General features: G+C 59.4%; 47 protein-coding genes, 1 tRNA gene and 1 pseudogene (2 of these 49 only partly in view). 31 read left to right on the forward strand and 18 right to left on the reverse strand.

Annotated elements, in window-relative coordinates; genetic code table 11:
- The 8 genes from NKI50_RS03475 to NKI50_RS03510 all read left to right on the forward strand — a co-directional run.
- Positions 1–172: the 3' end of a winged helix-turn-helix transcriptional regulator gene (locus NKI50_RS03475; protein WP_023720297.1), read on the forward strand. 182 nt of this gene lie to the left of the window's left edge; 172 of the gene's 354 nt are visible here — the last part of the coding sequence; its start codon lies off the left edge, out of view; its stop codon occupies positions 170–172.
- A 205-nt stretch (positions 173–377) separates the two neighbouring features.
- Entirely contained in the window at positions 378–728 is a 351-nt protein-coding gene (locus NKI50_RS03480; RefSeq protein ID WP_352715395.1) for an ROK family protein, read from the forward strand.
- Complete coding sequence (locus tag NKI50_RS03485; protein ID WP_352642732.1) at positions 631–864, forward strand: hypothetical protein; 234 nt, start codon at positions 631–633, stop codon at positions 862–864. The genes NKI50_RS03480 and NKI50_RS03485 overlap by 98 nt, the downstream gene beginning before the upstream one ends.
- A gap of 257 nt (positions 865–1,121) precedes the next feature.
- Positions 1,122–1,859 carry a 4'-phosphopantetheinyl transferase family protein gene (locus tag NKI50_RS03490; RefSeq protein WP_352642734.1) on the forward strand — a complete coding sequence of 246 codons (738 nt, stop codon included), beginning with the start codon at positions 1,122–1,124 and terminating at the stop codon, positions 1,857–1,859.
- Positions 1,860–2,131: 272 nt separating this feature from the next.
- Positions 2,132–11,299, forward strand: coding sequence for an SDR family NAD(P)-dependent oxidoreductase (locus NKI50_RS03495; RefSeq protein ID WP_352715398.1), 9,168 nt, complete (start codon positions 2,132–2,134; stop codon positions 11,297–11,299).
- 56 nt (positions 11,300–11,355) lie between these two features.
- On the forward strand, positions 11,356–12,492 hold the full coding sequence (locus NKI50_RS03500) for an efflux RND transporter periplasmic adaptor subunit (RefSeq protein WP_352642738.1): 1,137 nt from the start codon (positions 11,356–11,358) through the stop codon (positions 12,490–12,492).
- Entirely contained in the window at positions 12,489–13,637 is a 1,149-nt protein-coding gene (locus NKI50_RS03505; RefSeq protein WP_352642740.1) for an ABC transporter permease, read from the forward strand. The genes NKI50_RS03500 and NKI50_RS03505 overlap by 4 nt, the downstream gene beginning before the upstream one ends.
- Before the next feature lie 101 nt (positions 13,638–13,738).
- Positions 13,739–14,362 carry an ABC transporter ATP-binding protein gene (locus NKI50_RS03510; RefSeq protein WP_352715402.1) on the forward strand — a complete coding sequence of 208 codons (624 nt, stop codon included), beginning with the start codon at positions 13,739–13,741 and terminating at the stop codon, positions 14,360–14,362.
- A 116-nt stretch (positions 14,363–14,478) separates the two neighbouring features.
- Here the strand turns inward: NKI50_RS03510 and NKI50_RS03515 are convergent, their stop codons facing one another.
- Complete coding sequence (locus tag NKI50_RS03515; protein ID WP_352642768.1) at positions 14,479–15,438, reverse strand: DMT family transporter; 960 nt, start codon at positions 15,436–15,438, stop codon at positions 14,479–14,481.
- Positions 15,439–15,839: 401 nt separating this feature from the next.
- Here NKI50_RS03515 and NKI50_RS03520 point away from each other — a divergent pair, with 401 nt between their 5' ends.
- From NKI50_RS03520 to NKI50_RS03535, 4 genes are all read left to right on the forward strand, one after another.
- Positions 15,840–17,189: a PQQ-dependent sugar dehydrogenase gene (locus NKI50_RS03520; RefSeq protein WP_352642744.1), complete on the forward strand. Its 1,350-nt coding sequence runs from the start codon at positions 15,840–15,842 to the stop codon at positions 17,187–17,189.
- 869 nt (positions 17,190–18,058) lie between these two features.
- Positions 18,059–18,244 carry a hypothetical protein gene (locus NKI50_RS03525; protein WP_023720306.1) on the forward strand — a complete coding sequence of 62 codons (186 nt, stop codon included), beginning with the start codon at positions 18,059–18,061 and terminating at the stop codon, positions 18,242–18,244.
- 49 nt (positions 18,245–18,293) lie between these two features.
- Positions 18,294–18,545: a hypothetical protein gene (locus NKI50_RS03530; RefSeq protein ID WP_352482027.1), complete on the forward strand. Its 252-nt coding sequence runs from the start codon at positions 18,294–18,296 to the stop codon at positions 18,543–18,545.
- Positions 18,542–18,835 carry a hypothetical protein gene (locus NKI50_RS03535; protein ID WP_352482028.1) on the forward strand — a complete coding sequence of 98 codons (294 nt, stop codon included), beginning with the start codon at positions 18,542–18,544 and terminating at the stop codon, positions 18,833–18,835. Before NKI50_RS03530 ends, NKI50_RS03535 begins: the two co-directional genes overlap by 4 nt.
- Before the next feature lie 77 nt (positions 18,836–18,912).
- Here the strand turns inward: NKI50_RS03535 and NKI50_RS03540 are convergent, their stop codons facing one another.
- A complete protein-coding gene (locus NKI50_RS03540) occupies positions 18,913–19,380 on the reverse strand; it encodes a DUF995 domain-containing protein (protein ID WP_156948081.1) in 468 nt (155 codons plus the stop codon).
- A gap of 78 nt (positions 19,381–19,458) precedes the next feature.
- Between NKI50_RS03540 and NKI50_RS03545 the strand changes: the two are divergent.
- Both NKI50_RS03545 and NKI50_RS03550 read left to right on the forward strand, forming a co-directional pair.
- Positions 19,459–19,632 (forward strand): annotated as a pseudogene (locus NKI50_RS03545) (recombinase zinc ribbon domain-containing protein); the annotation flags it as partial.
- Positions 19,633–19,693: 61 nt separating this feature from the next.
- A complete protein-coding gene (locus tag NKI50_RS03550) occupies positions 19,694–20,155 on the forward strand; it encodes a hypothetical protein (RefSeq protein ID WP_023719289.1) in 462 nt (153 codons plus the stop codon).
- Positions 20,156–20,200: 45 nt separating this feature from the next.
- Here the strand turns inward: NKI50_RS03550 and NKI50_RS03555 are convergent, their stop codons facing one another.
- The 4 genes from NKI50_RS03555 to NKI50_RS03570 all read right to left on the reverse strand — a co-directional run bounded on the left by NKI50_RS03555 (position 20,201) and on the right by NKI50_RS03570 (position 25,649).
- Positions 20,201–20,359: a hypothetical protein gene (locus NKI50_RS03555; RefSeq protein ID WP_352482029.1), complete on the reverse strand. Its 159-nt coding sequence runs from the start codon at positions 20,357–20,359 to the stop codon at positions 20,201–20,203.
- 143 nt (positions 20,360–20,502) lie between these two features.
- Positions 20,503–23,706 (reverse strand): efflux RND transporter permease subunit, encoded by a 3,204-nt coding sequence (locus NKI50_RS03560; protein WP_352591652.1) that lies wholly within the window; start codon positions 23,704–23,706, stop codon positions 20,503–20,505.
- The gene (locus tag NKI50_RS03565) at positions 23,703–24,833 is read right to left on the reverse strand and encodes an efflux RND transporter periplasmic adaptor subunit (protein ID WP_352482102.1); all 1,131 of its coding nucleotides are present in this window, start codon (positions 24,831–24,833) and stop codon (positions 23,703–23,705) included. Before NKI50_RS03565 ends, NKI50_RS03560 begins: the two co-directional genes overlap by 4 nt.
- A 324-nt stretch (positions 24,834–25,157) precedes the next feature.
- Complete coding sequence (locus NKI50_RS03570; protein ID WP_352642748.1) at positions 25,158–25,649, reverse strand: DUF1194 domain-containing protein; 492 nt, start codon at positions 25,647–25,649, stop codon at positions 25,158–25,160.
- Between the two features lie 443 nt (positions 25,650–26,092).
- Here NKI50_RS03570 and NKI50_RS03575 point away from each other — a divergent pair, with 443 nt between their 5' ends.
- Together NKI50_RS03575 and NKI50_RS03580 are read left to right on the forward strand one after the other, a co-directional pair.
- Positions 26,093–26,257: a hypothetical protein gene (locus tag NKI50_RS03575; RefSeq protein ID WP_023719283.1), complete on the forward strand. Its 165-nt coding sequence runs from the start codon at positions 26,093–26,095 to the stop codon at positions 26,255–26,257.
- A gap of 79 nt (positions 26,258–26,336) precedes the next feature.
- Positions 26,337–26,525 carry a hypothetical protein gene (locus NKI50_RS03580; protein ID WP_352482032.1) on the forward strand — a complete coding sequence of 63 codons (189 nt, stop codon included), beginning with the start codon at positions 26,337–26,339 and terminating at the stop codon, positions 26,523–26,525.
- 399 nt (positions 26,526–26,924) lie between these two features.
- On the opposite strand, the gene NKI50_RS03585 is transcribed toward NKI50_RS03580, so the two are convergent.
- The gene (locus NKI50_RS03585) at positions 26,925–27,440 is read right to left on the reverse strand and encodes a hypothetical protein (RefSeq protein WP_023719281.1); all 516 of its coding nucleotides are present in this window, start codon (positions 27,438–27,440) and stop codon (positions 26,925–26,927) included.
- Between the two features lie 371 nt (positions 27,441–27,811).
- On the opposite strand from NKI50_RS03585, the gene NKI50_RS03590 reads away from it, so the two are divergent.
- The 3 genes from NKI50_RS03590 (at position 27,812) to NKI50_RS03600 (ending at position 32,246) form a co-directional block, all read left to right on the forward strand.
- Entirely contained in the window at positions 27,812–29,383 is a 1,572-nt protein-coding gene (locus NKI50_RS03590) for a recombinase family protein (protein WP_352642751.1), read from the forward strand.
- 443 nt (positions 29,384–29,826) lie between these two features.
- Complete coding sequence (locus tag NKI50_RS03595) at positions 29,827–31,200, forward strand: SIR2 family protein (RefSeq protein ID WP_352715407.1); 1,374 nt, start codon at positions 29,827–29,829, stop codon at positions 31,198–31,200.
- Positions 31,188–32,246: a phosphomethylpyrimidine synthase ThiC gene (locus tag NKI50_RS03600; RefSeq protein ID WP_352715410.1), complete on the forward strand. Its 1,059-nt coding sequence runs from the start codon at positions 31,188–31,190 to the stop codon at positions 32,244–32,246. Before NKI50_RS03595 ends, NKI50_RS03600 begins: the two co-directional genes overlap by 13 nt.
- Before the next feature lie 807 nt (positions 32,247–33,053).
- On the opposite strand, the gene NKI50_RS03605 is transcribed toward NKI50_RS03600, so the two are convergent.
- Positions 33,054–34,076 carry a hypothetical protein gene (locus tag NKI50_RS03605; RefSeq protein ID WP_352715412.1) on the reverse strand — a complete coding sequence of 341 codons (1,023 nt, stop codon included), beginning with the start codon at positions 34,074–34,076 and terminating at the stop codon, positions 33,054–33,056.
- Between the two features lie 160 nt (positions 34,077–34,236).
- Between NKI50_RS03605 and NKI50_RS03610 the strand changes: the two genes are divergently transcribed.
- From NKI50_RS03610 to NKI50_RS03630, 5 genes are all read left to right on the forward strand, one after another.
- Positions 34,237–35,982 (forward strand): ATP-dependent nuclease, encoded by a 1,746-nt coding sequence (locus tag NKI50_RS03610; RefSeq protein WP_352715415.1) that lies wholly within the window; start codon positions 34,237–34,239, stop codon positions 35,980–35,982.
- Complete coding sequence (locus NKI50_RS03615; RefSeq protein WP_352715418.1) at positions 35,933–37,393, forward strand: UvrD-helicase domain-containing protein; 1,461 nt, start codon at positions 35,933–35,935, stop codon at positions 37,391–37,393. Before NKI50_RS03610 ends, NKI50_RS03615 begins: the two co-directional genes overlap by 50 nt.
- 223 nt (positions 37,394–37,616) lie before the next feature.
- The gene (locus NKI50_RS03620; protein WP_352715421.1) at positions 37,617–41,219 is read left to right on the forward strand and encodes a class I SAM-dependent DNA methyltransferase; all 3,603 of its coding nucleotides are present in this window, start codon (positions 37,617–37,619) and stop codon (positions 41,217–41,219) included.
- 30 nt (positions 41,220–41,249) lie between these two features.
- Positions 41,250–42,173, forward strand: a complete 924-nt coding sequence (locus NKI50_RS03625) for an HNH endonuclease (protein ID WP_352715424.1) — start codon at positions 41,250–41,252, stop codon at positions 42,171–42,173.
- Between the two features lie 15 nt (positions 42,174–42,188).
- The gene (locus NKI50_RS03630; protein ID WP_352715427.1) at positions 42,189–43,640 is read left to right on the forward strand and encodes a DUF8370 family protein; all 1,452 of its coding nucleotides are present in this window, start codon (positions 42,189–42,191) and stop codon (positions 43,638–43,640) included.
- Between the two features lie 66 nt (positions 43,641–43,706).
- Here NKI50_RS03630 and NKI50_RS03635 read toward each other — a convergent pair whose 3' ends face one another.
- Positions 43,707–44,270 (reverse strand): recombinase family protein, encoded by a 564-nt coding sequence (locus NKI50_RS03635; RefSeq protein WP_352715430.1) that lies wholly within the window; start codon positions 44,268–44,270, stop codon positions 43,707–43,709.
- A 239-nt stretch (positions 44,271–44,509) separates the two neighbouring features.
- Here NKI50_RS03635 and NKI50_RS03640 point away from each other — a divergent pair, with 239 nt between their 5' ends.
- Positions 44,510–44,803 (forward strand): hypothetical protein, encoded by a 294-nt coding sequence (locus tag NKI50_RS03640; protein ID WP_352715432.1) that lies wholly within the window; start codon positions 44,510–44,512, stop codon positions 44,801–44,803.
- 28 nt (positions 44,804–44,831) lie between these two features.
- On the opposite strand, the gene NKI50_RS03645 is transcribed toward NKI50_RS03640, so the two are convergent.
- Positions 44,832–45,563 carry a hypothetical protein gene (locus NKI50_RS03645; RefSeq protein ID WP_352715435.1) on the reverse strand — a complete coding sequence of 244 codons (732 nt, stop codon included), beginning with the start codon at positions 45,561–45,563 and terminating at the stop codon, positions 44,832–44,834.
- A 132-nt stretch (positions 45,564–45,695) separates the two neighbouring features.
- Here NKI50_RS03645 and NKI50_RS03650 point away from each other — a divergent pair, with 132 nt between their 5' ends.
- The gene (locus NKI50_RS03650; protein WP_352715438.1) at positions 45,696–46,031 is read left to right on the forward strand and encodes a helix-turn-helix domain-containing protein; all 336 of its coding nucleotides are present in this window, start codon (positions 45,696–45,698) and stop codon (positions 46,029–46,031) included.
- A 45-nt stretch (positions 46,032–46,076) separates the two neighbouring features.
- On the opposite strand, the gene NKI50_RS03655 is transcribed toward NKI50_RS03650, so the two are convergent.
- The 3 genes from NKI50_RS03655 to NKI50_RS03665 form a co-directional block, all read right to left on the reverse strand.
- The gene (locus NKI50_RS03655; RefSeq protein ID WP_352715440.1) at positions 46,077–46,988 is read right to left on the reverse strand and encodes a hypothetical protein; all 912 of its coding nucleotides are present in this window, start codon (positions 46,986–46,988) and stop codon (positions 46,077–46,079) included.
- Between the two features lie 531 nt (positions 46,989–47,519).
- Complete coding sequence (locus tag NKI50_RS03660; protein ID WP_352715443.1) at positions 47,520–49,346, reverse strand: site-specific integrase; 1,827 nt, start codon at positions 49,344–49,346, stop codon at positions 47,520–47,522.
- A 101-nt stretch (positions 49,347–49,447) separates the two neighbouring features.
- A tRNA-Met gene (locus NKI50_RS03665) sits at positions 49,448–49,524 on the reverse strand.
- Positions 49,525–49,760: 236 nt separating this feature from the next.
- Between NKI50_RS03665 and NKI50_RS03670 the strand changes: the two genes are divergently transcribed.
- Complete coding sequence (locus NKI50_RS03670; RefSeq protein WP_352482033.1) at positions 49,761–50,720, forward strand: Gfo/Idh/MocA family protein; 960 nt, start codon at positions 49,761–49,763, stop codon at positions 50,718–50,720.
- 14 nt (positions 50,721–50,734) lie between these two features.
- Here NKI50_RS03670 and mnmA read toward each other — a convergent pair whose 3' ends face one another.
- Positions 50,735–51,925 (reverse strand): tRNA 2-thiouridine(34) synthase MnmA, encoded by a 1,191-nt coding sequence (gene mnmA, locus NKI50_RS03675; protein ID WP_023719279.1) that lies wholly within the window; start codon positions 51,923–51,925, stop codon positions 50,735–50,737.
- Positions 51,926–52,185: 260 nt separating this feature from the next.
- Here mnmA and sciP point away from each other — a divergent pair, with 260 nt between their 5' ends.
- On the forward strand, positions 52,186–52,461 hold the full coding sequence (gene sciP, locus NKI50_RS03680) for a CtrA inhibitor SciP (protein ID WP_023679563.1): 276 nt from the start codon (positions 52,186–52,188) through the stop codon (positions 52,459–52,461).
- A 57-nt stretch (positions 52,462–52,518) separates the two neighbouring features.
- On the opposite strand, the gene NKI50_RS03685 is transcribed toward sciP, so the two are convergent.
- Positions 52,519–53,445, reverse strand: coding sequence for an NADP-dependent oxidoreductase (locus NKI50_RS03685; RefSeq protein ID WP_023719277.1), 927 nt, complete (start codon positions 53,443–53,445; stop codon positions 52,519–52,521).
- A gap of 94 nt (positions 53,446–53,539) precedes the next feature.
- Between NKI50_RS03685 and NKI50_RS03690 the strand changes: the two genes are divergently transcribed.
- Positions 53,540–53,935 (forward strand): winged helix-turn-helix transcriptional regulator, encoded by a 396-nt coding sequence (locus NKI50_RS03690; RefSeq protein WP_023719276.1) that lies wholly within the window; start codon positions 53,540–53,542, stop codon positions 53,933–53,935.
- Positions 53,936–53,997: 62 nt separating this feature from the next.
- On the opposite strand, the gene NKI50_RS03695 is transcribed toward NKI50_RS03690, so the two are convergent.
- Complete coding sequence (locus tag NKI50_RS03695; RefSeq protein WP_023719275.1) at positions 53,998–54,375, reverse strand: flagellar export protein FliJ; 378 nt, start codon at positions 54,373–54,375, stop codon at positions 53,998–54,000.
- A gap of 450 nt (positions 54,376–54,825) precedes the next feature.
- Between NKI50_RS03695 and ctrA the strand changes: the two genes are divergently transcribed.
- The gene (gene ctrA, locus NKI50_RS03700; RefSeq protein WP_006203583.1) at positions 54,826–55,521 is read left to right on the forward strand and encodes a response regulator transcription factor CtrA; all 696 of its coding nucleotides are present in this window, start codon (positions 54,826–54,828) and stop codon (positions 55,519–55,521) included.
- An 89-nt stretch (positions 55,522–55,610) separates the two neighbouring features.
- Here ctrA and NKI50_RS03705 read toward each other — a convergent pair whose 3' ends face one another.
- Both NKI50_RS03705 and chpT read right to left on the reverse strand, forming a co-directional pair.
- Positions 55,611–55,979, reverse strand: coding sequence for a response regulator (locus tag NKI50_RS03705; protein WP_023719274.1), 369 nt, complete (start codon positions 55,977–55,979; stop codon positions 55,611–55,613).
- Between the two features lie 236 nt (positions 55,980–56,215).
- Positions 56,216–56,845, reverse strand: coding sequence for a histidine phosphotransferase ChpT (chpT, locus tag NKI50_RS03710; RefSeq protein ID WP_023719273.1), 630 nt, complete (start codon positions 56,843–56,845; stop codon positions 56,216–56,218).
- Positions 56,846–57,230: 385 nt separating this feature from the next.
- Here chpT and NKI50_RS03715 point away from each other — a divergent pair, with 385 nt between their 5' ends.
- On the forward strand, positions 57,231–57,671 hold the 5' portion of the coding sequence (locus tag NKI50_RS03715; protein ID WP_245278600.1) for a DUF1134 domain-containing protein. The gene runs 96 nt beyond the window's last position; only the first 441 of its 537 coding nucleotides appear in the window; the start codon lies at positions 57,231–57,233; its stop codon lies off the right edge, out of view.

Here is a 57,671-nt window from a genome sequence, read left to right on the forward strand (position 1 = left end):
GGACGGACTCCTTGACCGACACGATTTTGGGGAGGTTCCGCCTCGCGTCGCATACTCGTTGACTGACCTAGGTCTGGAGCTGGACGACGCTCTTGCTCCGCTTGCGCACTGGGGTCTCAAGCATTCGGATCGACTGACACGGGATCGACCAATGTCGCTGGTCAAGGCGTAGCGCCTTAGGTGCGGCGGTGTGCTGTGCGCGAGTATCGTTCCGACCTTGTTTGGGCCGACCCTCGAACAGCCGATCTTCGCCGAAAATGAGAGCAACTGCTCGGCCATTGCGGAGTTGATGTGGGGGCGGCCGTCGGCCAAGACGACTTCGTGCTGTTCAAGGTCGATCTGGGCGTCGGCGGGCCATTGTCCAGCACGGCCGGCTGGTGAGCGGCATCGCCGGCGGCGCCGGCGAATTCGGGCACATCAGCATCGATCCCGGCGGTGACCTTTGCCGGTGCGGCAATCGCGGATGCCTGGAGCTCTATGCCAGCTTTGCCCGGCCGCTCGAGCAGATTTCGCGCATCGTGCGGCGGCCGGTCACGATGGACGACGTGATCATGATGGCCGAGCAGGGCGACGTAAGGGCGCTGCGGATGATCGAGGGACACCGCCGAGTTCGCCGGCCGTGGGCTCGGCTTGATCGGTTCGGTGCTCAATCCGCCGCTCATTATCATCGGCGGCCGCATGGCCTTGGCGGGCGACATTCTCCTCACGCCACTGATCGCGTCATATGAACGCCACACGCTCATCAAGTCCCGCGATGTGGCGCCCGCGCTGCGCACGCGGATAATCGTTGGCAAGCACACGGAGAACGATGCATTGCTCGGCGCGGTCGGCCTCGTGCTGCGCCACAACAGCCGACTGCGATGATCCGGCTTCGCATCGATCGGTGCTTTGAGACTCGTTGTTTCACATCGGTGCGCACCCGCAACACGGCCAAGTCCCTCCGGCCGTTGGACTGGTTCACTCTGGCGCGTTAGAGCGTGGCTGATGATGAGCGTGCCGAGAGGTGTTATAAGGGTCGCGTGCGTTTATGGTGTTAACGGGCAAGCTTGGGAGCGGTTGTCAATGCCATATTGCTGCAGCAGGCCAAGCCCCACCCCTCGCCCGGCCGAGAAAACTGCAAGATGAAGCAGAGCGGAGTTGTCTTGCCGCACGGTGGTGGGCGGGTGGTGCCGGCTCTCGGGATCGACGTCCATGTGTGGCGGGTCGCCCTCGATGCTCCCCTTTCGCAGTCGGACCTGGCCGTGCTCAATCCAGCTGAATTGACCAGGGGCGGCCGGTTTGTTTTCGAGCAGGATCAGCGGCGCCATCTGGCAGCTCATGCCGGCTTACGCGGGGTGCTGTCCATTTACACCGGTCGGGCGCCGGGAGAGCTCGATCTGCGGCAGACCCCGCAGGGAAAGCCGTTCCTTGCTGACGGGCGCCTCTCCTTCAATCTTTCGCATTCGGGGGAGCTTGCCCTTGTGGCCGTGGCTGCCGCCGGGCAAGTCGGCGTGGATGTCGAACGCGTCGCCTCGAGGAGCGGGGAGATGTCCATTGCCCGTTCTCTGTTCGCGCCTGGCGAGATCGCACAACTTGAGTCGCTGGCGCCAGAGGCCCGCCGCCTCATGTTCTGCCGGCTTTGGACTTGTCGCGAAGCCGCGCTCAAGGCTGTCGGCGTCGGCCTCTCCGGAGAGGGACTCGAGATAGGGATGGACGGGAGCGGCGAAGCCTATATCCTCTCGCCGCCGCTGGAATTGGTTGAACCCCTCAGGCTCATTGAGTTCCGCCCAAGCGGGCACCACGTGGCCGCTGTCGCCTGGAGTGCACGCGGTCCTCAGGCCGTCGCACGCCGCTTCGATTTCGACTTGGGATTGCCTTGACGCTCCGGAACCGGATCTCGGTGACCCCTGTTGTTGGCGACGAGGATCGAGCGGACGGGTCCTCTTCAAAAGCAATCAGATCGGCTTAATAACTAGTCAAATTAGCCTAAAAAGTAGTCAGATCGGCTTAAATGACACATTTTGCGACAAAAATGCCAGGCTGGTGAATTTTGCTCTTGGACCTTCCGTTGGGACATGCACTTAAATACGCCGTGACTTAAATGCGCCGGGGGTTGGGCAATCCACGGTGTATACTAGGCGGGGGTCTGGGCATGAACATTCATCGTGGGGGCGATGCCCCTCAGCAGGTCATTGAGTCAACACAGCCAATCGCAGTTATCGGGATTGGCTGTCGGTTCCCCGGAGGGATCCAGGACGCGGACTCGTATTGGAACTTTCTCCTGGAGAAGAACTGCGGCATCGTCGATATCCCGGCAGATCGCTGGAATGTCGATGCTTTCTATGATCCGGAGCCCGATGCCCGGGGAAAGATGCGGACGCGCTGGGGTGGTTTTCTTGCCAGCGACGTTTTCGGCTTCGACCCGAGTTTCTTCGACATGTCGCCCCGCGAGGTGACAACGATGGACCCGCAGCAGCGCCTGGCGTTGCAAGTGGCCTTCGAGGCCGTGCAGGATTCCGATCTCACATTGGCCGATCTGCGCCGTGGACGCACCGGCGTGTTCATCGGCATCTCGACCAACGATTTCGCGCAGAACCTGCGCCGCGGACGTGTTGGCGGCGGCGACATCTTTGCCGGCACCGGTTCGGCGTTCTCGATCGCGGCCAACCGAATATCCCACCGTTTCGATCTGAAGGGGCCGAGTATCGCCGTCGACACGGCGTGCTCGTCGGCGCTCGTTGCCATCGACCAGGCAGTGCGCCACCTGAGCACCGGCACCTGTGAAACGGCGCTCGCCGGCGGCGTCAACTGCATGCTCGATCCAGGGCCGTTCATCGCATTCTCCAGCGCCAACATGCTCTCGCCGACCGGCGGTATCTACACCTTCGACGAAAGGGCGGACGGGTTCGTGCGCGGCGAAGGCTGCGGGTTCGTGTTGCTGAAGCTTCTCGACCGGGCAATTGCCGACGGCGACCGGATCTATGGCGTGATCCGTCATTCGATGGTCAATCAGGACGGGTATACGCCGACCCTGACGTCTCCGAGCGGGGAAGCACAGCAAGCAATGCTGGAGGCGCTGGTGGAAGGCGCCTCCATCGATCCGGCCGATGTCGACTATGTCGAGGCCCATGGAACCGGCACGCCGGTCGGCGATCCAATCGAGGCGGCTGCTATCGGCCGCGTATTCGGGGTGAATTCACGCCCAAAACCGGCCTATGTCGGATCGTTCAAGCCCAATCTCGGCCACCTCGAATCGGCGTCCGGCATTGCGGGTTTCATCAAGACGGTGCTGACGGCGGGAAAGGGCATCGTGCTGCCGAACCGGAATTTCGAGCGCCCGAATCCGAGCATTCCGTTCGACGCGCTCAACATCGCTGTGGCAACGAAGCCGACGCCGATCGACCACCACGGCCGGCCGATCCTGGCCGTCGTCAACTCCTTCGGCTTTGGCGGTACCAATGCCTCCATCGCCGTGGAAGGATGGCGGGGGTTGTCCGCCAACGCCAACCGTGCGCCAAGGCCGGTGATAGCCGGCCATCCGATAGCCGTCCCGATCTCGGCCGGCAGCACGGCGGGACTGGAACTGTGGGCCGGCCGTCTAGCCGATGCGCTGGAGCAGGGAGGCTCCCTTGCGGAGACGCCGGTCGAAGACATCACCGCCCATTTGAGCAGCGCGCGCGATAACTTCGCCCAACGGGCTGCGCTCATCGTCGAGCCGGAGCGCGCCGCGCTCCAGACCCAACTGCGCGCATTGGCTAAGGGAGCCATCGAGCAAAGCGCGGAAGGGCCAACCATCATCACCGGCAGGGCATCCAACCGTCGGCTCGCCATCGCCTTCTCGGGCCAGGGCGGCCAGTGGTGGGCCATGGCGCGCCGCCTGTTGAAGGAAGACCGTGCGTTTCGCCGAACCGCCGAGATGTTCGACGAAGTGCTGCGTCCGATGGTCGGCTGGTCGACCGTCGAGGAGATGCTGCGGGACGAGAAAAAGACCCGCATCAACGATGCCGACGTCACCCAGGCATCCATCTTCACTACGCAGATATCCCTCTACGAACGCTGGATAAAGGCCGGCGTACGGCCTGAGCTTCTGATCGGCCACAGCTTCGGCGAGGTCGCGGCCACTTACGTTTCAGGTATCATCGATATCGAGACGGCGGCTCGCATCATCGCCAAACGCGGCCTCATACCGCTGAAGAGCGAGCGGCGCGGTGCAATGGCCACGATAGGGCTGACGGTTCAGCAACTCGAACCTTTGCTCCCCGGTGACGAAAGCGTCGTCATTGCCGCCTACAACGGCCCGATCGCGCAAACGATTTCCGGCATGGAGGACGCGGTGCTTGGCGTACTGGCCAAGGTCGCGGAAGCCTATCCCGATGCGACGGCCCGCCGGATGACCATGGATTTCGGATGGCACAGCGCGCATCTGGAAGACTGCAAGGAATGGTTCCTCGGCGAACTGGGTCCGGTCGGCTGGAAAGAAGGCCGTCTGCCGATCATCTCGACCGTCACCGGCATATTCGAGACGAAATTCGACGCCGACTACTGGTGGGCCAATTTGCGCCAACCCGTCAGCTTTACCAAGGCATTGGATTTCACCCTCGATTTCGGCATCAATACTTTCCTGGAAATCGGTCCGCACCGCACGCTAACGCCGCTCATCCGAGGCATCTCGCAGGAGCGCGGCGCAGACGCCGCCGCGGTGAACTCGCTCGATCGCAAAACTGACGATTTCTGGACGCTGGCGCGGGCCGAGGGCAGCCTGCATGTTGCCGGCGTCGAATTCGACCGGCCGAAATCGTCGAGTGGCCACGTGGCCGTTCCCAAGTTACCCTGGAACAACCAGCGCCTGCTGAATACATCCGAGGAAACCAAGAGCTTCCTGTTCGAGGCACCCCGGCACGCACTGCTTGGATGGCGCGACTTCACCGCGGGGCCGTCCTGGACGAACGAAATCACGCTTAGAGGCTTCAAATTCCTGGCTGACCATCGCGTCAGCGGCGATTGCCTGTTCCCGGCCGTCGGTTACATCGAAATCATGGGGGCCGCGCTGCGCGACCATTTCGGATCTGACTCCGTGGAGCTGCGTGATTTCAAACTGTACGAAGCGCTTTCCATCGCAGAGGACGACGTCATATTGTTTACGACGACGTTCGATCCGGTCGGTAGCAGGCTGCGCATCTCCACGCTCCATCGGGGTTCGGACGACGGCTGGAGGACTCGTGCCGAAGCTTATGGCTTCAGCCACAAATATGAACTTGCACCAGCTCCCGCCGACCTCCTGCTGGATCGCCCGAACCTTGTCGAAAAGACGGAATTCTACCGTCTCGCCGAACGGCACGGGCTTGAATACGGTCCCTATTTCCAGTCGGTGAACGCACTCGACATTGTCGGCGACCGCCTAGTTGCCAGGCTGTCGAGCAAGGACCCCAACTTGTCGAAGCAGTATTTCGCCTTCCCCGGATTGCTCGACGCGGTGCTCCAGGCCGGCATCGGCCTGGCTTCGCATCGAGACGGCGTGTGGGTTCCAGGTGAATCGCTGCCGCCGGCTAATGAAGACAAGGCCCAGTATCAGTTGCGCCTGCCAACCGGCGCGCGCAAGATCCTGCTGGGCGCTCCGATGACGCCCGAGGTGATCGTCGACATCCGGCCGGGTCTCGACCCGTACTCAATGCGGTTCAGCGTATTCTCGCCGGAAGGGCAGCCGCTCATCGTTCTCGACAACCTTCAGACAAAGGCGCTGGGCAAGGTCAGGGGCAGCAGGGCCAAGCAGGGTGCCGGCTCGGGCTCCAGTGTTTTTGAGGAGCATTTCGAGAAGCAGGAACCCAAACCCGCAGCGCCCTCATTGCGTTGCGCCCACTGGTTGGTGGTGGGTGATGGAACGCAGCGCCTCGAAACGACATTGGCTGAGTTGGTTAGCCGTGGAGCGACGGTCGAGGTCGCAAACCCGGCGCCGTTCCTGAACCTCGATGCGGATGAAGCGCTCGCCACGATCCGGGCATTCATGACCAAATCGGGTGGGAAAGGCGGCATCCTGTTCAGCGCCGCCGCCCCCGAAAAACTCGACGACAAAGCAGGCGGGGACGAGCTTCTCGCCAGGATCACGCCTATCGTCCACCAATTAATCACGCTTGGAAAAGTCATCGACCGGCTGCACAGTTCGTCCGAACCGCGGCCCGAACTGGTTGTCGTCACGTCCGGCAGCCGGCTTGTGCAAGGTGACCAGCCGATGAGCCTTTCAGGCCTGAGTGAGAGCGCCTTAATCGGCATTGCTCGCACAATGGCAAACGAGTTCAAAGGTTTGGGCATCCGTCTTATCGATGCGGATCCCACATCGCTGCACTCGGGGGTGAGCATTTCAGGTGCCGTGCTGGAGGAAACCGCAGAGACGGAATTCGTCCTGCGCGGCGCCGAACGCTACGTCCCGCGGTTGGAGCAACTGGCTTTGCACGAAGTGGCGCCGTTGCGGCGGACGCTGGAGACGGCGCGGGATTCTTCCAACTTCGCCGTCACCATGACGGGGCCCGGTACCATCGACAACATCGTACTGCGCGAAATCGCTGATCCCGAATTGGCTTCGGACGAGGTCATGGTCGAGGTCGCCGCGGTCGGACTGAACTTCCGCGACATTATGGCGGCCACCAGCATCTTGCCGGACGAGTTGGAGAGCGACGAGGCATATTGGCGCAATCTCGGGCTGGAGTTCGCCGGCACCGTCCGCAGGGTCGGCGAACGGGTGACCAACCTCAAGCCCGGCGATCGCATCATGGGTATGGGCAAGGGCTACCTCAGGCGCTTCGCCAAGCTCCGGGCGGATCTCGCCATGCGCGTACCCGACGGCATCGATCTGATCGAGGCCGCGACCCTCCCGACAGCGTTCCTTACCGCTCACTACGCACTCAAACATATCGGCCGATTGGCACAGGACGAAATCGCGCTGATCCATCTGGCTTCGGGTGGTGTCGGCCTCGCCGCCATCCAGGTCGCGCATGATGTGGGGGCTCGAGTCTTCGGCACTGCAGGTAGCGACACAAAACGCGCCTTCCTGAAGAAATGGGGCGTGGACGAGGTCATGAATTCGCGCGCTCTCGATTTCGCCGACGAGGTGCGGTCCCTGACGCGTGGCCGCGGCGTGGACGTGGTGCTGAACGCGCTGTCTGGCAACGGCATCGACAAGAGCCTGGAGTGCCTGGCGCCCTTCGGCCGGATGGTCGAAATCGGCAAGCGCGATCTCGCCGACGACAAGCCGATCGGGCTTCGCTCGCTTTATCGCAACAACGCCTATTCGGTCATCGACCTCTCGACGCTCCCCGTGGAGAGGGAGAGCCTCTTCAGGCAATTGCTGGCGGAGGTCGAGGCAAAGGTTGCCGCCGGCGTCTACAAGCCGCTGGAGGCGACTCGCTTCCCGGCATCGCGCACGGCGGAAGCCATGCGCATGCTTTCGCGAGCGCTGCACATCGGCAAGGTGATCGTCACTTTCGACGAACCTTCCGTGGACATCGAACTTGACCTCGGCGCACAGTTCGCCGTCTCCGCTCGGGCCTCCTACCTCGTCACGGGTGGGCTCAAAGGCTTTGGCGTTGCGATCGCCGATTGGCTCAGTCAGAAAGGCGCGGGGACTATCATCCTTGCCAATCGAAGCGGTGTTCCAGATGCCGAAGCGGCTGTGGCTATCGAGATCATGGAGCAACGCGGCACGCGCATCGTTCGCGCGGCGCTGGACGTGACCGATGCTACCGCCGTTGCCAGGCTGATCGGCGAATATGCTGGGGGTGACGCTCCTCTGCGCGGCATCGTGCATGGCGCCGCGGTGATCGAGGACGCTTTCGTCTCGCAGCTCGATGCAGGCAAGATCGACCGCGTGCTGAGGCCGAAGATAGCCGGCGGGTGGAACTTGCATGTCGCCGTCGTCGAACACGATATCCCACTGGATTTCTTCGTGAATTTCTCTTCGATCGCGCAGGTTATCGGTTCGTCTGGGCAGGCCAACTACACAGCGGCCAACTCTGTTTTGAACGCAATCGCTACGTACCGCAGGGGTCGCAACCTGGCCGGCTCGTCGACCGCTTGGGGCATGATCGCCGGCAGTGGATTCGTTGCCAGGTCGGAAGCAATGACCAACTATCTCGATAGTGTCGGCATCAAGCCGGTTCAGGATTCTGAAGCGGCGGCGGCCCTGTCCTATCTCGTGCGCGCCAGATCGGAGAATCTCGGCTTTGCCAATATCGACTGGGCTGCGATCGCGCGCACGAACCCCGGCGCAGCGACGAATCCGAGGATTTCGCCGCTGCTTGGAGACAGAACCGGAGGGCGCTCTCGCATTCAGGCCGAGCTTGCAGCCGCGCCACGCGAGGCGTGGGACGACCTGCTCGCCGACATGATCCGGCGCGAAGTGGCGAAAGTCCTCAAGGTCGAGGCAAGCGCCTTGGCGGATGACCGCAAGCTCAGTGAGCTAGGTCTCGACTCCCTCTCATCATTCGAGCTGAAAAACCGCGTCGAGGCTCAGGTCGAAGTCGACATCCCTGTCGCCAAGTTCCTGCAAGCGCCGACGATCGCGGGACTATCGCGCCTCGTCGCTTCCGCTTTCGAGGCGAAGCTGAAGGCGTCCGCCTTGCAGGTCCTGGCCGCACAATCGAGTTCCGATGGCGTTACAGCGCAGGAAGCCTTCCGGCCTCTGGGCCGCCAGGTCGATGCGATGATGCTGGATGGACGGCCGATGTCGTCGGCCGTCGCAAAGGCCGACAATCAGATCCTGGTCGAGACGAGTATTGAGCCCGGCGTGTCGCTGGCTGCGCTTGCGACAAGATTGGCGCGACTGGTCGAGAGACACGATGCGCTCCGGATGACGGGTGCGATATCGGCGTCCGGCGCCGTAGAGATCGGCTTCGAGGCTCAACCTATTGTTGAAGTGCTTTCGCCGGGCGGTCGTTTGGGCGATGTGGCACTGCCTGGTCCGCTATGGCGGATCGGCGCGTGGCAGCGGCAGGATGGCGGTCACGACCTGCAAATCCGGGCTCATCGCGCGGCTGCCGACATGTTGTCGGTTCACCTTTTGCTCGCGCAGCTTGTGCAAGACGAAGCGGAAGCGGTCGAAGCAGCGCCTAGTTTTGCCGACTATGCGCGCGCAGTTCATCCAGTGCCCGGATCGAGCGAGTATCGTCGCGATTTCGCCTACTGGAAGGAGATCCTTCACCACGCGCCTGCGATCACACCGATCCCCGGCCGCAGTCGTGCCTCGTCTCCCGCCGGTATGGGAACGAACAGGGGCCGTGTCGGGTTGCTGGAAATTACGCTTCCCGCAGCAGCATTCGCGTCGAGATCGGAGTTGCCGGCCGCGCGCTTTCTGACCGCCTATGCCAAGGCCTTGGCAAACCGCCTCTCGCTCCAATCAATCGTCGTCGACCGCTGGTATAGCGAGCGCGGGGAGGGAGCACCAAGCGGATTGATGGGCCCCTTGGATGGGTCCTATCCGATTGTCCTGCGAGCCATGAATGAACTCGGTTACGATCTGCTGAGGAAGGTCGAGCGTGCCGACGCAAACGGCCACGCGCATCGGTCAATGGATACGTCGTCCCTGGAACTGGCGCTCGAAGAGGATCTGCGCATCCGCCATGTTTCGCTGCGCCAATTCGGCTTCGCTTTTCTCGACGGCAGCCAAGTTACGGCGCTCGCCGCCTTGGACCATCCTCTCGATGCGATCCCCGCATCCGCGCACGAGATTCAATTGTCCGCAGCGGCAAGCGACGCCGGTGTTGTCTGCCGGCTGAGCGTGGATCTCGACGTCGTCGAAGAAGCAACAGCGCGGTTGCTACTCGATCAGTTTCTGGACGAGCTTTCCTCCGAGTTCGAAACGTCAGGCCGCCTGCTGCCCACCGCAACGGGCTGGAGGCTGCGCGAGTGGTCTGGTCAGCCGAGTGGAAGCCAGGACGTCGAGCGCTCGCCGCTCGACGGCGTGCCCAACGTCGAAAGAGAGATTGCTGTGACCAGCACACAACTGGGGTTACTGCGTTTCCAGGAACATCCAGACGCGACTTCGCATGCGCGTGCCGCATTCATTGTAAGCAAGGAGTTCAAGATCCGGCCGCAGATGGACGCCGATCGTCTCAGACGAGCGATCGAAACGGTCATGGCGCGCCACGAGGTGATGCGTACCCGGTTCTTCCGCAAGGGGGCTAGATACGGCGCGTATCTGGAAAGGACGCCGACCGATTTCTTCAGGGTCGAGCAAGTCGCCGACGAGGCCGAAGCGATGGAGCGCGCAACCGAACTCGCGCAGGAAGGCATAGATATCGAGGCGCCGATGTTCCGTGTCACGATCATCCGGTTCGGCTCCGAGAGCGACCTTATCGTCGCCAAGGCACATCATCTCGTCGTTGACGGCTATTCCCTCGGCCTCATCGTCGAGGAGACAGTCAAGGCTTATCTCGGGCTGCCTCTTGATCCAGTGGAAATGAGTATCGACCGGTTCATCCGGGATTTCGACCATGTCGGAAAACCCGGTTCGTTCGAGCGGCGCGACGCATTCCTGCGCAAGGTATTCGTCGAGCCCTTGCCGCAGGTTCCCAATCTCGGGCGCAAGGCGAAAGGCTGGCGGACGAATGTCAATCTGATCGATTGCAGCCTCAGCGAGGACGTGACGCTCTCGATAGCCAGCGACCAGCAGGATGCGCTGCGCAAGCGTGCCAGGGCAGCCGGCACGACGGAAACGGCCATGATCATCGCGGCCTTTGCGCAGACCATCGGGGCGCGCGGCGGCGTGGACGACATGGTGATGCAGGTTCCAGCAGCCTTGCGCCACGACCGGCGGCTGGAGAACTATGTCAATTTCGTCGCCTCGGACGTGCCCGTGCGCGTGCGGCTGTCGCGGTTCGAGACGATCGAAGCGTTAGCCGGTTCGCTCGGAGAAGGGATCGAAGAGGCTATCCATTTCGCGCCCTTCATGGATTCGAACTACTTCGGAGACGTGCATGACGATGTCGTAGCCATGGGGTCCTATACCTCCCTCTTCGTCGCCGGCACCCAAACAGTCGACAGATGGACACGCGCCACGCAGTCGGCCCCGCTTCAAAGGGCCCATGCCAGTGGCGAGCTTGATCTCGGCATGTTCAAAGTGACGCCCCTGCCTGACATGCGACGAGAAAAACCACGTACCAGCGAGATGGATCTGCGTACCTTTCCGACCGCGAACGGTCTCGGTCTGACCTTGATATTCGACCAATTAGGCTATGACCATGCGGAAGCAGAAGATATCCTAAGGGAAGTCATCGAACGGCTGTTGGCTGGGCAACCGGCGGTCGACGCCGCCGAGCAGGCGGCGATATAGCGATGCGTCGATCCAGGATCAGCGGGGCCGGTGGAAGCCGGTGCAGGTAAAGATACGTGATTCGCTTCATCTTAATTTTGTTTGCCGTTCTGGCGGCAGTCGGGCTCTTTTCTGGTTGGTATATCTGGCCTGCTCAGGTGGAGTCCTATGTCGCCCAGCGAAGGCTGATCGCGCGTGAAATCGCCGGACCCGGCCTCCTTGGTGCAACCAACCAGGTCATCGTGACGGCACGGATCCAGGCATTCCTGGCCGACGTTCGCGTCGACCGGAATGACGAGGTGAAGACCGGCGATATCCTCGCCACGCTAAACGCGACTGAAATCGAGTATCAGCTTGCCGCCGCGGTCGCCAACGACCGGGCTGCGGCGGAGAGCGTGCGCGAGGCCGAATTGGAGCGTGACCGGCTGGCTATCGCCGCCCGTACTGCAAAGGCAGATCTGGATCGCAGGAAGAGCCTGCTCGCCAGCAAATCGATTTCTCAGGCCGAGTTCGACCTCTTCGAAGGTACCCAGAAGCAAGCCGAGGCCGCATTGGCGCGAGCGACCGCTAGCATCGAGCGCGCAAAGGCCCAGGTCGCGGCCGCCTCCGCCGAGGTCGAGCAGATACGAAGCCGTTTCGGCGAAACCTCCATACGCTCGCCTGTCAACGGGGTGGTGGTTTCCCGCAGCCGCACGGTGGGGGACCTGCTTTCTCCGGGCGTCGAACTGATGCAGATTGTCGACCCGACGTCATTGCTGGTCATGGCACGCTTCGACGAATCCGCAATGGGGTCGCTTCGGCCGGGGCAAGTAGCCAAAGTCACCTTCTCATCGGATCCGCAACGACCCTACGCTGCTTCCATTGCGCGGATCGGCCGGCAGGTCGATCAAGAGACCCGCGAGTTTACGGTCGATCTTAAATTGCGTGAGGTGCCGGCGAACTGGGCTGTGGGTCAGCGTGCAAGCGTCACCATCCAAGCGGAATCGCCGTCACCAGGCATTGCGGTGCCACAGCGGTTCCTGGCGAGAAACCAGGGACGGGTGGGTCTATGGATTGCACATGACGGGCGGGCCTATTGGGCTCCTGTTTCACTGGGCTACTCCAGCGGCACCGATATCGAGATCACGCGCGGCCTAAAGGTAGGTGATGTCGTGCTCAGTCCGACAGGCCGCTTCCAGTACCAGGCGGTTAACCTCCAGGCATTGGGCAGGTGAATCTCGCGGTCAAAGATATCAGGCATAACCTGCTGAGGTTCATCCTGACCGTTTTCGGCGTCGGCCTGCTGATGGCGGCGACGATCGGCATGCTGGGCATGTATCGCGGCATCGTCTACGAAGCCTTGATCGTGATCGACGGCATTGGTGCCGACCTCTGGGTCGTCGAAGGGGGAAAGTCCGGACCGTTCGCCGAATCTTCCGCCGTTCCGGCCAATCTCGATCGCCGCGTGGCCGGTGTGGCCGGTGTGGCGGCAACGCGGCGGTTCATCCAATACAACCAGCAGTTCGAAATTGACGGGCTTCCGCTGCGCATGTCGGTCACTGGTGTGGACTATCCAAGCGACAGTGGCAGCTGGATACCGTTGATCGCCGGCCGGTACTTCCAATCAAATCGCTATGAGGCCATCGCCGACAAGACTCTCGGCCTGGTTGTGGGTGACGAGATCCGGCTTGGACGAGATAGCTATACGATTGTCGGCGTGTCGACCGGGCAGGTCGACATGGGTGGCGACGGATTGTTGTTCGTCACCATCCCGGACGCGCAGGTCATCAACCAACTGCTGCCCAGCGAGGCGATCCTCCTCAACCGTGCGGCCAAGGGCAAGACGCGCATGGGTCTCGGCGACGAGACCGGAAGTGTCGCTGCCGTCATCGTCGAAACTCTCCCGGGCGCGGACAAGGAGGTCGTGCGTGACTCGATCAAACGCTGGGGCGACGTCGAGGTCCTCACGCAGCAGGACCAGGAAACGCTTCTACTGGACGGCCGCCTCGGCAAGCTCCGCGTCCAGATCCTGGCTTTCACGACGATGACGCTGCTGATCTGCTGCGCCGTCATAGCACTGACCATCTATACGATGACGATCGAGAAGGTCGCGCAGATAGCACTTCTGAAGCTGATCGGCGCGCGTGACCGGGTGATCATCGGCATGATTGCGCAGCAGGCGGGGTTGATCGGCTTTTGCAGCCTCGTTCTGGCCATAGCCATCTCGTTTACGATCTATCCGAGGTTTCCAAGAACTGTGCTGATCACCGAATCCGATCTTAGCGTGTTGTCGTTCGTGCTGATGGCACTCAGCCTTGCGGCCAGCTGGTTTGCGATTCGTCGCGCGCTCGCGGTCCGTGCCCAGGAAGTGTTGGCCTGATGTCGAAGCGCCGCCTCGCCACGCTGGAGGTTCGGAACGCCAGCAAGGTCTACCAGAGCGGGGGCTCGCCGGTCACCGCGCTGGCGGCAGGTTCGCTGACCTTGAGCCCCGGCAGCGTTACCGGCATCGTCGGGCCCAGCGGCTCCGGCAAGACGACGCTGCTGATGATCGCCGGTCTGCTGGAGACACCGACCACGGGAGAGGTCCTGTTCGACGGCAAGGTGATTTCGCGTCCCGGTGCGAAGCTCAACGAGCTACGAGCCTTCAGGCGGAGCCATCTTGGGTTTGTGTTCCAGAAAGCGAACTTGATCCCCTTTCTCACGGCCGCCGAAAACATTGCCATCGCCATGCAGGTCAACGATGTCGGTCGCCAGCAGGCGCAGGCGCGAGCCAGCCGGCTTCTCGCCGCATTGGGCATTGAACATCGCGGCTCCAATTATCCTTCCCAACTTTCCGGCGGCGAGCAGCAGCGCGTTTCAATCGCCAGGGCCTTGGCAAACGATCCCACCGTTATTCTGGCCGACGAACCTACCGCCGCACTGGATGGTACACGGGCGGAGATGGTGATGAAGGTTTTCAGGCATCTGGCGGACAGCCGCAATGTCGCGATCTGCGTTGTGACTCACGATACGCGCTGGAAAACTTATTTCGATTCGATGCTCGAGCTCGAGGATGGGCGGGAACGAGCGCCGTCTCCCTTTGGCTTGATGGCTGAACGGCATTAATCAACGGGCGGCGTGGGCCAAGGCGCGGTACAGAGCCGGCTTCAATGATCCGGCTTCGCTTCGGGTGGTGCTTTGATTCTACGAATTGCTGGCCGAAGCGACGGTGCTGAGGTTCGCTATGCGACACGCACCGTGCGCTGCCTCGGCTTGATCGCGGTGGCGAGCAGCAGGCCGGCGACGATGAAGGCGGCGCCGGCGAGATCGTAGTCGTGCAGGCTTTCGCCAAGGAACAGATAAGCGAGCACGGCGACGAAGGCGGTCTGCAGATAGAGCAGCATGCTGGCGCGCCCGGCGCCAAGCGTCTCGACGCTGCGGTTGTAGAGATAGTACATCAGAGCGCCGCCCGGGCCAGCAACATAGGCGAGGGCCAGAAGGCCGTTCGCATGCAGCGCCGAACGATCCCCGGAAAACAGTTCCCAAAGATAGAGAGGCAGTGCGGCCAGCGCGCCGGCTCCCAGCAGCAGGACCACCATCGGCAGAAGCTCGATGCCGAATTTCGCGCGACGCAGCAGCACGGTGTAGAGGCCCCAGCAAAGCGCGCTGCCGACGATCCACAACTCGCCGGGATTGAACCGTAGCTGCATCAGCGCGGCAAGGTCGCCGCGCGCCACGATCACCACCATCCCGGCCAGAGCGACCAGCGCTCCAAGCGCTTTCCAGACACCGAGGGGCTCGCCGAGCACGAGGCGGGCAAGCACCATGGTCATGATCGGCGACAGCGCCATGATGATGCCGGCGGTGGTCGCGTTGGTGTAGTTGAGGCCCGTGTAGATCATGCCCTGACACAAGGTCAGCCCGATGGCGCCGATGACCAGCACCTCGATCACCCGGGATTGGATCAGCACGAGCATCGCCCCGTGATGACGATGGACGATAGGCAGCAGGATCGCGCAGGCGAGCGCCAGCCGCCAGAAGCAGAGCGCCCAAGGCGGCATCTCGGGGGCAACCCACTTGGCGGCGATATAGACGCCGGCCGACAGGAGCCAGCAGAGCGTCGCGAGGGAATAGGCGAGCGGAAGTGAAGCGTCGGGTGTCGCCTTCGCTACACTTGGCTGTGCTATCGGCAGCGATTGGATGTCCGTCTCCTCCCACCGCAGACTTTAGCAGATTTGCAGCGTCTTGCTAAGCAGCAACAACAGCTGTTTCACCAGCTAGTGCAATCGGTGGGTCATTGTGGGTCTCGCCGTTCACGGTCTCGTTCCATTCGAACGCATGTTGGCCCGTGAGCAACTCGATACCGAAAAGCGCAAGCCGTATCGATTTCGCGCGACACGAATCTGAGATTCATATCGCGCGACAGATATTCGCGCGGTTGCCACAATCTTCTCGCGCCATATTTCTGCCGAGAGCAGATCTGTCGCGAATTCCTGGCCCTCGGATCACGAGCGCCGCTGTTTTTTCGGAGCAATTGGAAGAATAAGCCACTGACTTGCGTTTGCACAAAGAGCGCGACACAAATCCATGCGGAGGACGTCCGATGCATGCCGGCTTCCAAGGAAGCGTACTCGTAGCGGTGTTGGGCGCCGTCATGGCAAGCTGCGCTGGCATTCCGGCGCAAAAAACCGGGGCAATAACCGGCTATGGCCCCAACCCCACTTTACCGAAACCAAGACCGACGCTGATCCCGACTGTTAACATCGCCGAGGCGACAGGCTGGCAGAAAGGAGGTATGCCGACCCCGGCGAAGGGGCTGACAGTGAACGCCTTCGCCACCGGCCTCGACCATCCGCGCTGGCTGCATGTGCTTCCGAACGGCGACGTTCTGGTTGCTGAAACCAATGCCCCTGCCAAGCATGACGAAGGCTTTAGTCTTAGAAAGGTCTTCATGGACCTGGCTATGAAGCGGGCTGGCGCCGCGACCAAAAGCGCCAACCGCATCACGCTGCTGCGCGACACCGATGGCGACGGCATTGCGGATGTGCGCACGACGTTCGCGGAAGGCCTCAATTCGCCCTTCGGCATGACGCTGTCCAAAGGCAAGCTCTTTGTCGCGAATACCGACGCGCTCGTCGCTTTCCCCTACTCCAATGGCCAGACGCGAGTCAGCACGTCGCCGGAAAAGATCATCGACTTGCCGGCCGGGGACCTCAACCATCATTGGACCAAGGACGTGATCGCAAGTCCGGATGGACGCAAGCTCTATGTCACCGTTGGTTCCAACAGCAACGTTGGAGAAAACGGCATAGCCGCGGAGAAGAACCGCGCCGCTGTCCTTGAAGTGGATCGGTCGACCCGCCGCACGCGGGTCTTCGCCTCGGGCCTGCGCAACCCGAACGGGCTCTCCTGGAATCCTGGAACTGGCGAGCTTTGGGTCGCCGTGAACGAGCGTGACGAGATCGGCGACGACCTCGTGCCGGATTACATGACCTCGGTTCGTGACGGCGCTTTCTACGGCTGGCCCTACAGCTACTACGGACAGAACGTCGACGAACGCGCCAAGCCGAAGCGCCCCGATCTCGTGGCGACAGCGATCAAGCCCGATTACGCCCTGGGTTCCCATACCGCCTCGCTGGGACTGACCTTCTCCAAAGGCGCCCGGCTCGGTCCGACCTACGGCAACGGCGCCTTCGTCGGCCAGCACGGCTCGTGGAATAGAAGCGTGCACAGCGGCTACAAGGTGATCTTCGTGCCGTTCCATGGTGGCAAACCGAGCGGTCCTCCGAAAGATGTGCTCACTGGCTTCATCGGGCGTAATGGCGAGGCGATGGGCCGTCCGGTCGGCGTTGCTATCGATCAGACTGGCGCACTGCTCGTCGCCGACGACGTCGGTAACGTCATCTGGCGGGTCCGCCGGGCGAATGGCCGTTGTGCGCAGGTGTCTTTCTGATTCCGACCTCGCCAGCCTTCGGCTACAGCGCCACGCCCGATATGGCTGCATTCGGCTACGATCTCGATGCATATGGCAGGCTGAATTTTGGTAGCGGGAGACCGCTACATCACGACACCCACCATCGAAGAGGCGTTCTTCTGCTATCGGAGGCACGCGGCGTAGCTGCAAACTACGAATCTGGGGTCAGGAGTTCGAATCTCTCCGGGCACGCCAACATTTCAATGACTTAGAAGGACATCGCAGACTAGAGAGAGAAATTAGTCTGCGATTTAGTCTGCGGAGTTCATCGTCTTTCTCTGGTCTCGACATGTGAACGACGGAGAGTTCCTAGCCAAGGGTCCAGTCGCTATCCTGATGCGCTCACCTCTCGACGTGAACGGTGCGCTGAGGCTTCTAACCAGGATTACACCTGCCGTAGCAGTAGGGAAGCTGAACGTCCGAAGTTGGCGCAATCGCGCAGTTCCCGAAACGAAAAGTCTGACCCGCAGACGACGAACGTCTGCCGCGACGTCAATGTCGGCTTTGCGGGGGCCTCGCCCTACGCCGGAATCCGTTTCGGCAACAAGGCACGAGCCCGGGATCCCAAACAACAACTGCAGAGGAGAGCGCTTTGATCCGGCGTTGCGTACAGGATCGAATGACGCAACGGATCGACAGCCGCACACTTGTGCCAGGAAGCGGATCGCCAGATTTGGCTCGAGAGCAGGCATTTCGGACTTTTGGGATAAGTCCGGTTCGGGGCATAGTTCATGCCGATGCTCGCGGGGCGCTTGAAGGTCTGGCTCTGACCTTCCGAGCCACGGAGCCGCAACTCCACTTTCGGCTACAGAACTGCTGGCCAACTCCAAGTTCAGATTCTGCCCAAAATGAGCGCCGCCAAGGAGAAGATGACCTTCGCCGATCTGGAGCCGCTGATCTGTGACGCGGACAACGTGGCCGACGTCTTGCTGACCATGCTGGAGGTCTTTTCCACAGTACCTGACGGGAATTTCGTTCTGACCCAAGCGAGGGGGAGCGCCTTTTCTTCATTGCCACCATTGCAGAGCAGATGACGCGGAAGGTTAAGAACGCCTACTACGAAACCCTCGGGGGCGCCGCCTCATGACCGCGCCTTCAGATGACCTCGACGACCTGCAATTCGATACTGGGAACCTGCACCACTTGCTCGAAGTGCTCTATGGCCAGACCATGGAACAGGAGTTCGAGCGCGACGGGAAGAGGGTCGCTTTGGCGGACCAAATAAGCGCGCTGGCCATGATCGCCCGCGACCTCGCCGAACGTCTGAACGAAGCGGCTGGAGCGTGTATCGACAACGCGATGGCCGACGCCAAGGCCAGAAAGGCGGCATCATGAGCGCCGTCCCGACCGTCGAACCGTTCTGCGTCTCTGACACGTTCGTCACTGGTGCCGGCCCACTCCAATTTATGGGCGACAATCTCAGGCTGACGCTGCATGTCCTGCAGCGCTCGACTTATGACGGCGGCACAGAAAATGCCGTGGTATCAAAGATTGTTGGAAGTCGCACCGATATGCTGAAAATCGCCGCCGCCATTCTCAGTGCTTGCAACTCCCGGTCAACGCCAGCGGACAGAGCGGTGGAAAACTTCATGGAGTTCCTTGAAGGGCCCGCTGGGCGCCACTGAACCGGCACCCAGACGGAACTGCTAAGCCGCCGCCTCACGGCGGCGGGCTTTTTCCTTGCGTGTTCCTGTCGCTTTTGTCACTCCCCGCCTGCAGCAGCGTATTTTTTCGCCACTAAATCTCCGTCCTTAAGCTTCTTAACGGTAGTGGTAACATACCCGCTCTTTAGATCCGGCTTTGATCCATCATAGTGGACAGACCAAAGGTCATATATCCTTTTTCCAGAACGCCAAAATTTGTTGCAGTCCCTGTAGATTTTTGGATCCCCCTTTGGCTTATTCTTGGCGCACATCTCATTACCACTTACGCTCCAAGTGCCCTTAAAAGTTGCCGTTACCTTAGGTTTGCCAAAGATTCCTTTGGTTGTGCCGTCAGATGCATAGTAAATGCTAGAGACGTCATAAATACCGGTCTTGCCTGAATATATCGCCTTGACCTCGGCTGCGGTTAATTCGACCGCGTCCTTCGGCAGCTTGCCGGCCCATGCGGACGCACACACAAAACTAGTCAAAGCGCCGCCTAACAGAAAAATTGCAAATGCACGCATAAAGACTCCCTCTCTTTGCCCAAGCAATGACTAATTTAGCATTTCCTCAGAGGAGAATCGAGGCAGGAAATCGCCGACGTGAGGCACTTGCGCTGGCACACCCCGCTGCGCTGCGGCGCCTGCGGGTCGGGCATGTCGGTCAAGGACAGGATGGGTCGCCTGACGCGCATCATGTGCACGCGCGCCAAGGAATCGCGCTCATGCACCAATGTCAGGCCCTATGCGCTCGATCATATCGAAGCGACGGTCATCGACGGGTTGCGCGCCAGGTTGAACGACAAGGCGCTGATCGACCACTATGTCGCTGCCTACAATGACGAGCATCAAAAGCTCTATTCGGGGCAGGGCGCCTCGCGAAAAGGCCGCCCAGCGGCTCGACGCCGCCAGGCGCGAATACGACCGCGTGCTGAACGCCTATGTCAAAGGCATGATTTCGGAAGCCGAAGCCGAGCAGCGCTTGCCAGTGCTACGCGAGGAGCGCCAGCACCTCGAGGCCGAGCTCGCCGTGCTGCCGCAGCCGCCGAAGGTCGTGACGCTGAAGCCGGCGCTTGTCGCCCGCTACATCCGCGATCTGGAAGCGCTCGCCGCCGCGATCGGAGAGAATGGCTTCGTCTCGGAAGAAGCCAAGAAGATCGTCCGCGACGTCGTGTCGACCGTGACAGTCTACCCGCCGAAGGCAGGCGAGCAGCCGTCGATCCTGATTGATGGATACCTGTCAAACATGGTCGACCAAGGCCTTGGCCACCTCGTCTCCGTTCGGGGGGAGCGATGGTAGCGGGAGAGCGCTACCGCCTTTCCCCAGACCCTATAATTTACCAGTTCAGGCTTCGTTGCTGCGGTTGAGTAGAGCCGTCTGCTGGGAATCAAATTCGGGGGTCAGCAGTCTAATCTCTTCGGTCGTGCCAGATATCTTAAACGAATCAAAATCCAGCGCTTTGGTCCGGTGTTGAAAGGCAGCTTCGCGCCTGATTTCGGTCATAGAGATCAGCTTCGCCGCGTCCTGAAAGCAGACATCGCAAGCGAGGACTCCGGAGGTCGCGGTTGTCGCGCAGATCGTGGCCGTTACCGCGCCGCCGATTTTCTGGAGTGATAAGCCGCGCCCGACGCGGCGAATTCGTAACCCTACTCGGCGGCCGTCTCCGATGGCGCCTCTGCCGGCCCCGAAGGCTCGGCCTCGGCACGGGGCTTGCGCCGTGAAAACAGCGACCTGAGCGTGACGTAGAACACCGGCGTCAGGAACAGGCCGACGAAGGTGACGCCGAGCATGCCGGAGAACACCGCGGTGCCCAGCGACTGGCGCATTTCTGCGCCCGGGCCCGTTGCGATCATCAGCGGCACGACGCCGAGGATGAACGAGAAAGCGGTCATCAGGATCGGCCGCAGCCTGAGCCGGCAGGCTTCGACGGCAGCCTCGGCGGCCGACAGGCCGCGTTCCTGCGCCTGGCGCGCGAATTCGACGATCAGGATCGCGTTCTTGGCGGCAAGCCCTATCAGCACGATGAGGCCGATCTGCACGAGGATGTTGTTGTCCAGCCCTCGGAAAGACACGCCGAGCAACGCCGCGAGCACGCCGAGCGGCACCACCAGCACAATGGCGAACGGCAGCACCCAGCTTTCATATTGCGCCGCCAGCGCCAGGAACACGAACAGCACCGACAGTCCGAAGATATAGACAGCGGCATTGCCGGTGTTGCGCTCCTGATAGGCGAGCTCGGTCCATTCATAGGAGGTACCGGCCGGCAGCGTCTTTGCCGTGATCCCTTCCATCAATGCCAGCGCGTCGCCCGTGGAAACGCCGGGCGCGGCGTTGCCCTGCAGCGGCACCGAGACGTACATGTTGTAGCGCTGGACCAGCGCCGGGCCGGTGACGTCGCGGATCTCGATCAACGTGCCGAGCGGAACCAGCGCGCCGGTCGCCGAGCGCACCTTCAGTTTCAAGATGTCGGCGCGATCGAGGCGGAACGCCTGGTCGGCCTGCGCCCGCACCTGGTAGACGCGCCCGAAAGCGTTGAAGTCGTTGACGTAGGCGGTGCCCAAATTGATCGACAGCGTCTCGAAGATGTTGGGGATCGGCACGTTCAGGATGCGCGCCTTGTCGCGATCGATCGCCAGGAAGAATTGCGGGCTCGACGCGGAGAACGTGGTGAACACGCCCGTCAGCCCCGGCGTCTTGTTGGCCATGCCGGCGATTTCGTTGGCAAGCGCCAGGATCTGCCGCATGTCGGCGCTGTTGCGCTCCTGGATCTGCAGCTTGAAGCCGCCGGCATTGCCGACGCCGCGGATCGGCGGCGGCGGCAGTGCGATAATGAAGGCTTCCTTGATGCTTTGCAGGCTGCCGAACAGATTGCCGATGACCTGGGTCGCCGACTGGCCGGCTTTCAGTCGCTCGTCAAACGGCTTGAACCTGGCGAAGATCACGCCCGCGTTGCTGGCGTTGGTGAAGGTCGCGCCGGAGAAGCCGGCGAAGGCGACTGCGTAGTCGACGCCTGGCGTTTTCTGGATGATCTGCGACGCCTGCTGGATGACCGCATCGGTCCTCGACAGCGAGGCGCCGTCCGGCAACTGGACGACGACGATCGCATAGCCCTGGTCGAGCGACGGAATGAAACCGCGCGGCACCGCCTGCACCATGTAGACCGTGGCGTAGATGAGGGCCGCGAAAACGGTCAGCATGGCGGCGATCGTTATCCACGACCCGACTAGCACGCGGATGATGCTCGAATACCAGTGGGCGACCCTGTCGAAGCCGCGATTGAAGCCGTCGGCGAGCGCCCGTCCGAACCGCGCCAGGAAAAAGCGCGGCGGCGCCGCCGCAGCGTGATGCGGCTTGAACAGCAGTGCCGCCAGCGCCGGCGAAAGCGTCAGCGAATTGAATGCCGAGATCGCCGTCGACACCGCGATGGTGATCGCAAACTGCAGGTAGAACTGCCCAGAAATGCCGGGGATGAAGGCTGTCGGTACGAACACGGCTATCAGCACCAGCGAGATCGCGATGACCGCCGTTCCGACTTCGTCCATGGTCAGGTGCGACGCCGGATTGGGCGCCAGCCCTCTGGCGATATTGCGCTCGACGTTCTCGACCACGACGATCGCATCGTCGACGACGATGCCGATCGCCAGAACGAGGCCGAACAGCGTCAGCATGTTGAGCGAGAAGCCGGCGGCGTAAAGCACCGCCAGCGTGCCGATCAGCGACACGGGGATCGCCACGATCGGCACGATCGCCATGCGCCACGATTGCAGGAAGACGATGATGACGATGATGACCAGCAGCATCGCCTCGAGGATTGTCTTGTATACCTCCTGGATCGACTCGGCGACGAACTCGGTCGGATTGTAGACGATGTCGTAGCTCAACCCCTTCGGGAAGTCGCGGGAAAGCTCCTTCATCTTGTCCTGGATCTCCGCGGCTGCGGCGAGCGCATTGGTGCTCGGCCGCTGGAAGATGGCGAGCGCCACGGCCGGTTTGCCGTTGAGATAGGAGTTGGTGACGTAATCCTTGGCGCCGAGCTCGATGCGCGCCACGTCCTGCAGCGAGATCAGACGGCCGTCGTCGGTCGATTTGACGATCACGTATCGGAAGTCGCGTGCGTCGTTGAAGCGGCCTTGCGTGGTGACCGTGTACTGGAACGCCGTGCCGGTGCTGGTCGGCGGCGCGCCGATCGAGCCACCCGACACCTGGACGTTCTGGTCGCGCAGCGCCTGCACCACATCGCCCGAGGTCATCCCCAGGGCGGACAGTTTTTCCGGATCGAGCCAGATGCGCAGCGAATATTCGCGTTCGCCGAAGATGATGAGGTCGCCGACGCCGTCGAGTCTGAGCAGTATGTCGCGCACCCGCGAGCGGGCGTAGTTCGAGACGTAGAGCTGGTCGTAGGTATTGTCGGGCGACAGCATGTGCACGACCATCATCAGGTCGGGCGAGGTCTTGGTGGTGGTGATGCCGAGGCGGCGGACTTCTTCGGGCAGGCGCGGCTCGGCGACCGACACGCGGTTCTGCACCAGCACCTGCGCCTGGTCGAGATCGGTGCCCAGCTTGAAGGTGATGGTCAGCGCCATCGCCCCGTCGCCCGATGAATAGGACGACATGTAGAGCATGCCCTCGACGCCGTTGATCTCCTGCTCGATCGGCGTTGCCACCGTCGCTGCGACCGTCTCGGCGTCGGCGCCCGGATACTGCGCGCGAACGACGATGGTCGGCGGCGCGATCTCGGGATATTGCGCGACCGGGAGCTGGGTATAAGCAATCCCGCCGAGGATCAGCAGGACGATCGAAACGACCGATGCGAAGATCGGACGGTCGACGAAGAAATGTGCGAACCTCATTGCTGCAACTCGGCGGTCTCGGCCTTGGGCGGCAACGTCACCATCTCGACCTTCACCTTGGTGCCGGGCCTGGCGTGCATCAGCCCGTTGACGATGATCGTCTCGTCGCCGGTCAGGCCCGCGCGGATCACCCGGTAGCCGTCGAGAAGCGGGCCGGTGCGCACAGGCTTGGCCGACACCATCCCGGCCTCATCCACCAGGAACACGATGCGGCGATCCTGATCGGCGCCGATCGCCTTGTCGGGCACCAGCACGCCGCTATGCGGCAGCGACCCCGGCACGTTGATGCGCCCAAACATGCCTGGCTGGAGAATGCCGTCGGCGTTGGGAAAACTTGCACGCACCCGCATGGTGCCGGTCGCGTTGTCGATCCGGTTCTCGGCAAAATCGAGCTTGCCTTTGAATACCGCCTCCGCGCGGTCGGCGACGCGAACCACCACCTCGAGCCCGCCGGCGCCTTCCTGCATGCTGCCGCCACGCTCCTTCGCGTCGCGGGCGTAGCTGAAATACAGGCGCTCATCGACGTCGAAATAGAAGTCGATCGGATCGCGCGTAACGATGGTCGTCAGCAAGGTGGAATCCGGCTGCACGAGGTTGCCGACCGACACCAGCCGGCGGTCGATGCGGCCGGACAAGGGCGCCTTGATCTCGGTGAATTCCATGTTCAGGCTGGCCGTCGTCAGCGCAGCCGTCGCGCCCTGCATCTGCGCCTGCGCCGAAAGGTATTCCCGCCGGCGGTCGTCGACCGTCGCGGTTGAGATATTGCCGGTCTTGGCGAGTTCGTCGGCGCGATCCAGCTGCATCTTGGAGAATTCGAGCAGACTCTTGGCGACGTCCACTTGCGATTTGGCGGCATCATAAGCCGCCTGGTACGGACGCTGGTCGATGGTGAAGAGCAGGTCGCCCTTGTTGACCAGTGCGCCGTCCTGGAAGCTGACCTTGTCCAGATAGCCGCTGACGCGCGAACGGATGGCGACCTGGTCGACGGCTTCGAAGCGCCCGACGAACTCGTCGTCCTCGACGATTTCACGGACCACCGGCTTGGCCGCCGTCACCGCGGGAAGCTGCTGGTCCTGCGCAAACGCAGTGCTGCTGAAAGCCATGCCGAGCAGGAATGCCGTCGACATGGCGGCGCGGGCAAGCCAGCCGGCCGATCGACGGGGTCGCCCGCCCGCGTCGCGATGCAATTGCCCATTCTCTGGGGTGTCCATTTGCGTCCTCGCTCGCTGGACCGGAGGTCGGTTGATCCGCTTCTACGCTCAGGCTTCTCGTCGAGATCAGAGCACTGCAGTGTTGTGCATGGCAACATGATCATTTTCGATGTGGGCTGAAATGTCCACCCTGTGGCTGCCCCGCCACCGGGCTAAAAGTCAGTCGCGAATTAAGGGATTCAGGATTCCTTTGATGGACGGCCTATGATTCATATTGGTCGAAGGAGACCGATATGGGCATTACCACGCCGGCCGGATTCTAATGGACTGCAACACTTCGGCATCGAGCAGTGCGTTGACATATCCCTCCCGCTGCAGCCGTTGTTCCGTCTCGCTCGTTGAAGACGATACATCGACACAAAGAACCAGTTCGAGATCCACCGAGGAAACCTGCTCCGCCGTGGCCGACAGCGACGTTGTCAGGCTCACCGCCACAGCGAATAGCACGCCTCGTGCCCGTTCGGGTTTTCTCCGACCAGCGAAGCGTGGAATGAAGGACATCATCTCGGCGCGTCCATCCGGTTGGTCAAACGGGAGGATGCTGCGGCGGCAATTGCACGCGGCGTCAGCCGCGAAACCGCGCGCACCCAACTCGGCGACGGAAATGAAAAACCCGCCAAGGGGCGGGTCTAAATTACGTTTATGGTAGCGAGAGCCCGTTTTGCTGCTTCCCCCCCGAATGTTCCAATACCATTCGGCTGGCAGGACTCGGTCAGGAAGTAAGACCTCCATGCGCCTTCAGAATCCTGGCTTCTTGCAGCAGCGATGCACGATCGGTGCCAACCATGTCGATCAGGTCTCGAGCAAATCAGTTATGTGCGCGGCCGTCTCAACATCGTGCCGATGCGGAGGCGGACATGAGCGTGGCCCTACTGATGCCGCGCGAGCCGGTCCATGGGTGCGTTTGCTTCGGCCAACCTAGCCAGCGCTTGCTCGACTTTTTGAGCCGAGGCGTCTGTGCGCTGGATATGCCTCACCATTTCCCGCCTCAGCTGCGCGAGCCTTGCTGCGCGAAATACGTCGCCGTATCTCGCAGTTTCAAGGTGGAGGGTCGCGAGCCTCATGGGCGACGATTCCAATTATCTCGCAGTAGAATTCGCGGAGCCGACTTTCGTTCCGATGTCCGACCTTACGCTCGCAAAGGGCTGGCCGGAAGGCCGGGACGAGATCGTCCGATGATGCTGCTCAGTCGACCTGCTCAATCTCCGGACCTGGTTCAGTCGGCAGACCTGCCCGCAAAAGGCAAAGACAAACCTTCCGACCAGTGGAAGACCGTGACGCGGGAACGTGTCGAGCGGCTCGTCAACGCCTATCGCTCGGCAGAAAAGTCAGGCAACTAGAAAGCGCGTTCTGGTCTGCGGTCCAAGTCGAGATGATCAGGCAGTCCTGTCGTGGCAGTCAGCCCGGAGGGACCGCTGCGTGACCCGTGCGAACTCTGTCAGCGCTGCAGGGATCGATCTTCGTCAGCCGCGATCTCGCCTCTACCACGCGCCGTTGCGCGGCCTGTATTCTTCTGCACATCGCGAGATTCTCGGCCAGCATTTCTTCAGTGCGTTGAAGCGCGAGCTCGGTCCGGTGAATGCGCTGCCTGGCGTTGGCAACTTCTGACGTCAAAATATCGGCCGCCATCCCGTGGCCGTGGGGTTCCATAGTGTCCATTGATTTCTAATACATGGGGGCCGATATCGTTCCCTGATTTCGGGCGAAACGGCGGGCCGCAGACGGGCGGCGACACATTTTGAATCATTACCGTTAGGAGCCCGGAAGAAGAAAGTAGACGACGAAGTGATTGTTCGCCTCATTGATAGGTTGTCCGTTTAGCCCGCACTAGGCTGTGTCAGAGCGGGGCGGTTAGAATGCCGGCGTGACAGGCCAGTGAAAAGGCCATTCTGATCAACGACAGTTTCGATTGTTCGTCAGGCCGAATTCGCACGAAAATGGACAAAAGTTGAAACCAGAACCCCCAGGCCATGGTCTATCAAAGACCGAGGCCAGTGTTAGCGGCAATCAATCTTCGACCATCTCAAAATTGGAGCCGGAGATGTTGCGAACTCGCCAGTTGTGGCCTGCATTAGCCAATTCTGTGTTTAGCCACTTGGCAGGAGGAAGCTCTAGTCCTGCCATCATACGAGAAGTTATGCCGTCGTGGCTTAGGACGTACAGTCCGGCAAATTGCCGGACGATTTCAACGCGATTGGCGATTAGGTCCTTTTGAGCAGCATCCTTATCAACGGCCTTCGTCGTCGCGCTCAATCTCTCTTCAACTTCGGCCTGCAGTTTCGCGGGCACAGTAAGAAGTTTCGACACAAAGAAAATCGCCGCCAGCACCGTTGTCATACCTACGGCCGCCACAAGCTTTACTAGCGCTCCGGACATATCGCCAAGGAAATACCAAGTGGCAAAAAACACAGCGAAAAGCGGAGCCAGAGTAACTAGAATGCGCTCCCAATTGTTCCATCTGACCGATGCGAGACTTTCCCGCCAGGCGCGCTTTGCAATGGTCTTCCAGTAGGTCTTGGTCATTGCCGGTTCATAGCAGAATCGAGTTTCCAATTCAAACTGAGGGCAGATAGGCGTTCAGCTTGGGAAGCTAGCCCTTTCGACCCGATTCCAAGGACTTGCCTGTAAAACAGGCGGAAAGTCGCTTGTATGATATCAACGGGTTACGGCGGGATTGTAAAACCGTCGCGGCATCAGCACCGGTACTTATCAGTCTCGGCGATGAAGCACGTGAACTCGCGCTCGACCTCGAAGGCCGCCTCGTCTCTTGTGGCGGCGGTTCCTCGTCTCTTGTGGCGGCGGTTCCTCGCTGCCCGCGGCGCTGGCGCGCCTCGTCGAGGCCCTTGCGCGTCAGGCGGCGCGCGACGCTTATGAGCGCCGCCAGGAGAACACCCATGAAACGAGCGGCACTCTATGCCCGCTATTCAAGCGACCTGCAGACCGACAGGTCGATTGAGGACCAGGTAGCGCTCTGCTCGGACTATGCCGCCAAGCAGCAGCTGACCGTCGCCACCGTCTTTCACGACCGCGCCCGCTCCGGCGCCTCGATCATGGGCCGCGACGGCGTGCTGTCGATGATGGACGCCGCGCGCGACGGCCTGTTCGACGTCCCCATCGTCGAGGCGCTTGACCGCCTGTCGCGCGACCAGGAAGACCTCGCCGGCATCTACAAGCGGCTCACCCATCTCGGCATCGAAATCCGCGCCGTGCATGACGGCCGGGCAGACATCGTGCAGATCGGCATCCGCGGCCTGGTCGGCGCGCTATATCTACAGGATCTTGCGCAGAAGGTGCGGCGCGGCATGGCCGGCGTGGTGCGCGACGGCCGCAGCGCCGGCGGCAAGGCCTATGGCTATGCGCCGGTGCCGGGAAAGCTTGGCGAACTGTCGATCTTGCCGGAAGAAGCGGCGATCGTGCTGCGCATCTTCGAGGAGTATGCGGCCGGCCGAACGCCGCGCGACATCGCCGGCGGGTTGAACGATGACAACATTGCCCCGCCGCGCGGTCGCTACTGGTCGGGTGGGACTATCAACGGCAACCCAAAGCGAGGCTACGGCATTCTGCAGAATGCCATCTATGACGGCCGCATCGTCTGGAACCGTGTCCACATGGTCAAGGATCCGGATAGCGGCCGGCGCCAGTCGCGCGTCAATCCGAAGTCCGAGTGGCAGGAGCATGCCGCCGAGCATCTGCGCATCGTGCCGGCCGAGCTGTTCGCCGCGGTCAACAACCGCAAGCCGCGCAATCGTTGCGAGACGCCGCAGCGCAAGAACACGCGGCTGCTTTCAGGTCTGCTTCGCTGTGGCGCCTGCGGCTCGGGCATGTCGGTGAAGGACAAGATGGGACGGCTGACCCGCATCGTCTGCACGCGCGCCAAGGAATCGCGCTCGTGCACCAACACGCGGCCCTATGCCGTCGATCATATCGAGGCGACGGTGCTGGACGGTTTGCGCGCCAGGCTGAACGACAAGGCGCTGATCGACCACTATGTCGCCGCCTACAATGATGAGCATCAAAAGCTCTATTCGGGGCAGGGCGCCTCGCGCGAAAAGGCAGCGCAACGGCTTGACGCTGCCAAGCGCGAATATGGCCGGGTGCTGAACGCCTACGTCAAAGGTATGATCTCCGAAGCCGAGGCCGAGCAGCGCCTGCCCGAGCTGCGCGCTGAGCGCCAGCGCCTCGAGGGCGAGCTCGCGGTGACGCCGCAGCCGCCCAAGGTCGTTACGCTGAAGCCGGCGCTGGTCACCCGCTATATCAGAGATCTCGAAGCGCTCGCCGCGGCGATCGGCGACAACGGTTTCGTCTCTGAAGAGGCCAAGAAGATCGTCCGCGACGTCGTGACCACAGTGACGGTCTACCCGCCAAAGGCGGGTGAGCAGCCGTCGATCCTGATCGATGGATATCTGTCCAACATGGTCGACCAGGGCCTGAGCCACCGCGTCTCCGTTCGGGGGGAGCGATGGTAGCGGGAGAGGGAAACGACGACCATCTCACTAGGCTACTGTTTTTGAACGACTATTAACGTTGCAAGGTACCATTGAGGTACCAGATATAAGTACCTGTAAGGTCGTTACGCAAGGAATTTTGTAAGTCGTTGAGACGGCGTTTAACTGGCCTGCAGGCGGGTCACTTGTACGATGCTATCACCAAGTCCGCCTGCTCCGTGGAGACCTTGCTTCGGAGTGCGCTAGGAAGTGCGGCACCTTTGGCTCTAAGTGCAACCGCCGATGACGCTGCTCATAGAGGGTCGCTTGCCCTGCAGTAGTGCCGTTACGGCTGCATTCTCTGCAATATACGTCGGGGGGCGGCGCGACCCCGCCCTACTTTGCTTCCTGTCGCCGCAGTCAGTTGTTCACCCCGGTCTTAATCGATACCGTACGTAAGTCTGGAGCAGAGGTAGCGCCGCTTAATGTCCGTTGAGCTAGAAAATGTCGTCGATAGTTTCTCACGTGCGGCATTTCATGGAAATGCGGCTTGGTTTGTAGGAGCAGGAACGTCTCGCGCCTCCAACCTATCGGGTTGGGTGGACCTGTTGAAACCACTTGGCAAAGAGCTTGGGGTCACAGTCACCGCTGATGATGACCTACCGGCGATTGCGCAATATTCCATCAACAAGACCAGCGGCAACAGAGGCCCGATTATACAGCACCTTCGGCAGTCGCTTGGCGGCGCTGCAAGACCGAACATCTATCATCACCAGATTGCACGCAGCAATGTAGGCACGATCTGGACAACTAACTATGACCAGCTCGTCGAGACAGCACTCGCGCAGGCAAGTCTTCGGTATCGAGTACGTGTTCGGGAAAGCGACATGGTTGAGCTCGCTGAGCCCGGCACGACTGATGTGATCAAACCTCACGGGTCTTTTGGCGTCTCGGACCCCGCAGAATTTGTCATCGCTTCAGAGGACTTTGAGGACTATGCCTATCGGCGTCCTGCGACAGTGGCACGCCTGCAATCCAATCTTCTGAGCAAGAGTTTCTTGTTTGTTGGGTATGGTTACGGCGATCCAAACATCCGAACGGTTCTTCTCGAAGCGCGCCGGCTTTCACAGCGTTCCAGTCACATGCATTTCATGCTAACAGCCGCACATGACGCAGCAGATCTAGAGAAGGCAGGTCGGCAAGAGCTTTGGAAAGCGGACTTGGCCCGCATTGGGATAAAGTGCGTGCTGCTGCCTGACTACGCTGCCATAGAGCAGGCTGTTGAGAGGATAGCGCGGCGTTCACGCGGACCGACGGTTTACGTGACAGGATCGCACACTAGCAGCAATCCACTCGCATCAGATGTCGGCAAGTTGCTAGCCGATCCGAGACAATCTCGCACAATCTTGCTTGATGGTCAGTCTGCAGGCATTAGCCGAGATTTGCTTTCTGCGTTTCAAACAGCTTGCGTGGATCAACAGGTCGATCTCAACGAGCGGCTGCGTTTCTTTCCAAACCCCTACTCGTCCAATCCAAAGTTTTCTAGTGATCCTCGCCTCCTACCACTCCTAAAGGAGTGGCGCAGCTCACTGCTTCGAAAGGCTCATTCGGTGTTAGCGTTTGACGGTGGCATGGGAACGAAGGCCGAAGTAGAGCTTGCTAAGGAGCTAGGCTGCTGCATTATCCCCATCCCTCTTTCTAACACTGGCTCAGCGCTTTCGCTTCTCGGTGATCCTCAGATCGCCGATGATCTCGAGAAACGCGCACCCGGCTATGTAGCCAAAGCGATGGCCTTGAACCTAAACGAGGCTGATGTGGTGAAATGCCTGCTCTCTGATATGCCACCATGGCCTCACTAGCCACAATTCCAGGGCCCAATGGCGCGGTCGTTGTTGGAGGTGCCGAGCCTGTCCGAGTTATGGCACTTGTGGGGACAACCAGCCGCCGGGATGAAGGGCTAGAGACCGAGAAGGTATCTCGCTTAGCTGCCCATTCGCATCGACCCGACGTGGTGGCCGATTTGAGCATCAGGTGGTCTCGTAAATCACTTTGGCGTCGAATTGTCGAGGCTGGCCTGCCTGCGGCCACGCTGCCGATTTATACAGCGCATTCTGAGAATGCGCGACTTGATCGACAGGCGTTGCTCGCCAGGGCTGTGGAGCAAGTGGAGGGTGGAGTTGGGATGATCACCATTCACCCAACAGCCACAAAGGCAATCGTTGCGGTCGCGCGGCAAGATCGCGGTTTGCCTTGGACATCACGAGGAGGGGGCCTCGTCATCCGGGACTTGCTCGCGGGAGCCTCGGAAGAAAACGCTTATCTTGCTATCCTTCCTGACTTGATATCGCTGGCAAAGCGAGTTGGCGTTGCGATAAGCATTGGCGCTACCTTTCGTTCAGCTACGGTTCTTGACGCAGATGATCGCGCTCAACGGATGGAGTTCCGCATGCAAGCTGAACTTGCGGCGGAATTGCTCGCGGAAGGTTGCTCGGTGATAATCGAGGGACCGGGGCATGCTGCCCCCCAGGCCATTAAGTCATTGGCCCGTCAAATGTTGCAGGCGGGATGTCCAGTGATGCCACTTGGCCCTATCCCGACTGATCTAGCCGTAGGCCATGATCATGTGTCCGCCGCAATCGGAGCTACTCTTCTGGGGCTGGAGGGGGCTGCTCACATTATTGCAGCTGTGACGCGAGAGGAGCACACGGGAGGAGTACCAACAATCGCGTCAACTCTCGAAGCCATAGATGCGGCGCGAGTAGCGGCTCACGTGATCAATTTGCAGCGGCTGGGAGCAAGACAGGACGAATTAGACGTCGCGCATTCTAGGTCGGAAAATCGGACATGTGTTGCCGGCCGAACCCGGCCCGGTTGCTCGCGATGCGGAAGTGCTTGTCCTTTGTAACGCTTAAAGGCGACGCCTGCTACATCAACGATATCCAGGAGGGCGCCTCGCCGTCGCGGATTTCCCTTGCAGCGATATGCCGAGCAGTATTTGACCCGTGGGCATATGCAAAGTGATTTGGGGTCGACGCACGGCGCTAAATGAGTGGGGGATGCCCGAACTGAAACAGTGTGCATGAACCCGCAACCTGAGCTCTTCAGGGCTTAGGTTTCATGTAAGAGCGACGAGTATTCACAATGGCGATGATGGTCTCTGACAGACGGTAGAACGTATAAAGACATTCAAGAAACATAAAAAACACAATCGTATAGATGGCTACAAAAAATATCTCAATAAGATTTTGACACCAATACGACATCGATGGGTGTGTTACATTAATTTGCCCCACTATGTCCCAAATCTTCTTGAGCCATGACGTAGACGAGAATTTTAGGCTAATTGATATTAGGATACACACATCAATGATGGACAGTGTAATGAAGTATGTGCACCGTGCTTGAAAATTATCGGCTAATTTTTCAAGCCGTTTCAGTTCCGCAATGTCTGTCTCGTCTCTCGGTTTGTCTAACCCAACGTCGGCTAAAGAATGGTCCGAAAAAAGCGCCGTAAATGTAAATCCGGTCAAAATTGTAAGCCCCGTAGTCATCATTCCATATATTTCATTCGAAGAGTTACTAGAAAATACCGCGATAAATATTGATGTGATAAAAAACGCCAAAAGCCTGATTGTATGACCTTCAATCTTGTCTGTCGCAGGATTAAGGTATGTATTGTAATTTGACCGTATGATATTTATCATTGGAAATTTTATGCTGTTAGTATAGGAGTTATTTTGTGCCTCATAATTCTAACCATCTCTGCCATAACCTGGCTTCTATTTGCGTTTCCGCTGGAATTTATCTCTGCCGTCAATGGGTATTTAGTGGCAAAACTATTGTCTCCGAGAAAGTATACCGTGCGCGTCCTGCCGTTCTCCCGAACAACCGCAGTGCATGCAATGATGTCATCATCATCCAGTTCCATCATGTCGCTATCGTTTACCAAGCTTGCGATAGATCGCTTACGATCGGCCAATGCCCCCTTGGCTTTGCGGGCCATTCTAACAACCTCTTCGCGAAATCCGTCGCCGTATTCGGCAGCTTTGATTGCGATCACGCCTGACCGACCGAACAGGCTTGGACGTTCTGGTCGATCGGAGGATTTCCTGAATGTGAGTTTGACCTCGACCGGCTCACCATTTCCAATTTCATCAGACACGTTTTTTATTGTTCGAGACGTCACGGTCTCGTTACACCTAAGCAGGTGAGTGAAGCAGGATCGTATGCCCTCATAGTCGCCGTATTGGCCATTGTAACTGACGCCGATAAGAATTTTCCCATCACGGAGACGCGTGACTAAATAGTGAAATTTCCGCAGGTTTAAACTATCAGCGGATATCACTCCAAGCTTATTGTTTCGATATTCTTGCCCGTAGTAGGCACCTTCGAATTCTCCAAAATGAATGTGACCATCAACGATCTCGTGATGCCTAAACGGCAGATCGTACCCAGATTTTATCTGGGCGACAACGGCATCATTGTTTTCGTCTAATGGAGCGGTGTTAGAGACCCTAGAAACAATACGCTGAAATTCTTGATCGCTGAACGGCCGCTCGATCGGATTGGCCAAATCGGCATCATTCCGTATAGTCTTGATAAGATAATGAAAAGAAGCGGTGATAAGGTGAGGTTTGTGATGCTTCGCCATGCTGCCCCAAAAAGCTGTACTTTTCTTTCTGTTGTGAAGCACGACGGGCCACCATACGTCAATGTGTTCTGCGTTTGAAAGCATTGGTACACTGTCCTGCAGGTGCTTTAGGGATTTTGAGGCCACGCAAAAGGGTGCGTCCTCTTCGGCCGATAACGCCTGAACGATCGGCGAGTTTTTCGAGTTCGTGTTTGAGCGAGATTAGGCGTGTCAGACACAAGCAAGAGGTGCGACAAACTTCGCCATGGCAAAAATTCGCGTCGTCGAGATTTCCCGTTTTCGGGCCATTAGGGAACTGAAGTGGTTACCTGCACAGGGGGTCAATTGCCTGATCGGGCCGGGTGACAGTGGCAAGTCTTCAATTTTGGAAGCAATAGATCTCTGCCTTGGCGCCAGACGCTCGGTGACGTTTTGCGATGCCGACTTTCATGCCCTAGATACATCCGAACCAATCACCGTTTCGCTGACTATCGGCGATCTGGACGACAGCACCAAGAGCCTCGACATTTACGGTCAGTTTTTAAGGGGGTTTAATAGTTCGACGGGTGAGGTGGAGGACGAGCCTGATAGCGGTCTGGAAACTGTGGTAACGCTTGTGATGACTGTTGGCGCGGACCTCGATCCGCAATGGGCGTTGCACTCAGATCGCTCCAGGGCCGCAGGTGCAACCCGAAATCTGACCTGGGGTGACCGGCAGAAGCTTGCACCGACGCGTATTGGCAACTATGGCGATTTGCATCTCGCATGGCGGCGAGGATCCGTTCTTCATCGCCTTGCGGACGAGACGATTGACGTCTCGGCGGCCTTGGCCACGGTCGCACGAGACACCCGTGCAGCGTTCGGTGATCAAGCGGATATCCAGCTTCGCAAAACACTCGATATCGTCCAGAGCGCCGCGACAGGGGTCGGCATAGACCTTGGTGCCGGGGCAAAAGCCTTGCTCGACCTTCAGGCAGTGTCATTTGTTGGCGGTTCAATTGCTCTCCATGACGGAGACGGAGTGCCTCTGTCAGGTCTTGGTATTGGTTCGACAAGACTGTTGGTCGTGGCGCTGCAGAGAGAAGTTGCATCGAAAACCGGGATCATTCTGCTCGACGAACTCGAGCATGGCCTTGAGCCACATCGTATCATTCGCTTGATCGGTCTGCTTGGTGCGAAAGACAGGCCCCCCAGACAGCAAGCTTTCGTAACAACCCACTCACCTGCGGCGCTAAAGGAGTTTGCCGGGGATCAACTTTTCGTAGTCAGGAAAACCGCGACTGGGCATTTTGTCACGAGCGTCGGCGTGTCTGATGACATGCAGGGAACCATTCGAAAGTATCCTGAGGCATTCCTCGCGCCATCCGTGCTGGTTTGCGAAGGAGCGAGCGAAGTCGGTTTCGTGAGAGGGCTTAGCCGATATCTTACGGACAAGGACTTGATGGGTGTCAGCGCCTATGGCGTGGCCTTGGTTGATGGAGGTGGTAGCTCTCCGGCTGAGTTGATCAAGCGTGCACTAGTTTTCCAAAGCCTAGGCTATCGGGCTGCAGTTTTCATGGACAGCGATGTTCTGGTCGAAGCGGCCTCGGAAGAGCCGTTCGTAAGCTCAGGCGGCTCCGTAATCCGTTGGGAGGGCGATCTCGCGCTTGAGGACGCGCTGTTTCGGCTCTTACCGGACGATACGGTGGAAGCACTGATTAATCGAGCGATTGAACTTCATGGAAAAGGGACGATCGACGCGAATATCACATCCAAATCTGGAGGGAAGGTAAGCCTTGCTCAAATCGAGGCCGAACGAGCGGCAGGCGCGTATTCGACAGCTACGCGAACACTTCTAGGTCAATCTGCAGGGACGGATGGAAAGAAAGCCAGAAAAGGCGGTTGGTTTAAATCCCTCGGATATATGGAAGAACTGACGTCCGACATTGTTCTGCCCTGTCATCACAATTGGAACGATCAATTTGGCAGAACGGTCAAAGCTCTATGGGAATGGGTCAAACGTGGCGGTTGAGATTGATCTACTGCCGCTTGCAAGTTCGACGATCACCGCACCAGCGGGCTGCGGCAAGACTGAGTTAATTGCGGATGCCTTAAGGCGCCATTCAGGCTTAAAGCCGATCCTTGTTCTGACACATACAAATGCGGGCGTGGCCGCTCTTCGGGGGCGCCTGGACCTAGCGCGCGTCCCCGCGTCAGCTTATCGGCTGTCGACGATTGACGGTTGGGCGATCCGTCTCGTTTCGTCCTTCCCTATGCGTAGCCAACTAGCCGCATCTGTTCTTGAGATTTCTTCACCTGGCGCCGATTATCCGGCGATCCGCGCCGCTGCGCACCGCCTTCTTGCTGGCAGTCACATTCGAGATGTTCTCACTGCGAGCTATGCCAAACTCATCGTTGACGAGTATCAGGATTGCACCCTTCAGCAACACGACCTGATCTGCCACGCGGCAGATTTGGTTCCCACCGTGCTGCTGGGCGATCCATTGCAGGCCATATTCGGTTGGAGAGGAAACGAGCCGCCTGATTGGCATGCCGTTTGCGCTCGCTTCCCGATCGCGGGGGAACTGAAGACGCCTTGGCGGTGGAAGAATGCCGGTACCGAAGATTTTGGACGGTGGCTACTTGAGGTTCGGACCGAACTTCAAACTGGCAACGCTTTTGATTTAGGGGCTGCTCCGAAGGAACTCCAATGGGTTCATCTTGATGGAGCCGACGACGAGGCAAAGCGACGCGAAGCAGCGCGAACACCCGCACCGGACGCACAGGCCAAAGTTATCATCTTGGGGGACAACCGCCCCGCAAATCATCAGCGCATCGCAAGCCAAACTCCTGGTGCAATCACCGTCGAAGCAGTCGACCTTCGAGATCTTGTTAGCTTCGCACGTCAGCTTGACTTTGAAACTCCAGACAATGCTCTCCAGCAAGTTCTCAAGTTCGCGAGCAGCTTGATGACGAACGTAGGCGAAACCGACATACTAAACCGTGTCGCCGTTTTGGCGCGCGGGACAGCGAGAACTGGACCCTCCGCTGTTGAGAGCGCGGCAATCGCATTTCAAGCTGCGCCTGACGCCAAAGGGGCTGCAAATCTGTTCTCCGCGATTAGCTCTGCGTCCGGCGTCAGGACATATCGTACGGGGGTTCTCCGTGCCGTCTTCCGGGCATTGAGCCAATGTGACGGCTCCCCTGGCAATACGTTCGCAGATGCTGCTGTGCGCGTCAGAGAACAAAACCGCCTCGTGGGACGCCCTTTGGCCAAGCGCTCTGTCGGCAGCACGCTGCTGTTGAAGGGCTTAGAAGCCGAGGTTGCGGTGGTTCTTTACGCCGACGATATGGACGCCCGAAATCTGTATGTCGCTATGACCAGAGGTTCTAAGAAGCTGGTCGTCTGCTCACGGTCGCCTTCTCTCCGGCCATCGAGTTAGAAAGTCTTTCAGAAGCTGGCCAGCAACCAAATGGGCAAGGTAAACGGGCCGATGAACCCGGGTTCACTGAATAAGCCGACTAACACGTGCCAGCCTGCAAGGTCGGACAGCCAAGCCCAGTCGCCCTGCTGATCCTTGATTGGCGAGGCTATCGATTTCCTGTTGTGATCTCGTCGAACCTGAGTAGTTTGCCGCCATGGGGGAAACGACTGCAAATGGAAAGATGGAAGCACTGATCACCGAAGCGAAGGCGTCGGGCGGATCGGAGCTGGCCAACTATCAGCTGTTCATCCTCGGCCTGTGCGAGGCGTTGGGCCTCGACCGCCCGGCTATGGCGCAGGAACAAAACGAGCGCAACGACTATGTGTTCGAGCGCCGCGTGGATTTCAAGCACCCCGATGGGACGCGCTCTGCTGGACGGATCGATTGCTATCGACGCGGATGTTTCATTTTAGAAGCCAAGCAGTCTGGCAAGCGTCAAGCTGCGAAGGTCGACCTCAGTCAACTCCTGCTGATCCCGGAAGACGCGACACAGCGCAAGCCGGGTCAGGCCAAGCGAGGCACCCGCGGCTGGGATCAGGTGATGTTGGCCGCTCGCAAGCAGGCTGAGGACTATGCCCGCGCCCTACCGGTCGAGCACGGCTATCCACCGTTCCTCCTCGTGGTCGATGTCGGGCATGTGATCGAGGTCTATGCCGACTTTTCCGGACAGGGAAAGAACTATGCTCACTTCCCAGACCGCCAGTCCTACCGCATCGTCATGGACGACCTTTGGGGCGCCAAGGTGCAGGCGCGGCTGCGTGCGATTTGGACTGACCCCTTATCGCTGGACCCAACCCGCATTTCGGCGGAAGTGACGCGGGACATAGCGGAGCGCCTCGCCAAGATCGCCAGGCGTCTGGAGGGCAAGCACGATCCTAAGGACGTGGCCGAGTTCCTGATGCGGTGCCTGTTCACTATGTTCGCTGAGGACGTGAAGCTCATCCCCGAGAAGGGCTTTCACAAGCTCCTAGGGCAGATGAAAGACACGCCCGAACATTTCGTAGCGGCACTGGAGAGCTTGTGGGCAGTGATGGACAGCGGCGGCTATGCCCCGCATCTGAACTCGACACTGAAAAAGTTCAACGGTTCGCTGTTCAAGAAGCGGTCTGCGCTGCCTCTCGACCGTGACGACATCAACGAGCTGTGGATCGCCGCAGGCAAAGACTGGTCGGATGTCGAGCCTGCCATCTTCGGCACGTTGCTGGAGCGGGCGCTTGACCCTCGCGAACGCGCCAAGCTGGGCGCCCACTACACGCCCCGCGCCTACGTCGAGCGTCTAGTCGTGCCGACGATCATCGAGCCGCTCCGCGCCGATTGGGAGCTGGTCCAAGGGCAGGTGAAGGACCTTCGCGACAAGGGCGACCATGCTGGGGCGCTGGCGGCCGTAAAGGCTTACCATCACATGCTGTGCACTACGCGAGTGCTAGACCCGGCATGTGGTACGGGCAACTTTCTCTATGTCAGTCTTGAGTTGATGAAGCGGTTGGAAGGCGAGGTCTTGGAAGCTCTAGACCATCTGGGCGAGGAGCAGGGTCGCTTCACGATGGAGGGCGAGACGGTAAACCCGCGTCAGTTTTACGGCCTGGAGTTGAACCCGCGTGCCGTGCCTATTGCCGACCTCGTGCTGTGGATCGGCTATCTGAAGTGGCAGCTCAAGACTTCGGGTCTCGGGTCGATCACGGAACCGATCCTGCACGCCTACGGCACGATCAAGAAGCAGGACGCGGTCATCACATATGATCGGCAGGAGTTGCTGCGCGATGGAAGTGGGCGTCCACTGTCGCGCTGGGATGGCGTGACGAAAAAGCTGCACCCGATTACAGGCGAGGAAATCCCCGATCCCGATGCTCAGGTGCCTCTCTACTCCTATGTGAACCCAAAGCGAGCGCTGTGGCCGGAGGTCGAATTCATCGTCGGCAACCCGCCCTTCATCGGTGGCAAGGACATGCGAGCCGAGCTGGGCGACGGATACGCGCAAGCCTGTTGGGCGGCGCGACCCCATGTGCCGGGTGGTGCGGATTTCGTCATGCACTTTTGGAATGAAGCTGCCGAGCGTCTGGTCGCCAAGCCGGTGAAAGGTCAGGCGAACTCCCTGAGACGCTTCGGCTTTATCACTACGAACTCTATCACCCAGACTTTCTCCCGACGTGTCGTCGAGCGCTACATGGCCGCCAAGGAGCCTCTGTCGTTGGTTTTCGCGGTGCCGAACCACCCGTGGATGAAGGCGTCAGACAAGGCAGCCGTTCGGATCGCCATGACGGTGGCCGTGAAGAGCGAGCGTGAGGGCGTGCTGGCCGAGGTAGTATCGGAGGCAGGCCTGAACACCGACACGCCTCAAGTGATCTTGGAGACACGCGAAGGGTCATTGCGCGCCAATCTGACAGTTGGGGCTGATTTGTCCGCGAGCAGGCCCTTGGTTGCAAACGCATATATGGGTCACAAAGGAATGATGCCTTACGGCAAGGGCTTCTGGATAAGTCCAAAGCTCGCAGCAGAACTTCGACAGGAAGGCAGTCACGCACATCCACATCGAATTCGACCTTACTTGAATGGTGCTGACTTGACGCGGCGACCGCGTGGAGTTTTCGCAATCGACTTCTTGGGCCTTTCGATGGACGAAGTCCGTAGTTGGTTCCCACGCGCATATTCGCATCTTTACGAGCACGTGCGACCCGAGCGGCTGACTAACAATCGCAAGGTCCGTCGAGATAGGTGGTGGTTGTTCGCTGAGCCAGCTCTGGACCTTCGGGATGCAGTTCGGGCACTCCCAAGGTTCATAGCGACGACAGAAACTGCCAAACATAGGACCTTCTCATTTGTCGCTTCTGACATGTTGGCCGATCAGAAAATAAGGGTCATCTCTTCGGGCCAAGCCGAACTACTGGCAGTTGCCTGCTCCCGCGTCCATGTTGGTTTTGCCATTGTCAAAGGCGGCAGGCAGGGAGTGGGAGACGATCCTGTCTACCAACACACACAGACGTTCGCTCCGTTTCCATTTCCGCTGGCGGTCGATCCAAGTCTCGCGCACGGCGATCCGATGTTTGCCCAGCAGGAGCGGCTCCGTGAACTAGGCGAACGCCTTGACGCCTTCCGAAAGGCGCGGCTGGCTCAGTACGGCTTACTCACCATGACCGGCCTCTACAACGCGCTGGAGCGCCTGCGCGAACTGGAGAACGGTTGCGATGTGCCGCCGCTAACGGACGCCGAACGAGACGCGCATCAGGCTGGGTTGATCTCTGTGCTCAAAGAAATCCATGACGACATTGACCGCGCCGTGCTCACGGCCTACGGCTGGGGAGACTTGATCCCGGCGCTGGTCGGAAAGCCCGGTGCGACCCTGCCATCACTGCACAAATCCGAAGCGCAGGAGCAGGCAGAGGAAGACCTGCTCACGCGGCTGGTCGCGCTCAATCAGGAGCGGGCTGCGGAGGAGAAGCGGGGTCTGATCCGTTGGCTCCGTCCCGACTACCAGAGACCGAAGCTGGGCGTGAAGGCTCCGAAGGCGAAGGGCGAGCACGTCGGCGTCCTCGATATCGAAATGCCCGACCTTGCCGAGCGCCCGAAGTGGCCGACGGACGGGCTAGAACAGATCAGACTGGTTCGCGATCTCCTAGCCAAGGCTCCGGCCCCAACGCCCCCCGACGCCCTCGCCACCGTGTTCGACGGCAAGAACACAGCCAAGCGTCGCGACCGGATCGAGGAGGTTCTGGAGACGCTAGTCGCGACGGGCCTTGCCCGAACCGGGGAACACGAGGGGCAACGGAGGTACTTCCTGCCAAGGTAGTAACGGGTAGGTAGCGAAGGGGGAGGCAGCGTGGCCGTTAGGATCGTGGTGGCAGTGACTGATGATGGCTGGTTCCACCAGCTACGTCGCCAGCCCGATCTTGCGGAGGTAAATTTCTGGTCGCCATCGCCGAAAGCGTTCCGTGCTTTGCAACCAGGCGAGTTGTTTCTTTTCAAGCTCCACGCGCCAAACAACATGATCGTCGGTGGTGGCGTCTTCGCTTCCTCGACCATCATGCCCTTGGCTCTCGCGTGGGAAGCATTCGGCACGGCAAATGGCGTCACTAGCCTCGCTGAGATGCGATCCCGCATCATGCGCTATCGCAAGGTGAACCCCGCCACCGTTGGGCCGCTGGAGATCGGGTGCCGCATTCTCACACAGCCCTTCTTCCTGCCTGAGAGCCGCTGGTTTTCACCTCCGGCATCATGGTCTCCAAACATCGTATCCCTTCGTGGGTATGGCACCGATGTGCCGGAGGGAATGGCGCTCTGGGAGGCCGCTCAGAACGCGATAGCCGGGGAGCGTGACAGCCCTGGTTTCTTGGAACAACAGGCCCGCTTTGGAGTGCCAACACTGATCCGACCACGGCTCGGTCAGGGCGCTTTCCGGCTGTTAGTGACGGACCTTTACGGCAGACGGTGCGCCATCACGAGAGAGCGCACGCTGCCGGCCTTGGATGCCGCTCACATTCGCCCCTACGCAGATGGTGGGGAGCATTCTCCGAGCAACGGCATCCTCATGCGGCGGGACGTTCATAGCCTCTTTGACGCAGGTTATGTGACCGTGACGCCCGACCATCGCTTCGAGGTAAGCAGCCGTATCCGGGAGGAGTTTGAGAACGGACGGCACTACTATGAACTGCATGGGTCGGAGATTGCCTTGCCCGTCGCTCAAAGCCAGCGGCCCGATGCTGACGCCCTGCGATGGCACAATGAGAGCAGATACCTAGGATGACGGGGAGAACGGCCTATGGGGAGACTTCGTAATCCGCTTTTGTTTTCGAGCCACTTTGGTATCGAGGCGGCAAAGCTGGCTGAGTTTGGTGCTTTTGATCCCGTTCTAAACGCCGATACCAAACTTTTCATTGACCCAATGCTGCTCAAAGACGCGGCAGATCAAACATTTGCGCACGATGCGAGGATCGCGTTCACGAGCTATTTCGAGACGGTCATAAAGCTGATCGGAGGCTCAAATCGGCAAGGTGATGCCCCATGGAAAGCTGCGGAACGTATGCTTCAGTTTCCTGAGGTCAGGTTCACATGTCTGGGATATGGCGGCTCGACAATTCGCGGAAGTGGTGGTGGACGCATGCAAACCGACAACCTGGTCCGAACCGCAAGGGAGATAATTGAACTCGGCGTTACCGACCCTGATCTCTTCGTCGCTATGGCGCTCATCGAGGAAGGAATTGGTCCGGACAGGATTAGCGATATGACATCAAAGATCATAATGGCGCAATTAATCGAATATACAAACAGGGCCTGTGATCGATTTTTAGTGCCCACCGCAAAGTTGACTTTCCGGCTTGGTAACGGCGAGCAATTCTCTGGCGATCTGCCGGCCAATCCCTCCGAGCGTGACAGCTCTCCAATTCTACTCGTCCCCCAGACCGTGCTTCGCGATCTGCCAGTCGCATCTGATTGGGACAGCGTCAGTGATGCGGCTTCCAAGAACTCTGCGCTGCGTGCAGATGTCAATCGCGAGATCGCAGGGGTTTGGGCTGCGAGGTCAAAGAAGGACAAGGAAGCAATTCGCAATTGGGCACTTTCAGACAAGTCCGCTTTCGACAACCTTCTTGAGCTTCTTCGAGAGGTTCCATTGAAGGGCTATGACTTTGGCGGCGATCCTGCTGGCGAGGTGTTCTGGAAGAAGCTAATCGACAACTTAAACGCAGCAGACATCGCCAAGGTCGCGGCCCCCGAAACATGGACTGCCAAGACCGTCTCGTCCGTGGTTGAGCAGATTATCGAGAATTTCCGGCACCTCATTGAAGACCGGCGGCTGTCCGAAGAGCTTTACCATACCGGAAAGCCCCGGCCTGAGAAGGCTGCGCAGCGCCTGTTTTTTGTTGTGGCTCACGCATTTTGTAAGGCTAACAACTTGGACCTTACGCCCGAAGCCGACACCGGCAATGGCCCGGTAGACTTCAAGGTCTCCTCGGGCTTCAATACCCGCGTGTTGGTGGAAATCAAGCTTTCAACCAACGGCAAGCTGGTAGTCGGATACACGAGACAGTTACATACTTACGCCACGGCCGAGGAGGCCGCCGCCGCCTACTATCTAGTGGTTGATGTAGGGCATATGGGTGAAAAGCTCGACAACCTTTTTGCCGAGCGGAATATCTTGGCAATGCAAGGCAAGCCTATCAGGCCGATCAAGCTTGTAGACGGAACTCGGAAGCCCTCAGCTAGCAAGCTCTGATCGGAACACCAGCCTCACGATGCTACACAGCGACACGGAACCGGCAATAGGCATGTATACCCGGGTTCATTGGCGACCTTCCTCTAATATCCGATAAACCGATGCTCGCCCCATACTAAGGCGCTTCGCAATTTCGGTTGGACCTACTCCATCCATATGAAGTTTGGAGACTTCCTCGCTCTTCGCCCGCGCTGTCGGCTTCCTTCCTTTGTATTTCCCATCTAACTTCGCCTTAGCTATCCCCTCGCGCTGGCGCTCCAGCATCATCTCTCGTTCAAATTGAGCCATTGCAGCGAACATAGTCAGCATCAACTTGCCGCTGGGTGACTTGGTGTCCACAGACGCGCCGCCGAAATCCAAAATTCTAAGGCCGACCTTCTTCTCCTCAAGCCGGTCCACGATGGCGAGGAGGTGAGAAGTCGAGCGGGCAAGGCGATCTATCTTCGTCACAACCAGCGTGTCGCCGTCACGTAAAAAGTCGAGCGATGCTTCCAGCTCTTTGCGATGGCTTACCGAGGAGACCTGCTCTGAAAAAAGCTTTTCCACTTTAGCGTCTCGCAAATCCCGCTGTTGCGCCAGGAGCCCGGCCTCCTGTTCAGCCGTAGATGTTCTCGCATAACCTACAAGCATCGCATTTGCTCCATTAAGATCTTGGACATTATGAGACAATTGTCTCAAAAGTCAATCCATATGTATGTGAGACGCTGAAATTCAACGTGGCGAGCGTCTCACATGCGCGAGCTCCAATGAGACTGGGAATGAGTACGTCACGGCAGGGAACATCATCTAGGTTCAGAAGGTCGCCCGGCTAAACAACGCTTGCTGCATCGTATATTGTTGCCGTCGCGACGAGTTGGCGAGGCAATGAGATGACGACAACGGGGAAGTTTGATTTCCAACTGACAGGCATCGTTCGCGACGGTTCCGTCGACTTAAACCCCGAAATGATTTCTCTAGAGATGCCGACTGTGCAGATATTTCTTAGGTGGCATTCGACAGCCGACAACGGTGCACCCGCAGTAATCAACGAGTGCCGGACCGAAGGCGAGGTAGACACCAACATTCAAATGCTCAAAGACGAGCTCGACGCCGTAGCGACTAGGGCAAAGGCTGCATTGAGGCGCGAAGAAGCCCGTATCGCGGTAGGCCGAAAAGACGTTTGAACTGCGCAGGTAGCGCGAGATTGATCCGCTAGTCGACCTGGTCTCGGATTTTCGTGTATTCGACAAGGGGCAAGTGTCCGATATAGGTCCCTATCGGCACTGTCTCTTCCCCAGAGGCAAGCGTCGAGGCGCCGCCAACTCGCGCCTTGGCCTCACCATCGTATGGTATGGCAATCGCAGTGCCGCCTTGCTGGCCGACCAGATATACATCTGGATCCGTCTCGGCGGTGAATGCCTTCATCTTACACCCAACGAAGCGGTAGCCGTCGACTTCCGCCTTTCGACAACTCACCACGCTGTATTTGTCCGGGTCGAAGAAAGCGTCGTGCCCTGAGCGCAGTCGTGCGAGGTATTCGAGCTCGATTGCATCCCGCACTCTGTCGACCTGGCCGTCGGTAACATTCGACACGCCTTCCGATTTGATTTCGACCAGCCCACTCGCCTTGCCTTCACATACGCTGCCCCATTGGTTCTCTGCAGCCGCGACGGTCCAATCGTCGCGTGATACGCCCAACGCTTTGGTCAGTTTGTCGTCGACCTTTTTGACGCGCTTTTCGATCCAAGCCCGGCGCTTATCCCACTTGCCGTCGGAACCGTCTTCGGCGAACTGCTTGTTCGCCTGGCTCCTGATTACGTCATACTGCTGGATCGTGTCGCAGTATCCTGGAGGGGGCGCAGCGCCTAGCGCAGTGGCCGCCTGTGAGACGCCGACCAAGTTCGCAGCAACAAGCGCCATCCCGAAGCTCAGTTTCAGCGTCATATGTCAGCCCCCGAATGAGCCGGACTGCCAGCCCGGATTTATCTCAATGTACCGATTTTCAGTACGGAAATCAAATGTTTGACGTATCTATGGTCGGTTCATCGCACGTAAAACCGCCTCCATGATACGTGCATGGGTTTGAAAGAAGCTTTTGGAAATCGGATCAAGTCGTTGCGCCGACAGCGTGGCTTGACGCAAGACGCCTTGGCCTTCCGGGCCGAGAGGGCCGTTGACACAATTTCGCTGATTGAGCGTGGCGTTAACTGGCCTAACGCAGAGACGGTTGAGAAGTTGGCCGAGGCACTGGGTGCAACCATCAACGAACTGTTTGACGATTTGCCTGTCGCATCAACCGATGACGGAGAAGATCAGTTGGCTGTCGGCAGAGACATGCTGAAGCAGCTAGACGACAAGGACTTGGCGCTGGCCCTGGTTATGTTAAATGCACTTCTGCAAAAAAAGCAGTAACGCCCGCCCTTAATGACTTGCATAATCTTCACTCTGTACCCGGGTTCATGGTCGTCCGGGTTGCGTTGAGCCCCCCATGGCAGGAGAGTGTCGCAGTTGATTGATCACCCCAGAAAATCTTGAATGAACGCTTCTAGCGCCCCATGAACTTGAGGTTAGCACGCCTCTTCTCACGAGATGCTCGATCAAGCCTGCATCCGGTCCACTGATACCCGCATAGCTGCCGAGCGAGATGATCAAGCTCATGACGCGCTCCTTCGTGCCAGCGTCACCTTCCCAGGTTGCAAAGGCCTCGAAGAAGTCTGCCGCATCACTCAAACGAAACGGGCGAGATCTCGCTGGGATTAGGTACTGTCTCTGCTTGTTGAGCTGCTCGGCCGCATGGGTGGTTGTCTGTTCAAGCCAAGAGATGATTTGGTTCAGGTCTTCAGATGTATGGGTGCCGCCGATGTGGGATGAGTGCGTGCTGAGATTGTGCCGTACTTCGAAGCGAATGCGCGCGCTTGTCTTGGCATACACGACCAGGGTGACACCCTTTATCAAAGGCTTGGTCACAACCAAGCTGTTGCCGCGTCTTGAATGCGAAGTCGGTGGCCCGTACGACATCATTTTGAAAGCGGACCCTCTCATCAGCTCACGGTCGGCGAGAGCGCGCATATAGCTATGGGGATCATCAGAAGCCCGCTCCCAGTAGGTCTCAACCGAAGACAGGTTGTACGTCGGCTGACCTCTTAGCGATGCGTGTAGGACAGACTGTGAGACTTCTTCGATCCGCGAATTTAGGAATTCGAATGCTTTGCGGATATACGCGCCCTCATGAGCTCTGTAGATCGAAGGGCTCAGCATGCGGAGCTTTCTGCGCTCAACAATGCAGTTGTCATTGTTGTCGAGAATGTGTTCACCGTCTGAATTCTGACGAAGATCCCGTGTCAGCAGAGATCGGGCCGTCAGATCCAATGGCTGACCGCCTCTTAAACTCCGGATGAGGGCGCTATCGATGTGATGGTGGCGCACAAACCTTGTGGGGTTGAGCGACAGATCAGCGCTGATTTGGAACACGGTAGGTCCGTAATCTGGTCTTGTCCTACGCAAGAGCAATGTGCCCCCTAAGAGCGATAGTCCAGGGGGCGTCCTGTAATGAGTGTTCGCGCTGGATAATAGCTTAACGCTGTTTCGATAGCCCAGCGGGCTTTGAGCTGCGTTGAACGACGGGCCCTCTTCTGCGAATACGACAGGGACCGCGTAGTCCCCTCTGCCAGAGAGTGTTTCTACGAGTACCCTGCCATCAAGATCGTTCCCCAGGAGCCGGAGACCGCTCCACCCTATTTCAATCTTATCATGTCGTGCGGCATCGATGAGAAACTCGGTGTCATCAGACACGCTTCCGATGATGTTAGCCAGAATGGGGTATACCATGTAGAAACGCTGTGACGCCTGTTGCCAATGTGGCATCGTAGCGTGCCAGTCTTTCGAAAGACTGACTTGTCGTCAGCTACCTGTACCGCCGATCCGGGCAGCGTTTGCGACGAGATGGTCCAGATCCAGTCCCTCATACTGGACGCGCTCGACGGCGTCATGCAGGCGCTTGATCGTCTGCCCCTGGCCATAGCGGCTGTCCATACTGGCCTGTGCACTCCATCCGTTGATCGCGTCGCGAAGTTCACGGTCGACCGACGCGTTGCGAAGGGCGTCGTTGAAGTTGTTTCGAAAGCTATGGAATACGCGCCGCCGAGACTTCCACACTCCCGCGAACTTGGCATTGCTGGCGAACCTCTTGGAATAGACATCGGACGGCTTTTCGCCCTTTCTAGCGAGAGCCTCAGGGAACAATCTGTCGTGCGCTGAGCCGTCAACCCAGCGAAGAAAGCCCATGGCAATCAGCTGGTGATGCAGTGGAATGTTACGAACGGCATTGCCGGTCTTGAGGCGCTTCTCAAAGCCCGTTCCACTGTAGTCTCCGTGCTCTTGGTCCGTCACTTGAATGAACGGAATGTTGTCGATTGACCGACGGATGTCTGCCTTCTCCAACTGCAAGATCTCGTTCATTCGCATGCCGGTCCAGAGGGCCAAGATTGGAGCCCAGTAGCGATGGCGCATGGGCAGGTTCGGTCCTGGGGTGTGACAGCCGTTTTCGTCGTCGATGCAACTTACAAACAGCGGAAGTGAAAACAGCTTGTTCAGGTCGGAGACGCTGAACGGTTCATAGGTGTTCCCCTTTGCTATGAACTTTTTGATGCGGGGCATGGCCACCTTTATGCCGTCCCACGGGTTCTTAGCGATCCAGCCTTCCTGCTTGGCGAGGTCGAAGGCGCTTTTCAGGATGGCAACGTGTTTCTGGGCTTCAGCATGCCGGTCGGCGTACGCGCCTGTCTTAACGCGAAACAGTTCAGCAGCCTTCTCAAGCGTTAAATTCGGATAGTGTTGAGCCGCATGTGAGGGAACCTTTGGAAGAAAGTCCATCAGCTCACGGCACCTATCACGATCGATATCGCCCAACGGGAGCGCGCCAATCTGCTCCTCCAGGACACGGAATGGGATGCGGTATTGAGATGACCGTGATCGAGTGACCTCGGTCTTCGTCCCGAGGAAAAGTTCCTTCAGATCGGCGATCGTCTTGGTGATTGCCATGTCGCTAGCTGGCAGCGGCTGGGACGGTGCACTCTCGGCATTGGCAAAGAAATCGTCTCGGATCGGAGCCAGTGTACCCAGGTTCAAAGAAAGGTATCTTCGATTGGCGAGTTCTAGATCGGCTCGTTCTATGAGACGACAAAGAAGTTGAAACGTCTTGTGGCGTCCGAGGCTGCTTGGCCACCTGTCTGGTGAAAGTTGATCAGCCTGGGAACGGGATACAATGCCGTGTCTGACGAGCAGTTCCAGCGCCTTCGGATCGGTGGTGACCTCAGCCCCGGATGCCACACGCAGCGCCACGGAAGCGGCTTCTCCCGCATCAGATAACAGATCGGCGAAATCAGGATCGTCTTGAAGTGCGAAGTAGTCACCCCGAAGCAGATTAGCCTGGTGTCGTTCCAAAAAGTAGGAGAGCGCGATCTGGCGCGCATTCGTTAAGCTCAGGTTGAGTTCGTTCTCAGCTTCAGAAGGGCGACCAGCAGTTGATGCTAGCGCTTTGAACTTTTGCAATTCACCATCGGTCCTCAGAGCGAACAGGTTGCCCTGCCTCCTGATCTCAGCAGCTCCTTTGCTATGCACTCGTTCCACGAAAGCGGTCTTGCCCGCCACGGAATGCAATCGCGCCGGAATGTTGCGCTTGAACTTCTGGTCGCCTGGCTTACCAACCAAATAACGAATTTTCGCCATGTCTTCCATCCCGAAAAGGTACCAAAGAAAGGTACCAACTGCGAGCGAAAAGACGTTCAAAACCAGCGGCTTGCTGAATTATCAACCCCTTAGGGAGGGGCTGGTAGCGGGAGAGGGACTTGAACCCCCGACCCCAGGATTATGATTCCCGTGCTCTAACCAACTGAGCTACCCCGCCAGGGCGGCGAAGGCCCGAAATCCAGCTTAAATCGGCAGGCATATCGGCGCGTTCGCCAAGGTCGCGCGGATATAAGGTTGCGAGGCCAAGCCTGTCAAGCATCGAAGTGGCTGCCGCGCCGGCATATTGCTGGCGCCTAAAGCTTTGCCGGGCAGACATTTGGGCGCACAGGCCGGGGTTGAGTTCGGCGAGGCACGTCGCTATGTCTCGCCCACGAAAGCCATGGTCAGAAATTGATGAAACCGCGCATTGCAGTCCTGGGTTGCGGATACTGGGGAAGCAACCACATCCGCACCCTCAAGGCGCTCGGCGCGCTGCACGCGGTTTCGGACGTCAACCCTGCGCGTGCGGAAGGTTTTGCCAGCGAGCAGGATTGCCTGGCGATCGAGCCGGAGGCGCTGTTTGCCCGCGACGATGTCGACGCCATTGTCATGGCGCTGCCGCCGCAGTTCCATGCCGACATGGCGGTGCGCGCCGTGCTCGGCGGCAAGGACGTGCTGGTGGAGAAGCCGATCGCGCTGACGGTGCCCGACGCCGAGCGCTCGGTGCAGGCTGCCGCCGACAATGGCCGTGTCTTCATGGTCGGCCATGTGCTGCGCTTCCATCCCGCATTCGAGACGCTGAAGGCGCTGATCGACAATGGCGAGCTCGGCGAGGTCCGCTACATCCATTCGCACCGGCTCGGCCTCGGCAAGTTCCACACCGAAAACGATGCGTTGTGGGATCTGGCGCCGCACGATCTGTCGATGATCCTCGCCATCACCGGCACCGAGCCGGTCGAGGTGCGCGGCGAAGGCGCTGCCCTTCTCGACAATCTCAGCGACTTTGCGCATCTGCACATGCGCTTTCCCAACGGCCTGCGCGGCCATCTGTTCGCCTCGCGGCTCAACCCTTACCGCGAACGGCGGCTGACCGTGGTCGGCACCAAGGCGATGGCGGTGTTCGACGATGTCGAGCCGTGGGAGCGCAAGCTTGCCGTCTACCGCCACGCGGTGTGGCAGGACAGCGGCCAATGGGCGTTCACCGCCAACGAGCCGTCCTATGTGGCGGTCGGCGAGGGCATGCCGCTGACGCGCGAGCTGGAGCATTTCATCCACTGCATCGAGACGCGGGCCGAACCGCGCACCAGCGGCGAGGAAGCCATCCGAGTGCTGCGCATCCTGACCGCCGGCACCGTCGCCCACACCAGGCCCTAAGCGAAAAACGCCGTCTATTCGGCGGGAACCCGCGCCGGCTGGACGGCAAGCCGCGTCAGCATCGCCTCGGCTTCGGCGCCGCGCTCGGAGCGCTCGATGAAGCCGCCGCCGAACACGCGCGCCTCGTTGCCGTCGTCGGAATAGAGCACGCAGGCCTGACCGGGCGCGATGCCGGACTCGCCGTCGACCAGCTCCACCGAAGTGACGCCCGCGCGGTGATGCAGCACGGCCGGGCGCGGCGGCCGCGTCGAGCGCACCTTGGCGAAAAGCTCGAGCCCGGCCGCCAGGATCTCGGTCAGCGGGCCATCGCCCAGCCAGTTCATGTTGCGCAAGAAGATCTTGTGGGTTTCCAGCGCCTCGCGCGGGCCGACGACGACGCGGGCCCGGTCGGCGTCGAGATGGACGACGTAGAGCGGCTCGCCGGAGGCGATGCCGATGCCGCGGCGCTGACCGACGGTGTAGCGCAAAATGCCTTCGTGGCGGCCAAGCACGCGCCCGTCTATATGGACGATGTCGCCCGGATTGGCGGCAGCCGGCTTCAGCTTGGCGATGATGTCGGAATATTTGCCCTGCGGCACGAAACAGATGTCCTGGCTGTCCTGCTTGGCGGCGACCGTCAGTCCCATCTCCTCGGCGATGGCGCGAACCTCAGGCTTCGACAGGCCGCCGAGCGGAAAACGCAGATAGTCGATCTGCGCCTGGGTGGTGGCGAACAGGAAGTAGCTCTGGTCGCGGTCGGCGTCGACCGGCCGGTAAAGCGCGCGGTGGGCGCCATTGGCGCCGGAACGGATGTAGTGACCGGTGGCCAGCGCGTCGGCGCCGAGTTCCTTGGCGGTCGCGAGAAGATCGGCGAATTTCACCGTCTGATTGCAGGAGACGCAAGGGATCGGCGTTTCGCCGGCGACATAGCTCTCGGCGAACGGGTCAATCACCGCCTTGCGGAAGCGCTCCTCGTAATCGAGCACGTAATGCGGGATGGCGAGCGTCTCGGAGACGCGGCGGGCATCGTCGATGTCCTGGCCGGCGCAGCATGAGCCGGCCCGGTGCGTTGCCGCGCCGTGGTCGTAAAGCTGCAGCGTGACGCCGACGACGTCGTAGCCCTCGTGCTTTAAGAGACCGGCAACAACCGACGAATCGACACCGCCCGACATGGCGACGACGACACGGGTGTTTTCGGGGCGTCCGGGAAGATCGAGGCTGTTCATGGTTCTTTCGTTCTGCGCGGCGCTTCAATGCCAATGGCCGGAATATAGGTCAAGCGTCCCGGCCGCGCCAGCTTTGCAGGCCGGCTCATTTTTCCAGCCGGGTTCAATGCGCGTGCCGGCAGATATCTCAAATGCCGATGAAAAGACTAACGCGGCGTTCATGATCCTTACCTATCCATTAGGGTCTGCTTAGCCAAATTTTAAAGCTGTGGCGGTAATGTGGTGGGGATTGGGTCTTTGAGTTTTTTGTAGAGAGTACGATGACCGATCTAATTAGACCGCGAGTCAAATACGTTATCGGGCCTGACGGCAGCCCACTTACCATCGCCGATCTGCCGCCGACGAACACACGTCGCTGGGTTATCCGGCGCAAGGCGGAAGTGGTGGCGGCGGTGCGTGGCGGGCTTTTGAGCCTGGAAGAGGCGTGCCAGCGCTACAAGCTCACCACCGAGGAATTCCTGTCCTGGCAGGCGTCGATCGACGAATACGGCCTTGCCGGGCTGCGCACCACGCGCATCCAGCAATACCGGCATTAGTCCGATAAGGGCGCTGATCCGCGCCCTTAAAGTTTGCCGGAGCGACGATCTGGGATTTCAGACCGTCAGCACCACCTTGCCGATCGGCCTGGTGGCGAGAAAGGCATGGGCGGCACCGGCCTGTTCGAGCGGAAACGCCTTTGCCACGTGGACGGCCAGCTTTTTCGCGTCGATCAATTTGCCGAGTTCCACCAGAGCGGCACGGTCGGGCACCACGGACATGCGCTCGACGCGGATGCCTTGCGTCCTGGCCTTTGCCTTGGTGGCATCGCTGACATCGAGCAGCGACACCAGAACACCGCCGGCCTTGAGCACTTTTAGCGATTGCTCCGCATGCTCGCCGCCGAACGGCTCCAGAACGAGATCGATGTCGCGAGCCTTTCCGGTGAAATCATCCTCTGTGTAGTCGATCACCTCGTCGGCGCCGAGCGAGCGGACGAAATCGAGCTTTTCCGGGCTGGCGGTCGCGACGACGTAAGCACCGCGCGCCTTGGCGATCTGCACCGCCAGATGGCCGACGCCGCCGGCTCCGGCGTGGATCAGCACGCGCTGGCCAGGATTGAGCCGGCCATGGCGGACAAGGCCTTGCCAGGCCGTCAGGCCGGCCAGCGGCAGCGCGGCGGCTTGGGCGTGGTCTATGCCTTCAGGTTTCGGCGCAAGCTCATCAGCCGGGACAGTGGCGAGTTCGGCGTAAGCTGCCGCCTGTTTGGGAAAGCGCGACATGCCAAAGACGGCATCGCCGACCTTAAGGCCGGACAGGCCGGAGCCCAGCGCCTCGACAGTTCCCGAAACGTCCCAACCAAGGATGAAGGGCGGCTCGCCAAGCAGCGGATAGTGGCCGCCGCGCACTGCGCCGTCGACCGGATTGATGCCGGCCGCCTCGATGCGGACCAGCACTTCGCCGGCCTCGGGTGATGGCGCGGGACGATCGGCAATGACGAGGACGTTGGGTGCGCCGAAGGAATTCTGGATAATGGCACGCATGGGAGGCTCTCTCCTGCTGGTTTGATATGCCACTATCATTTGGATAGTAATATTCTCTTGTCTAGTATGTACCTTTTTAATATATACGCACCTCATGGATAGCGAAGATTGTTTCCCTTCCGGTTATGACGCGTTCCGACGGACGTGCCCCTCGCACGCGGTGCTTGAGACGCTCGCCAGCAAATGGGTCCACCTGGTGATTTGTGCGTTGCGCCGGGGCCGGCTCCGCAACGGCGAATTGGCGCGCAAGCTCGAAGGCATCACCCCGAAAATGCTGACGCAGACGCTGCGTATCCTGGAACGCGACGGCCTGGTGCGGCGCGAGGTGTTCCCGGTCATTCCCCCGCGGGTCGAATACGAGCTGACCGAACTTGGCCAGAACCTGGCAGGACTGCTCAATCAGATCAGGGCCTGGTCGGAGCAGCATGTGCCCGACATCAAGGACGCCCGCGCGCGGGCGGCCGAACAGCAAGAAGATCTGGATGCCTGAGGCCGGCACCGTTCGGTGCACAGCAATAGCGCTCAAGCGCGACGCGCGTTAAAGCCTTGTTTTCAGCCGATCATGGCGCTGCGGCCGCCGGCTTCCGTGTCGCGCGCCTTGGTGTCGCGCGATTCGAGCATCTCGGCCTTGGAAAGCTCCGCTTCGGCTTCGCTCAGCAATGATTCGGCGACATTTCGCTGCTGGGCGAGGTCGCTTTGCGAATTTCTGAGGTTGTCGCGGCGCAGGCGTGCCGCCTTGGCGAAGGTCGGATAGGCAAAATGATTGATGTCGGTGATGCCGGCCTTCTTCTCTTCGGCCGCGATCTGAAGTTCCAGCTCGACGGCCATGCGCTCGAACTCGGCGATCATCATGTCGAGCTGCAGCAGCTGCCGCCGCTTCTCGCTCACCTGAAATTGCTTCAGCCGAACGAGGTTTTCACGTGACTTCATGATTCGGTACTCCCGGAAACGCACACCTGCACATATCGTCCAATTCACCCGGCAAGGCCCAGGCTTCACCCGTTTCCACCGGCTTTCCCGGAACTATGGGAAACAAACTCCTAAAGTTTTTTGCCGGCGGTAACCATTCGTTTACGGGCATTGTTAATCATACGGCTCAGGACTTAAGGGCGGGTAAAAATTCTGCTACTCGTCGCGAAACCCGGCCAACGAGTCCGAAGAGTCACTTAGTCTGGCTTATTAATGTGCTGCATTAACGGTTTGGGTCTGTGATTCATTATTGGATTCAACAAGGTGTAGAAAGGGGTTAAAAAATCTGATACCGTCATGGACGGGGAATTAGGTTTTATTAACCATTCGATGGCAGCCTCTGCTCAGGCAATCACTGCTCCGGTCCTGGACGGGTCGTGAAATGGTCCGGCGGCAGAAAAGGGGAATGAAATGCGCGTTCTGCTGATAGAAGACGACAGTGCAACCGCACAAAGCATCGAGCTGATGCTGAAATCGGAAAGTTTCAATGTCTATACGACCGACCTTGGTGAAGAGGGTGTCGATCTAGGCAAGCTTTACGATTACGACATCATTCTCCTCGATCTCAATCTCCCCGACATGTCGGGTTATGAAGTTTTGAGGACACTTCGCCTGTCCAAGGTGAAGACGCCGATCCTCATCCTCTCCGGCATGGCCGGTATCGAGGACAAGGTGCGCGGCCTTGGCTTCGGCGCCGACGATTACATGACCAAGCCCTTCCACAAGGACGAACTGGTCGCCCGCATCCATGCCATCGTGCGGCGTTCCAAGGGCCATGCCCAGTCGGTCATCACCACCGGCGACCTGGTGGTCAATCTCGATGCCAAGACCGTTGAAGTCGGTGGCCAGCGCGTGCATCTGACCGGCAAGGAATATCAGATGCTGGAGCTGCTCTCGCTGCGCAAGGGTACCACGCTGACCAAGGAAATGTTCCTCAATCATCTCTATGGCGGCATGGACGAACCGGAGCTGAAGATCATCGACGTCTTCATCTGCAAGCTGCGCAAGAAGCTCGACGCCGCATCGGGCGGGCAGAATTACATCGAGACCGTCTGGGGCCGCGGCTATGTGCTGCGTGAGCCGGAAGATATCCGCGTCAGCGCCTGATCCCGAAAAGTGGATGCCGGTTTTCGGAAAAGAACACAGTAAAACAATATAGCCTCATCCCGATTTCATCGGAATGGAACGACCCCTGATCAGGCGGCAATCTTCAAGGCGCGGAAGCACTCGAGCAATTGCGGCCGGTTGAACGGCTTCAGCAGGTAACCCTGGGCGCCGGCGCGTTTTGCCCGCATGATCGCCCCGACGTCGACCTCGACCAGCGAAATCAGAACTTGCGGCAATACCGGGCTTTCCATGGAGCGCACGCGGCGGATGAGGTCCTGCGCCTGCATGTCCGGCAAGGCGCCGTCGACGACGATGATGTCCGGCATGTCGGCAGTGCACATCTCGATCGCCTCATGGCCGCTGGCGGCTTCGATCACCATCATGCCGGAGCCGCCCAGGATACGCTTTGCAACCTTCCTGATGACGCTCGAATTGTCGACGAACATGCAGCGTTTCATTCCCGGACCCTCTTTGCCATGCGGCGAACCGGCAGCGTCGTGGCATCTGCCGGGGAACATAGGCCGATCTGGTAAAGAAGCCGAAAAGCCGTTAGGTAAAATTTTCCTGAAGGTGTTGTAAGCGAAATCTTCTTTCGCAATGCTTCATCCAATCAATCCGCAAGCCCGTCTCGCAGATGTTAAGACAGTGCCGCAAATATGACCTGGAGAAATACTTCGCGCTCTTTTGGAGAACTTCAGGCTACGGAAAGGACGATCTCGTCGGCGGTAGCATGGATCGATATCGTCATGTTGGCTTCGCGGGCCAAAAGCAGCGTGTAATAGGGTTGCACCGAATGCGCGTCGATCGGCTCTTCCGGTCTGTGGCCGGAATGCAATTCCAGGAATTTGGGCGGCACGCGCAGCATCGGGCCGCTCGCCGCGAGCGCAAAGCGCGGCTCGGTCTCGAGGTTCTCCAGCGTGACCACCAGCCTGCCGCCGCGCGGAATGGCGGCGTTGGCGACGAGGATGAGGTTGAGCAGCAGCTTGACCTTGTTCTTGGGCAATAGGGCGCGGGTTCCGTTCCAGACCAGTTCCGGCTTCTCGTTCTTCAGGAAGGCGATGGCCACGGCCTCGGCGTCCCCGGTGTCGATCAGCATGCCGGCCGAACCGGCGGCGCCGAAGGCGATGCGGGCGAATTGCAGGCGGGCGGAGGCGTTTTTGGCGCTTTGGCGGATCAGCTTCATGGCGTCTTCGTCGGCGCCGCCTTCGTCGAGCAGCTCAAGCCCGTTGTTTATGGCGCCGACCGGCGAAATGATGTCGTGGCAGACCCGGCTGCACAGCAGCGCTGCCAGGTCGGGTGCGGAAAGGGTGAAAAGCTCGGCCATCGGCAAAAATCCCTGCAAATTTCACAACAAAATGACCGGGCGATCATGATCACGCCTGTCCACACGAATCACCCTCTCTCCCAAGCATTGTGAATACACAGCGCTTGTGCGTGCAGCAACAAATCCAAAATTATCATTGTCGAAAATGGTGTGTTCACGCAGCCTGGGTGCTGCGCGGGCATGCGAAAACAGCCTTCGAACCGCCATGTTCATGTGAGAGTTTAATGGTTGAAAAAGGATTACGGCATAGTTTGCCCCTAACAGTCATCCTTAACGGCCGCCAAAGAGCCGTACGGGTGCGAGGCGTCGGCGAAAGTGCTCCCTGACGGAGATTGGAAGCATGGTTTCCCGATTTTACGACCGGACTTTTTTCCGTGTCATCTCAATGACGATCGCGCTCATCGGCCTTGTCGCCTTTTCGACATCGGCCGCGCGGGCGCAAGAGTACACCGCCCAGGAGATCGTTGATTCCGGTCATAAATTCTTCGGCGCGACATCGGGTGGGCTGGCCACGGTCGTCGAGAAGATTTTCGCCACCTATGGCCTGCCGAACGGCTATCTGCTCGGCGAAGAGGGGTCCGGGGCGCTGATCGGTGGCCTGACCTATGGCGAAGGCACGCTCTACACCAAGAATGCCGGCGATCACAAAGTGTTCTGGCAAGGCCCGTCGCTCGGCTGGGATTTCGGCGGCGAGGGCTCGCGCGTGATGATGCTGGTCTACAATCTCGACGATGTGAGCAGCCTCTATAACCGCTTTGGCGGCGTCGCCGGCTCTGCCTATGTCATCGCCGGCGTCGGTTTCAACGTGCTGAAGAACAACAATGTG

This window comes from Mesorhizobium sp. M0563 (assembly GCF_040321065.1).
GTDB lineage: Bacteria > Pseudomonadota > Alphaproteobacteria > Rhizobiales > Rhizobiaceae > Mesorhizobium.

Excerpts from the sequence above, each read along its gene's own strand:
- NKI50_RS03490 (WP_352642734.1), top strand. The coding sequence starts at position 1,122 with ATGAAGCAGAGCGGAGTTGTCTTGCCGCACGGTGGTGGGCGGGTGGTG.
- NKI50_RS03495 (WP_352715398.1), top strand. The coding sequence starts at position 2,132 with ATGAACATTCATCGTGGGGGCGATGCCCCTCAGCAGGTCATTGAGTCA.
- NKI50_RS03520 (WP_352642744.1), top strand. The coding sequence starts at position 15,840 with ATGCATGCCGGCTTCCAAGGAAGCGTACTCGTAGCGGTGTTGGGCGCC.
- NKI50_RS03525 (WP_023720306.1), top strand. The coding sequence starts at position 18,059 with ATGAGCGCCGCCAAGGAGAAGATGACCTTCGCCGATCTGGAGCCGCTG.
- NKI50_RS03530 (WP_352482027.1), top strand. The coding sequence starts at position 18,294 with ATGACCGCGCCTTCAGATGACCTCGACGACCTGCAATTCGATACTGGG.
- NKI50_RS03535 (WP_352482028.1), top strand. The coding sequence starts at position 18,542 with ATGAGCGCCGTCCCGACCGTCGAACCGTTCTGCGTCTCTGACACGTTC.
- NKI50_RS03540 (WP_156948081.1), bottom strand. The coding sequence starts at position 19,380 with ATGCGTGCATTTGCAATTTTTCTGTTAGGCGGCGCTTTGACTAGTTTT.
- NKI50_RS03550 (WP_023719289.1), top strand. The coding sequence starts at position 19,694 with ATGACGAGCATCAAAAGCTCTATTCGGGGCAGGGCGCCTCGCGAAAAG.
- NKI50_RS03555 (WP_352482029.1), bottom strand. The coding sequence starts at position 20,359 with ATGACCGAAATCAGGCGCGAAGCTGCCTTTCAACACCGGACCAAAGCG.
- NKI50_RS03560 (WP_352591652.1), bottom strand. The coding sequence starts at position 23,706 with ATGAGGTTCGCACATTTCTTCGTCGACCGTCCGATCTTCGCATCGGTC.
- NKI50_RS03565 (WP_352482102.1), bottom strand. The coding sequence starts at position 24,833 with ATGTCGACGGCATTCCTGCTCGGCATGGCTTTCAGCAGCACTGCGTTT.
- NKI50_RS03570 (WP_352642748.1), bottom strand. The coding sequence starts at position 25,649 with ATGGAGGTCTTACTTCCTGACCGAGTCCTGCCAGCCGAATGGTATTGG.
- NKI50_RS03575 (WP_023719283.1), top strand. The coding sequence starts at position 26,093 with ATGATGCTGCTCAGTCGACCTGCTCAATCTCCGGACCTGGTTCAGTCG.
- NKI50_RS03585 (WP_023719281.1), bottom strand. The coding sequence starts at position 27,440 with ATGACCAAGACCTACTGGAAGACCATTGCAAAGCGCGCCTGGCGGGAA.
- NKI50_RS03590 (WP_352642751.1), top strand. The coding sequence starts at position 27,812 with ATGAAACGAGCGGCACTCTATGCCCGCTATTCAAGCGACCTGCAGACC.
- NKI50_RS03595 (WP_352715407.1), top strand. The coding sequence starts at position 29,827 with ATGTCCGTTGAGCTAGAAAATGTCGTCGATAGTTTCTCACGTGCGGCA.
- NKI50_RS03600 (WP_352715410.1), top strand. The coding sequence starts at position 31,188 with ATGGCCTCACTAGCCACAATTCCAGGGCCCAATGGCGCGGTCGTTGTT.
- NKI50_RS03605 (WP_352715412.1), bottom strand. The coding sequence starts at position 34,076 with ATGCTTTCAAACGCAGAACACATTGACGTATGGTGGCCCGTCGTGCTT.
- NKI50_RS03610 (WP_352715415.1), top strand. The coding sequence starts at position 34,237 with ATGGCAAAAATTCGCGTCGTCGAGATTTCCCGTTTTCGGGCCATTAGG.
- NKI50_RS03620 (WP_352715421.1), top strand. The coding sequence starts at position 37,617 with ATGGAAGCACTGATCACCGAAGCGAAGGCGTCGGGCGGATCGGAGCTG.
- NKI50_RS03630 (WP_352715427.1), top strand. The coding sequence starts at position 42,189 with ATGGGGAGACTTCGTAATCCGCTTTTGTTTTCGAGCCACTTTGGTATC.
- NKI50_RS03635 (WP_352715430.1), bottom strand. The coding sequence starts at position 44,270 with ATGCTTGTAGGTTATGCGAGAACATCTACGGCTGAACAGGAGGCCGGG.
- NKI50_RS03640 (WP_352715432.1), top strand. The coding sequence starts at position 44,510 with ATGACGACAACGGGGAAGTTTGATTTCCAACTGACAGGCATCGTTCGC.
- NKI50_RS03645 (WP_352715435.1), bottom strand. The coding sequence starts at position 45,563 with ATGACGCTGAAACTGAGCTTCGGGATGGCGCTTGTTGCTGCGAACTTG.
- NKI50_RS03650 (WP_352715438.1), top strand. The coding sequence starts at position 45,696 with ATGGGTTTGAAAGAAGCTTTTGGAAATCGGATCAAGTCGTTGCGCCGA.
- NKI50_RS03660 (WP_352715443.1), bottom strand. The coding sequence starts at position 49,346 with ATGGCGAAAATTCGTTATTTGGTTGGTAAGCCAGGCGACCAGAAGTTC.
- NKI50_RS03670 (WP_352482033.1), top strand. The coding sequence starts at position 49,761 with ATGAAACCGCGCATTGCAGTCCTGGGTTGCGGATACTGGGGAAGCAAC.
- mnmA (WP_023719279.1), bottom strand. The coding sequence starts at position 51,925 with ATGAACAGCCTCGATCTTCCCGGACGCCCCGAAAACACCCGTGTCGTC.
- sciP (WP_023679563.1), top strand. The coding sequence starts at position 52,186 with ATGACCGATCTAATTAGACCGCGAGTCAAATACGTTATCGGGCCTGAC.
- NKI50_RS03685 (WP_023719277.1), bottom strand. The coding sequence starts at position 53,445 with ATGCGTGCCATTATCCAGAATTCCTTCGGCGCACCCAACGTCCTCGTC.
- NKI50_RS03690 (WP_023719276.1), top strand. The coding sequence starts at position 53,540 with ATGGATAGCGAAGATTGTTTCCCTTCCGGTTATGACGCGTTCCGACGG.
- NKI50_RS03695 (WP_023719275.1), bottom strand. The coding sequence starts at position 54,375 with ATGAAGTCACGTGAAAACCTCGTTCGGCTGAAGCAATTTCAGGTGAGC.
- ctrA (WP_006203583.1), top strand. The coding sequence starts at position 54,826 with ATGCGCGTTCTGCTGATAGAAGACGACAGTGCAACCGCACAAAGCATC.
- NKI50_RS03705 (WP_023719274.1), bottom strand. The coding sequence starts at position 55,979 with ATGAAACGCTGCATGTTCGTCGACAATTCGAGCGTCATCAGGAAGGTT.
- chpT (WP_023719273.1), bottom strand. The coding sequence starts at position 56,845 with ATGGCCGAGCTTTTCACCCTTTCCGCACCCGACCTGGCAGCGCTGCTG.